The organism is Streptomyces sp. NPDC058653, assembly GCF_042716895.1.
Classification (GTDB): Bacteria; Actinomycetota; Actinomycetes; order Streptomycetales; family Streptomycetaceae; genus Streptomyces.
The window spans coordinates 1-56,446 of record NZ_JBHXRM010000028.1 but is presented as its reverse complement, the minus strand read 5'-3'; the positions used below and the strand labels follow the sequence as shown (position 1 = coordinate 56,446).

The 56,446-nt window shown below is 72.2% G+C and carries 46 protein-coding genes and 1 pseudogene (1 of these 47 cut by a window edge); 26 read left to right on the top strand and 21 right to left on the bottom strand.

Going from position 1 to position 56,446, the window contains the following annotated elements:
- The 3 genes from ACFWU9_RS23200 to ACFWU9_RS23190 all read left to right on the top strand — a co-directional run.
- Window positions 1-573 carry the 3' portion of a helix-turn-helix domain-containing protein gene (locus tag ACFWU9_RS23200; RefSeq protein WP_384321342.1) on the top strand. The gene continues 282 nt to the left of window position 1, outside the view, so the window shows 573 of its 855 coding nt (coding positions 283-855); its start codon lies beyond the left edge, outside the window; the stop codon is at window positions 571-573.
- Between the two features lie 240 nt (window positions 574-813).
- Window positions 814-1,926, top strand: a complete 1,113-nt coding sequence (gene rsgA / locus ACFWU9_RS23195; protein WP_384321340.1) for a ribosome small subunit-dependent GTPase A — start codon at window positions 814-816, stop codon at window positions 1,924-1,926.
- A 223-nt stretch (window positions 1,927-2,149) separates the two neighbouring features.
- Complete coding sequence (locus ACFWU9_RS23190; protein ID WP_384321338.1) at window positions 2,150-3,568, top strand: DNA-3-methyladenine glycosylase 2 family protein; 1,419 nt, start codon at window positions 2,150-2,152, stop codon at window positions 3,566-3,568.
- On the opposite strand, the gene ACFWU9_RS23185 is transcribed toward ACFWU9_RS23190, so the two are convergent.
- Complete coding sequence (locus tag ACFWU9_RS23185; protein WP_384321336.1) at window positions 3,538-3,912, bottom strand: PPOX class F420-dependent oxidoreductase; 375 nt, start codon at window positions 3,910-3,912, stop codon at window positions 3,538-3,540. The two genes, ACFWU9_RS23190 and ACFWU9_RS23185, sit on opposite strands and share 31 nt — an antisense overlap.
- A gap of 79 nt (window positions 3,913-3,991) precedes the next feature.
- On the opposite strand from ACFWU9_RS23185, the gene ACFWU9_RS23180 reads away from it, so the two are divergent.
- Window positions 3,992-4,993: an ArsR/SmtB family transcription factor gene (locus ACFWU9_RS23180; RefSeq protein ID WP_384321334.1), complete on the top strand. Its 1,002-nt coding sequence runs from the start codon at window positions 3,992-3,994 to the stop codon at window positions 4,991-4,993.
- Window positions 4,994-5,093: 100 nt separating this feature from the next.
- Here the strand turns inward: ACFWU9_RS23180 and ACFWU9_RS23175 are convergent, their stop codons facing one another.
- Entirely contained in the window at window positions 5,094-6,491 is a 1,398-nt protein-coding gene (locus ACFWU9_RS23175; protein WP_384321332.1) for an N-acetylmuramoyl-L-alanine amidase, read from the bottom strand.
- A gap of 248 nt (window positions 6,492-6,739) precedes the next feature.
- Between ACFWU9_RS23175 and ACFWU9_RS23170 the strand changes: the two genes are divergently transcribed.
- Window positions 6,740-7,570 (top strand): M23 family metallopeptidase, encoded by an 831-nt coding sequence (locus ACFWU9_RS23170; protein ID WP_384321330.1) that lies wholly within the window; start codon window positions 6,740-6,742, stop codon window positions 7,568-7,570.
- A 733-nt stretch (window positions 7,571-8,303) separates the two neighbouring features.
- Here ACFWU9_RS23170 and ACFWU9_RS23165 read toward each other — a convergent pair.
- From ACFWU9_RS23165 to ACFWU9_RS23155, 3 genes and pseudogenes are all read right to left on the bottom strand, one after another.
- Window positions 8,304-8,786, bottom strand: a complete 483-nt coding sequence (locus tag ACFWU9_RS23165; RefSeq protein ID WP_384321328.1) for a DUF456 domain-containing protein — start codon at window positions 8,784-8,786, stop codon at window positions 8,304-8,306.
- Window positions 8,723-9,385, bottom strand: a pseudogene (locus tag ACFWU9_RS23160) (hypothetical protein); the annotation flags it as partial. The gene ACFWU9_RS23165 and the pseudogene ACFWU9_RS23160, both read right to left, overlap by 64 nt.
- A gap of 295 nt (window positions 9,386-9,680) precedes the next feature.
- On the bottom strand, window positions 9,681-10,694 hold the full coding sequence (locus tag ACFWU9_RS23155; protein ID WP_384321326.1) for a helix-turn-helix domain-containing protein: 1,014 nt from the start codon (window positions 10,692-10,694) through the stop codon (window positions 9,681-9,683).
- Between the two features lie 463 nt (window positions 10,695-11,157).
- On the opposite strand from ACFWU9_RS23155, the gene ACFWU9_RS23150 reads away from it, so the two are divergent.
- Complete coding sequence (locus tag ACFWU9_RS23150; protein ID WP_384321325.1) at window positions 11,158-12,852, top strand: protein phosphatase 2C domain-containing protein; 1,695 nt, start codon at window positions 11,158-11,160, stop codon at window positions 12,850-12,852.
- An 86-nt stretch (window positions 12,853-12,938) separates the two neighbouring features.
- Window positions 12,939-14,687 (top strand): pyruvate dehydrogenase, encoded by a 1,749-nt coding sequence (locus tag ACFWU9_RS23145; protein ID WP_384321323.1) that lies wholly within the window; start codon window positions 12,939-12,941, stop codon window positions 14,685-14,687.
- A 23-nt stretch (window positions 14,688-14,710) separates the two neighbouring features.
- Here the strand turns inward: ACFWU9_RS23145 and ACFWU9_RS23140 are convergent, their stop codons facing one another.
- Window positions 14,711-17,818, bottom strand: a complete 3,108-nt coding sequence (locus ACFWU9_RS23140; protein WP_384321321.1) for an alpha-mannosidase — start codon at window positions 17,816-17,818, stop codon at window positions 14,711-14,713.
- A 220-nt stretch (window positions 17,819-18,038) separates the two neighbouring features.
- On the opposite strand from ACFWU9_RS23140, the gene ACFWU9_RS23135 reads away from it, so the two are divergent.
- Window positions 18,039-18,458 carry an ATP-binding protein gene (locus tag ACFWU9_RS23135; protein WP_384321319.1) on the top strand — a complete coding sequence of 140 codons (420 nt, stop codon included), beginning with the start codon at window positions 18,039-18,041 and terminating at the stop codon, window positions 18,456-18,458.
- A gap of 129 nt (window positions 18,459-18,587) precedes the next feature.
- On the opposite strand, the gene ACFWU9_RS23130 is transcribed toward ACFWU9_RS23135, so the two are convergent.
- Together ACFWU9_RS23130 and ACFWU9_RS23125 are read right to left on the bottom strand one after the other, a co-directional pair.
- Window positions 18,588-19,667 carry a DUF2637 domain-containing protein gene (locus tag ACFWU9_RS23130; protein ID WP_384321317.1) on the bottom strand — a complete coding sequence of 360 codons (1,080 nt, stop codon included), beginning with the start codon at window positions 19,665-19,667 and terminating at the stop codon, window positions 18,588-18,590.
- Window positions 19,668-19,892: 225 nt separating this feature from the next.
- On the bottom strand, window positions 19,893-20,741 hold the full coding sequence (locus tag ACFWU9_RS23125; protein WP_384321315.1) for a (2Fe-2S)-binding protein: 849 nt from the start codon (window positions 20,739-20,741) through the stop codon (window positions 19,893-19,895).
- A gap of 234 nt (window positions 20,742-20,975) precedes the next feature.
- Between ACFWU9_RS23125 and ACFWU9_RS23120 the strand changes: the two genes are divergently transcribed.
- Together ACFWU9_RS23120 and ACFWU9_RS23115 are read left to right on the top strand one after the other, a co-directional pair.
- The gene (locus ACFWU9_RS23120) at window positions 20,976-21,869 is read left to right on the top strand and encodes a GntR family transcriptional regulator (protein WP_384321313.1); all 894 of its coding nucleotides are present in this window, start codon (window positions 20,976-20,978) and stop codon (window positions 21,867-21,869) included.
- Window positions 21,870-22,029: 160 nt separating this feature from the next.
- Window positions 22,030-23,244 carry an acyltransferase family protein gene (locus ACFWU9_RS23115; protein ID WP_384321311.1) on the top strand — a complete coding sequence of 405 codons (1,215 nt, stop codon included), beginning with the start codon at window positions 22,030-22,032 and terminating at the stop codon, window positions 23,242-23,244.
- Between the two features lie 80 nt (window positions 23,245-23,324).
- Here the strand turns inward: ACFWU9_RS23115 and ACFWU9_RS23110 are convergent, their stop codons facing one another.
- Window positions 23,325-24,083, bottom strand: a complete 759-nt coding sequence (locus ACFWU9_RS23110) for a hypothetical protein (RefSeq protein WP_384321309.1) — start codon at window positions 24,081-24,083, stop codon at window positions 23,325-23,327.
- A gap of 415 nt (window positions 24,084-24,498) precedes the next feature.
- Complete coding sequence (locus ACFWU9_RS23105) at window positions 24,499-26,265, bottom strand: PucR family transcriptional regulator (RefSeq protein ID WP_384321307.1); 1,767 nt, start codon at window positions 26,263-26,265, stop codon at window positions 24,499-24,501.
- Window positions 26,266-26,598: 333 nt separating this feature from the next.
- Between ACFWU9_RS23105 and ACFWU9_RS23100 the strand changes: the two genes are divergently transcribed.
- The 5 genes from ACFWU9_RS23100 (at window position 26,599) to ACFWU9_RS23080 (ending at window position 33,403) form a co-directional block, all read left to right on the top strand.
- Window positions 26,599-27,489, top strand: a complete 891-nt coding sequence (locus tag ACFWU9_RS23100; RefSeq protein ID WP_384321305.1) for an FAD binding domain-containing protein — start codon at window positions 26,599-26,601, stop codon at window positions 27,487-27,489.
- Between the two features lie 3 nt (window positions 27,490-27,492).
- The gene (locus ACFWU9_RS23095) at window positions 27,493-28,116 is read left to right on the top strand and encodes a (2Fe-2S)-binding protein (protein ID WP_384321303.1); all 624 of its coding nucleotides are present in this window, start codon (window positions 27,493-27,495) and stop codon (window positions 28,114-28,116) included.
- Window positions 28,117-28,118: 2 nt separating this feature from the next.
- Window positions 28,119-30,527, top strand: coding sequence for a xanthine dehydrogenase family protein molybdopterin-binding subunit (locus ACFWU9_RS23090; protein ID WP_384321301.1), 2,409 nt, complete (start codon window positions 28,119-28,121; stop codon window positions 30,525-30,527).
- Window positions 30,528-30,740: 213 nt separating this feature from the next.
- Window positions 30,741-32,201 (top strand): NCS2 family permease, encoded by a 1,461-nt coding sequence (locus ACFWU9_RS23085; RefSeq protein ID WP_384321299.1) that lies wholly within the window; start codon window positions 30,741-30,743, stop codon window positions 32,199-32,201.
- Between the two features lie 50 nt (window positions 32,202-32,251).
- Window positions 32,252-33,403, top strand: a complete 1,152-nt coding sequence (locus tag ACFWU9_RS23080) for an XdhC family protein (protein WP_384321297.1) — start codon at window positions 32,252-32,254, stop codon at window positions 33,401-33,403.
- Window positions 33,404-33,491: 88 nt separating this feature from the next.
- Here the strand turns inward: ACFWU9_RS23080 and ACFWU9_RS23075 are convergent, their stop codons facing one another.
- The gene (locus ACFWU9_RS23075) at window positions 33,492-34,643 is read right to left on the bottom strand and encodes a lactonase family protein (protein WP_384321295.1); all 1,152 of its coding nucleotides are present in this window, start codon (window positions 34,641-34,643) and stop codon (window positions 33,492-33,494) included.
- 443 nt (window positions 34,644-35,086) lie between these two features.
- On the opposite strand from ACFWU9_RS23075, the gene ACFWU9_RS23070 reads away from it, so the two are divergent.
- The gene (locus ACFWU9_RS23070; protein WP_384321293.1) at window positions 35,087-36,910 is read left to right on the top strand and encodes a glycoside hydrolase family 9 protein; all 1,824 of its coding nucleotides are present in this window, start codon (window positions 35,087-35,089) and stop codon (window positions 36,908-36,910) included.
- A 31-nt stretch (window positions 36,911-36,941) separates the two neighbouring features.
- Here ACFWU9_RS23070 and ACFWU9_RS23065 read toward each other — a convergent pair whose 3' ends face one another.
- Entirely contained in the window at window positions 36,942-37,976 is a 1,035-nt protein-coding gene (locus tag ACFWU9_RS23065; RefSeq protein WP_384321291.1) for a LacI family DNA-binding transcriptional regulator, read from the bottom strand.
- Between the two features lie 214 nt (window positions 37,977-38,190).
- On the opposite strand from ACFWU9_RS23065, the gene ACFWU9_RS23060 reads away from it, so the two are divergent.
- The gene (locus ACFWU9_RS23060) at window positions 38,191-38,964 is read left to right on the top strand and encodes a VOC family protein (protein ID WP_384321289.1); all 774 of its coding nucleotides are present in this window, start codon (window positions 38,191-38,193) and stop codon (window positions 38,962-38,964) included.
- A 100-nt stretch (window positions 38,965-39,064) separates the two neighbouring features.
- On the opposite strand, the gene lysA is transcribed toward ACFWU9_RS23060, so the two are convergent.
- From lysA to ACFWU9_RS23045, 3 genes are all read right to left on the bottom strand, one after another.
- The gene (lysA, locus tag ACFWU9_RS23055; protein ID WP_384321287.1) at window positions 39,065-40,396 is read right to left on the bottom strand and encodes a diaminopimelate decarboxylase; all 1,332 of its coding nucleotides are present in this window, start codon (window positions 40,394-40,396) and stop codon (window positions 39,065-39,067) included.
- Window positions 40,393-40,776, bottom strand: coding sequence for an SAV_915 family protein (locus tag ACFWU9_RS23050; RefSeq protein ID WP_384321285.1), 384 nt, complete (start codon window positions 40,774-40,776; stop codon window positions 40,393-40,395). Before ACFWU9_RS23050 ends, lysA begins: the two co-directional genes overlap by 4 nt.
- A 178-nt stretch (window positions 40,777-40,954) precedes the next feature.
- On the bottom strand, window positions 40,955-41,800 hold the full coding sequence (locus tag ACFWU9_RS23045) for a LuxR C-terminal-related transcriptional regulator (protein ID WP_384321283.1): 846 nt from the start codon (window positions 41,798-41,800) through the stop codon (window positions 40,955-40,957).
- A gap of 134 nt (window positions 41,801-41,934) precedes the next feature.
- Here ACFWU9_RS23045 and ACFWU9_RS23040 point away from each other — a divergent pair, with 134 nt between their 5' ends.
- Window positions 41,935-43,638 carry an AMP-binding protein gene (locus ACFWU9_RS23040; protein WP_384321281.1) on the top strand — a complete coding sequence of 568 codons (1,704 nt, stop codon included), beginning with the start codon at window positions 41,935-41,937 and terminating at the stop codon, window positions 43,636-43,638.
- Between the two features lie 52 nt (window positions 43,639-43,690).
- Here the strand turns inward: ACFWU9_RS23040 and ACFWU9_RS23035 are convergent, their stop codons facing one another.
- Together ACFWU9_RS23035 and ACFWU9_RS23030 are read right to left on the bottom strand one after the other, a co-directional pair.
- Entirely contained in the window at window positions 43,691-44,206 is a 516-nt protein-coding gene (locus tag ACFWU9_RS23035; RefSeq protein ID WP_384321279.1) for a GNAT family N-acetyltransferase, read from the bottom strand.
- 63 nt (window positions 44,207-44,269) lie between these two features.
- Entirely contained in the window at window positions 44,270-44,890 is a 621-nt protein-coding gene (locus ACFWU9_RS23030) for a hypothetical protein (RefSeq protein ID WP_384321277.1), read from the bottom strand.
- Window positions 44,891-45,105: 215 nt separating this feature from the next.
- On the opposite strand from ACFWU9_RS23030, the gene gcl reads away from it, so the two are divergent.
- Window positions 45,106-46,881, top strand: coding sequence for a glyoxylate carboligase (gcl, locus tag ACFWU9_RS23025; protein WP_384321275.1), 1,776 nt, complete (start codon window positions 45,106-45,108; stop codon window positions 46,879-46,881).
- Between the two features lie 150 nt (window positions 46,882-47,031).
- Here gcl and ACFWU9_RS23020 read toward each other — a convergent pair whose 3' ends face one another.
- The 4 genes from ACFWU9_RS23020 to ACFWU9_RS23005 form a co-directional block, all read right to left on the bottom strand.
- The gene (locus tag ACFWU9_RS23020) at window positions 47,032-47,388 is read right to left on the bottom strand and encodes a hypothetical protein (RefSeq protein ID WP_384321273.1); all 357 of its coding nucleotides are present in this window, start codon (window positions 47,386-47,388) and stop codon (window positions 47,032-47,034) included.
- A 481-nt stretch (window positions 47,389-47,869) separates the two neighbouring features.
- Window positions 47,870-48,760, bottom strand: a complete 891-nt coding sequence (locus ACFWU9_RS23015; RefSeq protein ID WP_384321271.1) for a 2-hydroxy-3-oxopropionate reductase — start codon at window positions 48,758-48,760, stop codon at window positions 47,870-47,872.
- Between the two features lie 61 nt (window positions 48,761-48,821).
- Window positions 48,822-49,688, bottom strand: a complete 867-nt coding sequence (locus tag ACFWU9_RS23010) for a TIM barrel protein (RefSeq protein ID WP_384321269.1) — start codon at window positions 49,686-49,688, stop codon at window positions 48,822-48,824.
- A gap of 210 nt (window positions 49,689-49,898) precedes the next feature.
- Window positions 49,899-50,960, bottom strand: coding sequence for an aldo/keto reductase (locus tag ACFWU9_RS23005; protein ID WP_384321267.1), 1,062 nt, complete (start codon window positions 50,958-50,960; stop codon window positions 49,899-49,901).
- A 117-nt stretch (window positions 50,961-51,077) separates the two neighbouring features.
- Here ACFWU9_RS23005 and ACFWU9_RS23000 point away from each other — a divergent pair, with 117 nt between their 5' ends.
- The 7 genes from ACFWU9_RS23000 (at window position 51,078) to ACFWU9_RS22970 (ending at window position 56,233) form a co-directional block, all read left to right on the top strand.
- Window positions 51,078-51,911, top strand: a complete 834-nt coding sequence (locus ACFWU9_RS23000) for a helix-turn-helix transcriptional regulator (protein ID WP_384321266.1) — start codon at window positions 51,078-51,080, stop codon at window positions 51,909-51,911.
- A 68-nt stretch (window positions 51,912-51,979) separates the two neighbouring features.
- Complete coding sequence (locus ACFWU9_RS22995; protein ID WP_384321264.1) at window positions 51,980-52,231, top strand: hypothetical protein; 252 nt, start codon at window positions 51,980-51,982, stop codon at window positions 52,229-52,231.
- A 62-nt stretch (window positions 52,232-52,293) separates the two neighbouring features.
- The gene (locus ACFWU9_RS22990) at window positions 52,294-52,605 is read left to right on the top strand and encodes a helix-turn-helix domain-containing protein (protein ID WP_384321456.1); all 312 of its coding nucleotides are present in this window, start codon (window positions 52,294-52,296) and stop codon (window positions 52,603-52,605) included.
- 160 nt (window positions 52,606-52,765) lie between these two features.
- The gene (uraD, locus tag ACFWU9_RS22985; RefSeq protein ID WP_384321262.1) at window positions 52,766-53,284 is read left to right on the top strand and encodes a 2-oxo-4-hydroxy-4-carboxy-5-ureidoimidazoline decarboxylase; all 519 of its coding nucleotides are present in this window, start codon (window positions 52,766-52,768) and stop codon (window positions 53,282-53,284) included.
- Window positions 53,281-53,703, top strand: coding sequence for a hydroxyisourate hydrolase (uraH, locus tag ACFWU9_RS22980; RefSeq protein WP_384321260.1), 423 nt, complete (start codon window positions 53,281-53,283; stop codon window positions 53,701-53,703). Before uraD ends, uraH begins: the two co-directional genes overlap by 4 nt.
- A 3-nt stretch (window positions 53,704-53,706) precedes the next feature.
- The gene (gene pucL / locus ACFWU9_RS22975; RefSeq protein WP_384321259.1) at window positions 53,707-54,678 is read left to right on the top strand and encodes a factor-independent urate hydroxylase; all 972 of its coding nucleotides are present in this window, start codon (window positions 53,707-53,709) and stop codon (window positions 54,676-54,678) included.
- Window positions 54,679-54,856: 178 nt separating this feature from the next.
- Entirely contained in the window at window positions 54,857-56,233 is a 1,377-nt protein-coding gene (locus ACFWU9_RS22970) for an 8-oxoguanine deaminase (RefSeq protein WP_384321257.1), read from the top strand.
- Window positions 56,234-56,446 lie beyond the last annotated feature (213 nt).

The window sequence follows — 56,446 nt, the reverse complement described above, 5'->3', positions numbered from 1 at the left end:
GACGTCCCCGACGATCTGCTCGAACTGCTGCACCGCGTCGGCCACGGCGCCTACTGGAGCGACGACACCTACACCGTCCTCGCCTACAACCGCCGCGCCGCCTGGCACTGGCCCTGGATGCAGCGCCCGGGCGCCAACGTCATGGAGGAGTTGCTCGCCCCGCACTCCCAGGGGCGGGCGCAGTGCCGGCAGTGGGAGATCCACTGGGCGCCCTACATGGTCGCCGAGCTGCGCCGCAGCGCCGTCGTGGACGTCGAGCACGACCGTATCCAGCGCGTCGTGCGCCGGGTCCGGCGCTCCGCCGAGGTGCGCCGGATCTGGGACGGCGACGAACGGGCGGAGATGAGCCTGCACCCCTACGGCACGGTGCGCCCGATGGTCCTGCCCCTCGCCGGCCGGGTCCATCTGTCGGTCGAGGCGCTGGCGCCGCTGGCCCACCCGGGTCTGCGGATGATCGTGGGCATCCCGGTCGACTTCACCGAACCTGACCTTCCGGTCGGCCCGCCGCCCCCACCATGGCCCGCGCCCCCACCATGGCCGGCGGACCCGGAGGCCGGAGGAGCGGAGCCGTGAAAAGGGGTGGCGGACCCGGTGGACGAGCCGCTAAATTCCCGTGTGTTCCGAGGGACCGGTCCGGTCCCCGTCGGCCGTGTGTCCGAACCCGGGAGGTGTGTACCGATGGCTGTCTCTGTGATGGGCCCTGCCCGCAATCAGCTGATCGTTCATGTCACCTCCGTGGTCTCCGGCTGACCTACCTCATCCTCCGCGCCCGACCGACGCGGCTGCCGGGGCCACCCTTGTGAAGGGTTCCCCTTGTCTTTCTCTCCTGCCTCCTCCGAGGCTTCCTCCGCCGCGCATCCGCTCGCTCCCTACGGCTGGGACGAGGGCTGGGAGGCGGAGTTCACCCCGTACGCGGCGCAAGGTCTGCTGCCCGGCCGTGTCCTGCGGGTCGACCGGGGCCAGTGCGATGTCGTCACTCCCGGCGGCACCGTCCGGGCCGACACCGAGTTCGTCGTACCGCGCGATCCGCTGAAGGTCGTCTGCACCGGGGACTGGGCCGCGGTCGACCCCGGCGGTGATCCCCGGTACGTGCGGACGCTGCTGCCGCGCCGGACCGCCTTCGTACGCTCCACCTCGTCGCAGCGTTCCGAGGGCCAGATCCTCGCGGCCAACGTCGAACACGCGATCATCGCCGTACCCCTCTCCGTCGATCTGGACCTCGGGCGCATCGAGCGCTTCCTCGCCCTGGCCTGGGAGAGCGGTGCGCAGCCGCTCGTGGTGCTCACCAAGGCCGACCTCGTACCGGACCCGACAGGGCTGTCGTATCTCGTCGAGGACGTCGAGACCACCGCGCCCGGCGTACAGGTCCTGGCCGTCAGCGCGGCCACGGGCGAGGGCCTCGACGTGCTCTCCGCCCTCGTCTCCGGGGGGACGAGCGTGCTGCTCGGTGTCTCGGGCGCCGGGAAGTCGACCCTCGCCAACGCCCTGCTCGGGGAGGAGGTCATGGAGGTGCAGGCCATCCGTGACGTCGACGGAAAGGGCCGGCACACCACGACCACCCGCAACCTCCTCGTGCTGCCCGGCGGCGGCGTCCTCATCGACACCCCCGGTCTGCGGGGTGTCGGGCTCTGGGACGCCGGGCAGGGCGTGGGGCAGGTGTTCGCCGAGATCGAGGAACTGGCCGAAGGGTGCAGGTTCCACGACTGCGCCCACGGCAGCGAGCCCGGGTGCGCCGTGCTCGCGGCGCTGGCCGACGGTTCGCTCCCCGAGCGGCGGCTGGAGAGCTACCACAAGCTGCTGCGGGAGAACCAGCGCATCGTCGCCAAGACCGACGCCCGCCTGCGGGCCGAGATCCGGCGCGAGTGGCGGCTCAAGGGCGCGGAGGGCCGCGCGGCCATGGAGGCCAAGCGCGGGCGCATCAGGTAGACGTCCCCGCTGACCGGAGCGAGGCCGGACCCCCCTCCGACCGGGGGTCCGGCCCCACTCCGGCCCCACCCTGGCCCCACCACTCCGCGCGGTCCGGCTCGGCCCCGGCGGCTCCTTCCGGCGGCTCGGCCCCGGCCGCCCTCCGGCCCGCTCCCTCGCCGCGACCTTCGTGTCCGAATCCCGCGAGTCCCGCCGCCCGGCGCGACGCACACTGGACGGTGTGATGGACGAGGAGACCAGGTACGAGGCGGTGGCCAGCCGCGACGCGCGTTTCGACGGCGCGTTCTTCTTCGCCGTCGAGACCACCGGCATCTACTGCCGGCCCAGTTGCCCGGCGGTCACCCCGAAGCGCGAGAACGTCCGCTTCTACCCCACGGCCGCCGCTGCCCAGGGCAGCGGCTTCCGCGCCTGCCGCCGGTGCAGGCCCGACGCCGTGCCCGGATCGGCGGAGTGGAACGTACGCGCCGATGTCGTCGGCCGCGCCATGCGCATGATCGGCGACGGCGTCGTGGACCGCGAGGGCGTGCCCGGACTGGCCGGGCGGCTCGGCTACAGCGCCCGGCAGGTCCAGCGCCAGCTCACCGCCGAACTCGGCGCCGGGCCCGTCGCCCTCGCCCGCGCGCAGCGCGCCCACACCGCCCGGACACTGCTCCAAACCACCGGCCTGCCGGTCACGGAGATCGCCTTCGCCGCAGGGTTCGCCAGCGTGCGCCAGTTCAACGACACGATCCGGCAGATCTACGCCCGTACACCGAGCGGTCTGCGCGCCGAGTCCGGCCACGGCATGAGCGCCGCCGGGGGACGAGTCACCGCCGCCCCCTCGCTCGCCGGCATCCCGCTACGGCTCGCCTACCGTGGCGCCTACGCGGCGCGCGAGATGTTCGACCTGCTCGCCGACGAGGCCGTCCCCACCGTCGAGGAGGTCATCGGCGAGCCCGGAGCCCGCACCTACCGGCGTACGCTGCGCCTGCCGCACGGCCCCGGAGTCGTCTCGGTCGACGAGTCACTCCCGTCACCGGGCCGAGGCGCCCGCTCCGGCTGGCTGGAGGCCCGGATCCACCTCACCGATCTGCGCGACCTCACCACCGCCGTCCAACGGCTGCGCCGGCTCCTCGACCTCGACGCCGATCCGTACGCCGTGGACGAGCGCCTCGGCGCCGATCCCCTCCTCGCGCCCCTCGTCGCGGCCCGCCCCGGACTGCGGGCGCCGGGCACCGCCGACCCCGAGGAGTACGCGCTGCGCGTCCACGCGGGTCCCACCGAGGCGCGGCGGCTCGTCGCGGCGTACGGGGACCCGGTCGAGCGGCCCTGCGGCACGCTCACCCGGCTCTTCCCCGCGCCCGGGGCCCTGGTGGACGACCCGGTGGCCGGTCCGCTCGCCAGGGCGCTGGCCGGCGGCACCGTACGGCTCGACACCGGCGCGAGCCGCGACGAGGCCGAGCGGGCGCTGCTCACCGTGCCCGGAATGACCGCCCGGACGGCGGCGCTCATCCGGATGCGAGGCCTGGGCGACCCGGACGTGTCACCGGACGACGAGCCAGGACAGACGGCGTGGCGGCCCTGGCGTTCGTACGCGGCACAGCATCTGCGGGTGCTGCGGGCGCGCCCTCGTCAGACGGTGTCGTCCAGCCCCCAGCTGTGAATCTTCCGCGGATGGATGCGGATCAGCTCCTCGCTGAAGTGCGGGCCCAACTCGTGCGGCCCGGTGAGCAGTTCGGCCTCACCCCGGATGTCGACGCCGCGCACCTTCCAGGGCCTCAGGCTCACGATGTCGTCGACCACCAGGGCCACCAGGGGATTGGCCCGGAGGTTCCGCCACTTCTTCGTGGTGCCGAGCGCGTACCCGCCGACCAGGATCGTGCCGTCCGCCTGCGGATAGAACCCCACCGGGTTGGCCTGCGGCTGCCCCTTCGGATCGACGGTGGCCAGCCGGCCAAGTCGCTGGGAGGAGAGATACAGGCGCTCGGCCTCGCTGAATTCGGTCATGACTCCAGCCTCACACGCCGGCGACCCCGCCCCGCTAGAATCCGGGCCTGACCGCACAGGCTTTCCGGGGGAGTCCAAGGTGCTGCGAGTCGATCTCCGTGGAGGCGAGCTCAACCGGCTGCGGGTGGCGGACGGGGCCGACGCCCTGTGGGAGGCCGCGCTCAGCCTGCATCTGCTCCAGAACCAGCACGTCCCGCCGGCCTTCGCGCCCTGGCGCCGCGAGGTCCGCTCGGCCCTGGAACGCGCCGGACTCTCCTCGGCCGTACGGGAGTTGACGCTGCTCTGCCCCTCGGCGGAGTACTTCCCCGACTTCCTCACACCCGGCCGAGGCGAACTGGACCTCGACATCGGTGTGGACCGTCTGCTGTCGACTCCCCGCCGCCGTCTGGTCGTGGATCTCGCACGACTCTACGCGCGCAGACGAGGTCCGGTCCCGACCACCGTACGGCGGCTCGCCGAGGGCGACACGGAGGCGCTGCGCTGGCTCGGGTCGACGCTGCGGCGCTACTACTCCGTCGCGGTCGTGCCGTATCTGCCCGCCATCCGGGCCCAGGCCGGGGCCGACCGCTCCCGTCGCGCCGAGGCCGCGCTCGGCGGGGGAGCGGAGGGGCTGCTGGCCAGTTACGAGGAGATGCCCGGCTGGCGCTGCGAGGAGGGGATTCTGCGCACGCCCTACCCGGTCAGCCGCGAACTCCAGCTCTCCGGGCAGATGCTGACGCTGGTGCCGGGCTTCTTCTGCGTCGGTACGCCGCTGGCCCTGGTCGACGACGAGCTTCCACCGGTGCTCGTCCACCCGCTCTCCCCGGCGCCCGGCTGGCTGGTGCGCTCCCGGCTGGGCGAGTCGACACCGCCGGTGGCCCAGCTGATCGGCACCTCACGCGCCCGGCTGCTCGAACTGCTCGACCGGCCGATGACGACGACGGGACTGGCGGGGGCGCTGCGGATGGCTCCCTCGACGGCGAGCCGCCACGCCTCCGTACTCCGTGAGGCCGGTCTGCTGACCTCGCACCGGCACGGGAACCGGATGATGCACCACCGCACCCAGCTGGGCAAGGCCTTGCTGGACGGCCCTGCCCCCTGAGGGGCGGTGGTGCATCAACGGTGTCGCTTCAGCGGTGTCGCGTCAGCGGTGGTGCGTCAACGATGGTGGGTCGGCGGCGTCACTTCAGCGGTGTGCCGCGTCAGCAGGTGGGCACGCCCGGCAGCCAGGAGTCCGAGACATCGATGAAGATGTTCGAGATGTAGCCGCCGTAGTCCGGCAGATAGGACCAGGCGTCGTTGCTGTAGCCCTGGTAGTTGACCAGCTGTCCGCGCTTCTGGCACTGGACCTTGACCGTCGTCGGCCCCGCCAGGCTCGCGACCTGCGCCGAGGTGGTCGTCGCCTGCTGACGGATGCTCACGCCGGTGCCCCACGTCGGGAACGAGGTGCCGGGGCCGGGGCCCGGGTCACCGGTGCCGCCGTTGACCAGCGACATGTAGTAGGTCCAGTTCCAGTTCGCGCCGGGGTCGGTGTGGTCGTTGCCCGGTACCTCGCTGTGCCCGACGATGCCCGTGCGGGTGCGCGGGATGCCGTACTTCGCGGTGAGGTGGCGGGTCAGCGCGGCCGACGAGCGGTACATCGAGTCGGTGAACCAGGACGGGTCGGCGACGAAGCCCTCGTGCTCGATTCCGATGGAGCTCGGGTTGGCCGAGCGCGCGTGCCAGGCGGTGTTGGCGTCCCGGACCATCTGGGTGACCTGGCCGTCGGAGGAGCGGATCACATAGTGCGCGCTGACCTTCGACGACGGGTTCTGGAACCAGCTGATGGAGCCCGCGTACGAGCCCTGCGTGACATGGACGACCACCTTGTTGATCGCCGACGTACGGCCTGTCTGGTAGTTCGACGTGCTCGCCGGGACCCAGAGGGCCGCCGGGTAGTCGTCGCTCAGCACCCCGAGGTCCGAGGCGATGCTCGCGTACCTGCCGCGGTCCGGTGTCACCTTGCGGGCCTTGACGAGGATCTGCTCGTTTCCGGCGGCCTGCGCGCGCAGACCCTTGTTCAGCAGGTCGTACGCGGTGTCCGCGTACAGCCGCGCCGTCCGGTCGTTCGTCGCGGCGCCGTACTCGGCCGCGACCGGGTACCACTCGGCGAGCGACCCGCGGTCGGTGGCGTCCAGGCCCTGGTCGTCGGCGACCGCGCGCAGGACGGCGGCGGCGCCGCGGATGTTGGTGGCCGTGTCCTTCTTCAGCTCGGCCACGGACTCGCCGGTGAGCTGCGCGGCGCGCTCCAGTGTCCTGTGCTCCGGCTGGCTGACCAGGTGCATCACGCCGTAGCCGTTCGCCTGACTGGGTCTGCCGCCATGGCCGTCGAGGTGCGTCTCGCCGTATCCGACGGCGACGAGGAGGTCACGGGGTACGTCGAACTCGGCGGCGGCCTTCGCGAACGCCGTGTTCATGGCGCCGGTCGCGGTGCCGGAGTCCCCGGCGCCGCCGGGATACGGCGCGGCGCCCGCCGGCTGGCCGGTGAGGGCCAGCGACGCGGCGACCACGGTGCCGAGGAGTGCGGCCCGGCCGCGCTTCCAGCCTGTCATCAAAGTCATCGGTCTTCTCTCCGCTCTGGTGCGCGGGTCATGGACCTGCGCGCACTGGTGGGGGCAAGGCGGGGTGAGGAACTGTCAACTCCGCAATGGTGGAGCGCCGACTTGTCAGGAGCAAGACATTTCATCTCCGACGAAAGGCGCCGTCCAGTCGTTGTGACCGGGAGCGCCCCGTCGTTACTTTTGCCGGGTCTCGCAGCGGTCGCGGCTCGTTGGCCGACCGGCTGCAACCCCCACACCCGGGAGCATTCGTGACCCGTCTCAGACGCCTATCGACCACATTCGCCGGTGCGCTCCTCGTACTCGTCGGGATGCTGACGGTACCCGCTGGAGCGGCCGAAGCGGCCGAAGCGGGCGCCTCCGACACGGCCGCCGCGGCCGCGGCGCCCAACTTCAAAGCCCCCTACCCGTGCGGCCAGCGGTGGACCTACAGCCACCACTCCGCCGAGGTGCGCCGCGCGCTCGACTTCGTACGCGCCGACGGCGGCACCACCAACGGCACCCCCGCCCTCGCCTCCGCCGCCGGTACCGCGACGCGGCACAGCCAGCCGAGCGGCGCCGGGAACTACATCTCCATCGACCACGGCGGCGGCTGGACGACGTACTACTTCCACCTCGGCTCGTACTCGGTGGCCAGCGGACAGTTCGTCAACCAGGGCCAGCAGATCGGTACCACCGGCTCCAGCGGCAACTCCTCCGGCCCCCATCTGCACTACGAGCAGCTGCTCAACGGCGTCGGCCAGAACATCGTCATCAACGGCGGCGGCCTCCCCTATCCCGGCAGCTACAACCAGTCCTTCCTCACCAGCGACAACGGCTGCGGCGGAGGTGGCGGCACCCCCTTCACCACCTGGGGCACCGGCGTCAGTGTCCGCGCCGACGCCCGGCTGAACGCCGCCGTCATCACCCGGCTGGCGGGCCCCACCAGCGTCCACGTCCTCTGCCAGAAGCAGGGCGACACCGTGAACGCCGAGGGGTACAGCAACAACTGGTGGAGCAAGCTGCGTGACCAGGGCGGCTTCATCTCCAACATCTACATCGACCATCCCGCGGCCCAACTCCCGGGTGTGCCGATCTGCTGACGATCCGTCAGCGAACCGGCGCACACGCACGAGCGGGACCCGGCGGCTCAGGTGGGCAGACCCCACCGGGCCGCCGGAGCGTTCGGTTCGACGGGGCGGATACGGAGGGACGGCCGGTCGCCGGCCGAGGTGATCAGCGCCGAGTCCCCCTTGCGCAGACGGATCCGCAGGGCCCCATAGGCCGCCGCCTCGTACGAGCGTGCCGGTCGGCTCGGCGTCGCGCGGCCGCAGGCGCCAGTCGACACCGGTGATCGCGCCGACGGGCTCCAGGGTGAAGTGCCCGATGGGCGGCCCGGGCGAGGCCGAAGAGGGAACCGAACTCCGGCCGGTGGTCCTGCACTTCGGAGTGCTGCACATTGAAACGGACGGCGTTGTGGTCCGGCTCGGCGTAGATGCCGGAGCCGAGGAAGCCGTTGGCGATGAACGGTCCGTCGAACCAGGTCGTGGGCATCGTCCGCCGGGTGCGGCGCCACGGCGCCCGCCGGTGCCGTCGCGAGCGCCGGGACGGCGGCCACGCCACCGGCGACGAGCGCGCCGCCGATCACGCTGCCGCCGGCGAGTACGTCTCTTCGGGACGGGGCCGTCGCCATGGCGCGCCTCCCGGCAGTGGTGACGGCTCGGACCTCACTGCTGCGTGGATTCATCCGAGCTATTCACTGACCGGCGGTAGGGGTGGGGCTGAGGTGCGTCAATACGGGGGAGAGATCCGATGTTAATGGGCACGGCCCCGGATTCAGCCCCAGATCATCGCGCCGAACCAGGCGCCCATCACGAGGAGACAGCAGAACAGCTCGACCAGCAGCGAGTAGCCGGCCGTCCGCATCACGGTCCGCGTCGACGCCCAGCCGTCGCGGTGACTGCCCAGCCGTGCGCGCTCCACCGCGTAGATCCCGCCGACGAAACCGAGCACCGCGCCCACGACCGGCACGACGAAGAAGCCCACGATCCCCGCGAGCCCGCCGGCCAGCAGCGTGCGTCTTCGTGTCCCCGTACGGCGCACGCGCCGGGACGGCAGTAGCGGTCTGACGGCCTGGCTGAGCAGCAGCACGGCGGTGGAGCCGATCAGCACCACCCAGGCGGCGGTGGAGGTGTCGCTCAACGCCCACCAGACGACGGCGGCCCACACGATGGCGGGCCCCGGCACCCCGGGAATCAACACACCGATGACGCCCAGCAGCATGACGAGACCCACCAGCACGAGCTGCCACACGTCCATCTGCCCAGAGTGCAGGATCCCGCCTGGAGCGGCACGCGGACGGGGGCCGTGACGCGGGGCGCGCGGGGGTGGGTAGACGCCGGCCCACCGGGCCGCGCCCGTTCACCGCGCCGCCGGGTCGCTGGGTGACCCGGCCGCAGGACCGCCGGGCGGGCGGGCCGTCGGCCCGCCCCCGGTTGTCTCGGCGCCCGGCCGTCGGGTAGCCCGGTTGCCGGCTGTCGGGCCGCCGAGGCGCGGAGGCGCCGAGCCGTCGGGTCACCTGGCCGTCCGGCCAGGTGGCGCCAGGTGAAGGAGAGCAGCAGTGTCTGTCCGTGTGCTGTGGCGCCCGCGTGGGCGCGGCGGTAGGCGGCGAGGGCTGATTGCGGGGAGCCCGAGAGGTGTTCGGCGATCAGTCCTCGGCGGAAGTCGAGGAGTGGGCGGGCGAGGGCGGTGGGTGCCAGTAGTGCGGCGGCTCTGCCGAGCGCGGCCCGTGCTTCGTCGGCGCGGTCCCGTACGCCGAGGATGGTGGCGGCGTAGGCGAGATGGCCGCGCTCGCTGGCGGCGCCGCCCCGTTCGTCGTCCTCACGCGCCGTGGCCTCCGCGAGCCGGAGCGCGCCCTCTCACTGCGTTGCCCGGCCGTTGAGCCATCGGGTCACTGGGTGACCCGGCCGTCTGGTCACCGGGTCACCCGGCCTCCGAAGCGCCGAGCTATCGGGCCGCAGGGCCGCCGGGCTGCGCCCGGTCGCCGTGCCGGCCGACCGCCGGGCGGGTCGTTGTGCCGCGACCGGTTGCCTCGGCGCTCGGCGCTTGGGTAGCCGGGTTACCCGGCCGTTGGGGCGCCCGGGCCCCCCGGCCGTAGAGTCGGCTGGTCACCCGGGCACCCGGCCTCCGAAGCGCCGGGCCGTCGTGCCGGCGTCAGGCGTGGGCGTTGCGGGCCACCCAGCCCTTTTCGTAGGCGTGCCAGCCCAGCTGGAGTCGTGTCGTCACTCCCGCCAGTTCCATCAGGCCCTTCACCCGGCGCTGGACCGTACGCAGGCCCAGGTCCAGTTGCTTGGCGACGCTCGCGTCCGTCATTCCCGCCAGTAGCAGCGACAGCACCTCGAGATCGGTCTCGGCCGGGCCGTCGAGCGCGTCCTCCGACACCGTCGCACCGTCCCCGTCCCTGTCCGCGCCCGGCACCAGACGCAGGGGCAGGGCGTCGCGCCAGACCGCCTCGAAGAGGCCCGACAGCGACTCCAGCAGCCCACTCGCGTGGACGACCAGGGCGCCCGGCTCCGCGTCGCCCGCCGTCAGCGGCACCATCGCCAGCGTCCGGTCGGCGATCATCAGCTTGGTCGGCACCCGGTCGACGACCCGTACCTGCTCGTCACGGCCGAGAGCCGCCGACAGCTCGGTGATCCCGTCGGGCAGCGAGAGCACCTCGCGCTCGATCACCACGCGGTAGCGGACACCGCGCGTCACCACCCGCTCCTCGGACTCGTTGTCCACCCCCGACACCACCACCGGCCTGCCCGTGACCAGCGCGCGGATCTCCTCCGTCGCGCCGAGCTGGAGCTGGTGGAACCGGTGCGCCACCGCGCTCGCGCCCGTCACCACCTCGACCAGATCGTGCACGGCCGGCTCCCCGGACTCCGCGCGGTACTCCTCGGCGAGCAGGACGGCGGCCAGCTCCGCCCGCTCCAGCTCGTGGCGCTGCTGGGTGAGCAGCGCGCCCAGCGCCACCGCGGGCGGCGCGGCCACCCAGCGTCCCGTCCGGGCCGACGACTGCGCGGCCAGCCCCTGCTGCTCCAGCCTGCGCAGCGCGCGTTCGGTGTCCTGTTCGGGTATCGCGAGCCGATGTGCCAGATCGGCGGCCTCGGCGGCGCCCAGCGCCACCAGCGCGCGATACGCGGACTCCTGTCTCTCGTCGAGACCTATTGCTCCCAGCACCTCTCGCACCCCTCCCCGGACACACGTTCAAACCCCGCCGGACATGGCGGATACCGGCCACGGCGTAAACCCGCCGCGCACATCATCCCCGCATCACGCGCCACTCTGCCAATGTGGCGACATTGCCGGATCAACAGACCTCTGGAATATGCCCGGGTACCTGGCGGTCAGGTCGGTCTTTGTAAGCCGGATAAGCTGACTACCCGGACGTTCCCGTCGAAGCCCGACGAGTCGTACGATTCGAATCGGCGTACGGACAGTCGTACGGTCGATTTCCGGCCCCGAATCCTGGTCGGCGCACCCGGTGCGCTCCGACCTGCCGAACGTCCGCCGGGCGTCCTTCCCGTGGGGGGTGGGGTCGCCCGGCGGACTTGGGCCGCGGGGCCCCGCGCTCATCCCGCCCCGCCTCTTATTTTTCGCGGTGCCCCGTTTTCTGACGCCCCGTGCGGTCGACAATAGGAGCATGAGCCAGCAGGGGGACCGGCCCGCCACCGCCGACGACTGGTGGGGCCGGCTGTACGACGAGTCCGCACCCGACACCGGTCCCGCCGAGACGCGGGACGACACGATCGACGACCGTTTCGACTCCGCGACGGACACGCTCGGCGGGGACGGCGCACCGTCCCCGGGGCGGTACGGACGGGCCGTCGACGCGATCGACGTGGACGACGAAGAGGACGCGGCCGACGAGGACGAGGACCTGGACCTGGGGGCCGCGGGCGACGGTCCCGTGTCGCGCCCGCTGGCCTGGTGGGAGGCGCGCGGCGCCTATCCGGTGATCCAGACGCCCGAGCCTCCGCCCGCAACGCCCCAGCCCCAGCCCCAGACCCAACCACCGCCCCCGCCCCCCACCGTGGCGGACGTCCCGCTCGCACCACCGCCTCCGGCACCGGCCCCGGTGACGACCCCGCCCCGCACACCCCGGCCCCGCGCGCCGTGGGAGCCGCCGTCGCCCGCGTTCAACCCCAGCGACGCCAGGCCGCTCCCGGGCGCCGCCGATCCGGCACCCCCACCGGCCGCCGCGCCCCCCGCGCCGGCTCCCGTGTCCGAACCCCCCGCGCCCGCCGACCCCACCCCGCCCCGCGACCCGCGCGCCGCCCGCGACGCGCCGCGTCATGCCGCCCCCACACCCCGGCGCACACCGACACCGGAGCCCGCACCCCCCGCCCGCGTCGGCCATGTCGGCGACAGCCCCCCCACCTACGACGCCGAGCCCACCGCGCTCCCCGCGAGCCAGGCCGACGGGCTCGACCGGCTCGTCGCCGACACCGTGCTCGACGGCGCCCGGTACGGCACGTACACGCTCCGCGCCGTCTCCACGCGCGGCGACTCGGCCCGCTACCGGGGCGAGCCCCGACGGGACGCCCTGCTCACCGCGCGCTTCGGCGTCGGCCCCGGCGCCCTGGTGCTGGTCGCCGTCGCCACCGGCGCCCGCGCCACCGAGGGCGCGCACCTGGCCGCGGCCGACGCCTGCCACTGGATCGGCGGCGCCGTCGGCCGGAGCCACAGCCGACTCGCCGAGGACATAAGGGCCGGCCGCCGGGGCGACCTCAAGTCGGGTCTGCACCGGCTCACCGACCGCAGCTACGGCAAACTGCGCGCCCGCGCGGGCGAGTTGGGCCGCGAGCCCGACGAATACACCGCGAGCCTGCGGTGTCTGCTGCTCTCCGCCGACCCCGAGTGCCGCACCCGCGTCTTCTTCGGTGTCGGCGGCGGCGGGCTCTTCCGCCTCAGGGACGGCGTCTGGCAGGACCTGGAGCCGCTCGTTCCGGAGCCCGCCGACATCACGGGCGCACCGGTCGTCGGCTTCGGCTCCGTGCCCGTCGGCGCCCTCGCCGAACAGACCCCCGACGGCGACCGCCTCACGATGGACCTGGAGATCACCAAGCCTCCCGGCCCGATCGTGGAGGCACCCGTGCCGCCCCCGCCGGAGCCGTTCCGCTTCCGCGCCTCGGTCGCCCGTCCGGGCGACACGCTCCTGCTGACCAGCGTCGGACTCGCGGAGCCGCTGCGCGGCGAACCGGCCCTCGGCGACGAACTGGCCGCGCGCTGGGCGTCCGCCGAGCCGCCGGGACTCGCCTCGTACCTGGCGGACGTCGGAGTACGGGTGAAGGGTTACGCCGACGACCGTACGGCCGTGGCGGTCTGGGAGGCGTAACGGCGCGGGGCGTGGGTTGATGGACAGCGGGTACCGGAGGGGCCCCGGGGCGTGACCCGGCCCCGACAGCGGAAGGGCACGCTTCCATGGCCAAGCAGAACGTGGCGGAGCAGTTCGTCGCCATTCTCGCCCGCGCGGGTGTGCGCCGGCTCTACGGAGTCGTCGGCGACAGCCTCAACCCCGTCGTCGACGCCATTCGGCGCAACGCGGCCATCGACTGGGTGCAGGTCAGGCACGAGGAGGCGGCGGCCTTCGCGGCGGGCGCCGAGGCGCAGATCACCGGCAAGCTCGCCGCCTGCGCCGGCTCCTGCGGTCCGGGCAATCTGCATCTGATCAACGGCCTGTACGACGCGCACCGCTCCATGGCCCCGGTCCTCGCCCTCGCCTCGCACATCCCCACCGGCGAGATCGGCCTCGGATACTTCCAGGAGACCCATCCCGAGCGGCTGTTCGACGAGTGCAGCCACTACAACGAGATGATCACCAATCCGCAGCAGATGCCCCGTCTGGTCCAGACGGCCATCCAGCACGCGGTCGGCCGGGGCGGCGTCAGCGTCGTGACCCTGCCCGGCGACATCGCCTCCCTGCCGGCCCCGACCAGGGCGATCGAGCACGCCATGCTCACCTCCCGGCCGACGGCGCGCCCCGGCGACCTGGAGATCGACAAGTTGGTCGACATGATCGACGACGCGGACCGCGTCACGCTCTTCTGCGGCAGCGGCACGGCCGGGGCCCACGCCGAGGTCATGGAGTTCGCCGAGCGGATCAAGTCCCCGATCGGCCACGCCCTGCGCGGCAAGGAGTGGATCCAGTACGACAACAAGTTCGATGTCGGGATGAGCGGGCTGCTCGGTTACGGCGCCGCGTACGAGGCCACCCACGAGTGCGATCTGCTGCTCCTGCTCGGTACGGACTTCCCGTACAACGCCTTCCTGCCCGACGGCACCGACGTCAAGATCGTCCAGGTCGACGTCCGGCCCGAACGGCTCGGCCGGCGCTCGCAGTTGGACCTCGCGGTCTGGGGCGACGTGCGCGAGACCCTGCGCTGTCTGACCCCTCGGGTACGGGTCAAGAACGACCGCCGCTTCCTGGACAAGATGCTCAGGAAGCACGCCGACGCGCTCGAAGGCGTCGTCAAGGCGTACACCCGCAAGGTCGACAAGCACGTCCCGATCCATCCCGAGTACGTCGCGTCCGTGCTCGACGACGTGGCCGACGACGACGCCGTGTTCACCGTCGACACCGGTATGTGCAACGTCTGGGCCGCCCGCTATCTGTCGCCCAACGGGCGCCGCAGGGTGATCGGTTCGTTCAGCCACGGCTCGATGGCCAACGCCATGGTGCAGGCTATCGGCGCGCAGTTCGTGGACCGGGAGCGCCAGGTCGTCTCGATGTCCGGCGACGGCGGCTTCTCCATGCTGATGGGCGACTTCCTCACCCTCGTCCAGTACGAACTCCCGGTGAAGATCGTCCTGTTCAACAACTCCTCGCTGGGCATGGTCGAGCTGGAGATGCTGGTGGCCGGTCTGCCGTCGTACGGCACCACCAACCGCAACCCCGACTTCGCCGCCGTGGCCCGCGCCGCCGGGGCGTTCGGCGTCCGGGTGGAGAAGCCCAAGCAGCTGGAGGGCGCGCTCAGGGACGCCTTCAAGCACAAGGGCCCGGCCCTGGTGGACGTCGTCACCGACCCGAACGCCCTCTCCATCCCGCCGAAGATCAGCGCGGACATGGTGCAGGGCTTCGCGCTCTCCGCCGGAAAGATCGTGCTGGAGGGAGGGGTGGGCCGCATGGTGCAGATGGCGCGCTCCAATCTGCGCAACCTGCCGCGGCCCTGACCCCTCCGCCCCTCACCGGCCCCCTACGCGGGTGTGAACCGCAGCGTCAGGATCTGGAACGGCCGCAGCGCGACCCGCAGACCGCCCGCCCCCGTCCCCGCCTCGTGCAGCGGACGCTCCAACAGGTCCGTGACATGGGCCTGTACGACGGGGAAGCCGGTCCGCAGCATCGCCGACGCGCGGTTGCCGGCCGACTCGTAGAGCCGTACCACCACATCGCCGCTGCGGTCCTCCGCCAGCTTCACCGACTCCACCGTGATCGCCGGGTGGTCGACGGAGACCAGCGGCGCGGTCGGCGGCGCGACCGCGACCCGCAGGGGCAGATTGAGCGCCAGCCCCTCCTGGACCGCGTCCGTCACCTCGGCGCCCGGCACCAGCGCGTAGCTGAAGGTGTGCGTGCCCAGGTCCGTCTCCGGGTCGGGGCTGTGCGGCGCCCGCAGCAGCGTCAGCCGTACGGTCGTCCCCACGCCCTCCTCGTGCGCGGTGCGCGTCACGTCGTGGCCGTACGTCGAGTCGTTGACCACCGCCACGCCGTACCCGGGCTCCGCGACCCGCAGCCAGCGGTGCGCGCAGATCTCGAACCGGGCCGCGTCCCAGCTGGTGTTGGCGTGCGTGGCGCGGTGCACATGCCCGAACTGGATCTCGGCGGTGGACCGTTCGGCCTGCACGTCCAGCGGGAAGGCCGCCTTGAGGACCTTCTCCGACTCCTGCCAGTCGACCTCGGTGACGATGTCCAGGCGCCGGCTGCCGGCCGCGAGCCTGATCTCCTGCACGATCCACGACGAGCCGAACGTCCGGACCACCCGGACCGTCGCCCGCAGCGGACCCTGCTCGACCAGTTGCACGGACTCCGCCCTCGTGAGGTCGGTGTGCCGTCGCCGGTAGTGCCGGTCGATGTCCCAGGCGTCCCACTGGTTGGGGTGGTCCGGGTGCAGCTGGAGCAGATTGCCCCGGCTGCCCGGCGCCAGCACCTCGCGGTCGGCCGTCAGGTCCGTCACGGAGGTGAGCAGGCCGTCACGGTCGACCGTGACCCGCAGGAGTCCGTTGTCCAGGGTGATCGTGTCCGAGCCCGCGGAGCGTGTCGTGACGTCCCTGGTCCCGCCCGCCGGCTCGGCGGCGGCCAGCCCCGTCGCGCCCAGCGCGGGCACCCGCACCGCGACCGCCGACCTCCCGTGGCCGTTCAGCGCCTGTACCGCGCTGCCCTCCGGGACGTCCGCCGTGTCGGCCTCGACGATCTCGGTCCGCTCGTACGGCGAGGAGTTGAGCACCGCCGCACCCCCGCCGCCGAGGGCCGCGACCGCCGCCGCCGTGATCTCCGTCAGCTCCTCCCGCACCGCCGCGTAGGTGTCCCTGGCCTCCCGGTGCACCCAGGCGATGGACGAGCCCGGCAGGATGTCGTGGAACTGGTGCAGCAGCACCGTCTTCCACAGCCGGTCCAGCTCCTCGTACGGATACGCGTACGAAGGGGTCCGCAGCGCGGCCGTCGTCGCCCACAACTCCGCCTCCCGCAGCAGGTGTTCACTGCGGCGGTTGCCCTGCTTGGTCTTCGCCTGCGTGGTGTACGTCGCCCGGTGCAGCTCCAGATAGAGCTCGCCCGACCAGACCGGCGCCTTCTCGCCGTACTCCGCCTCGGCCGCCGCGAAGAACGCGGCGGGCTTCTCGATCTCGACCCGGGGCGATCCCTCCAGGGACCTCAGCCGGCGCGCCTTCTCCAGCATCTCGCGGGTGGGACCGCCGCCGCCGTCGCCCCAGCCGAACGGGACCAGCGAGCGCGAGGCCCGGCCCTTGTCGGCGAAGTTCCGCTCGGCATGGGCCAGTTCGGACGCGTGGAACTGCGCGTTGTAGGTGTCGACCGGCGGGAAGTGCGTGAAGACACGGCTGCCGTCGATGCCCTCCCACCAGAACGTGTGGTGCGGCATCTTGTTGGTCTGGTTCCACGACAGCTTCTGGGTGAGGAACCACTTCACCCCCGCCAGCTTGGCCAGTTGGGGGAACGCGGCGGTGTAGCCGAAGGAGTCCGGCAGCCAGATCTCCTCCGTCTCGACCCCCAACTCCTCCCGGAAGAAGCGCATGCCGTGCACCAGCTGCCGGGCCAGCGCCTCACCGCCCGGCATGTTGGCGTCCGACTCCACCCACATCGAACCGACCGGCGACCAGTTGCCGTCCGCCACGGCCTTCTTGATCCGCTCCCAGATGTGCGGCTGGTGCTCCTTGACCCACGCGTACTGCTGGGCCTGCGAACAGGCGAAGACCAGCTCCGGGTACTCCCCGGCGAGCGCGGTGACGTTGGCGAACGTCCGCGACGCCTTCCGTACGGTCTCGCGCAGCGGCCACAGCCACGCCGAGTCGATGTGCGCGTGACCCGCCGCCGAGACGCGGTGGGCGCTGGGCGAGGCGGGGCGGGACAGGACCCCGGACAGCTCGGCGCGGGCCGCCGCCGCCGTGCCCGCCACGTCGTGCAGGTCGAGCACGTCCAGCATGTTCTCCAGGGCGCGCAGGATCTCGTGCCGCCGCGACCGGTCCGCGGGCAGCTCCGCCATCAGCTCGGACAGCACCTCGATGTCCAGCACCAGATGCCACACGTTCTCGTCCAGCACGGCGATGTCGGCGGCGGCGAACGTGTACAGCGGGCTGTCACCGGCGGTCCGCACGTCGCCGAGGGACGAGGGCGTGAAGTCGCCGGGCATCGACGGGTTCGCCGCCGCTTCGAGCAGCAGGTGGATCTCCTCGCCGCCGGCCGCCGGGTCACCCACGGGGACGTGCCGGTTCCGCGGGTGCACCCCCTTGATCGGCACCCCGGCCGCGTCGTACACCATTCCCTCGGCCTGGAAACCCGGCCCCTCACCGGTGAAGCCGGGGTCGATCACGACCTCCACCCGCAGCCCGGCGTACGCGTCGGGCACGATCCCCTCCAGCCGGAACCAGCTGGTCGACCAGGGAGGGCCCCACGGCGTCCCCGTCTCGAACGGGGTGTACGTCCCCTGGAGAGCCTGTCCCACGGGCACCGGCTCGCCCGGCACCTCCCAGACGGAGAGGACCAGCGGCGTCCTGGCGGCGTACTGCGCGGGGCGGATGAACTGGCGCAGGGCGCGCTCCAGACGGCCCTCCACCAGGGTGCGGTCGTCGTGCATCAAGGCTCCTCAGATCTACGGCTCAGCCTTCCGGAACGGCAGACTCCAGGTCTCCGGCCGATCTCGCAACCCCTCACTTCCCAGCAGGAGCACCGGACACTCGCCGTGGCGCCGTCCCGGATCGTCATGCGTGGCCGGTGGTGAGTGGGGCATGCATCTCGGGAGAGTGTTCAAGAGAGGAAGCTCGTACAGGCGGTAGCCGCATGGGGGGATGGGGGACATGAAAGGCACGGGGGAGCACGCGCGCCTGCTGCGCAAGCAATTGCTCCGCAGAGTGGAGGGCGCCGATCTGACGGCGGTGCCCGAGGTGAGGCACGCGCTGCGCGAGCTGCTGAGCCACTGGCGGGAGCGCGAGTCGGCCGAGGTGGCCGAGCTGCTCATCAGCGAACTGATCACCAACGCACTGGTGCACACGGACCACGGGGCCGTCGTCAAGGCCACCGTCGCGGACTCCCGGCTACGGGTGGAGGTGCGGGACTTCGTCGACGCGCCGCCGACGCCCAACGAACCCGACGTGGACGACGGGACGCACGGGCGGGGGCTGGTCCTGGTGGAAGGGCTCGCCGACTCCTGGGGCGTGCGGTCGCAGGGGATGGGCAAGATGGTCTGGTTCGAGCTGGACGGCGCGACGGCCGCCTGAGAAGGCCCGTCCGGCGACCGAAGGAGCGCCCCCGGGTGATCTTCGGCCACCGGACGACGGACCGGCGCGACGGTTCTCCGTCACGCCGGTCGCGGGTCGGGCCACGCTGTCGTTCCCGCTGGACCACCCTCAGCCGAACTGCTGCTCAAGGTCCTTGAGTTTGCGCTCCAGGGAGTCCAGCCGCGGCAGCGCCTGGGTGTCGTCCTCGGCGGTCAGATCCACGGTGCGGCCCTCGGATCCCTTCACTGCTTGAAGGGAGGGCCATGAGGGTGCGGACGACCGGTCCGGTTCGTGGAGCTCGGGTATGACGGGCTCCGGGGCGGCGGGACCCACCGCCGGGGTCGAGTTCGCCGGGCCACCCACGGCCGGTACCGCCGTCGCCCCCGGCAGCTCGATCTGACGGCCACGGCCGCGCCCCCAGGCCCGGTGCTGCCGGTTGAGCGCCTTGATCCTGGCCCGGCCCAGCTTCTCCTGCTCGCGCCGCCGGAGCCTGTTCTGCGCCTTCTGCCTGCGGTCCTCGCGCACCTCGTCGACCGCCTCGTCCAGCGTGCGTACGCCTTCGAGGAGCATCAGCGACCAGGCGCCGAAGGTCTCGCGGGGTGCCCGCAGCCACCGTACGATCCGGATCTGCGGCAACGGACGGGGCACCAGGCCCTGTTCACGCAGCGCCGCGCGGCGGGTCTGCTTCAGGGCCCGGTCGAAGAGCACGGCCGCCGAGAGCGACATGCCGGCGAAGAACTGCGGCGCGCCCGCGTGTTCCAGACCGCGCGGCGCGTGCACCCAGTTGAACCAGGCCGCCGCACCGGCGAACGTCCACACCAGCAGCCGCGAGCCGAGGGCCGCGTCGCCGTGGCTGGCCTCGCGCACCGCCAGTACGGAGCAGAACATCGCGGCCCCGTCGAGGCCGAACGGGACGAGATACTCCCAGCCGCCCGTGAGGCTGAGGTTTTGCCGGCCGAAGCCGACGAGCCCGTGGAAGGAGAGCGCGGCGGCCACGGCGGCGCAGCAGAACAGCAGGACGTAGGAGGCCGTGCCGTAGACCGCCTCCTTGCGCCTGCGGCGCTCCTCGCTGCGTTCCCAGGAGTCCTCGGCCGCGGTCTTGACATCGGCGCGCCTGCCGCGCGTGATCATTGCCACCGCCGCCAGGACTCCGACGAGCATCACGCCGCCCGGAAGCAGCCAGTTGAGCGGTATGTCGGTCAGTCGCATGCGGTGTCCCTTGCATCGCAGTGGGGCGTTTCGGGCGCCATAGTGGCCGAACCGCGACCCCGCTCAGAGGGTTTCGGGGCAAGAGAACGCCAACGAGGCGCAGGGGCACGCGAATAGGGGCGATCTGGTCGAACGGGCGCCTGTGCAGGCCGAGTTGTGTTCGATTTCGAACCACCCGCACGCCACCTGGACGAGTGGCATGGTTCAAGGAACCACGCGGGAGAGTCAGTTGCTGTTTGCGCTCAGTCGGCGGACGCGCTCGGAGTCGCACGTACGCGGACAGGTCACGCAGGTGTCCTCGGGCCGCAGCGTGTAGAAGAGGCAGCAGCTCGCCCGGTTCCTGGTCGGCAGCGATTCGCCGCCGGGGCCCGGCAGTTCACGGAAGCCCGCCGTACCGACGTACGGCTTCGTGGTGCCCGGCAGCAGCAGTTCCAGCTCCGCCATCGCGCGCCGCTCCTCGCCCAGCAGCTGCGCGACGTACCAGAGGCCCTCGACGATCTCGTCCGTCGCCATGCCCCACAGGGCGCGGTCGCGCCGCCGCATCCGCGGCCCGAACGCGGCCAGCACCGGGCCGAGATGCTCGGCCACCGCGGAGCGCACCTCGCCGCGCAGCGCCTCCTCGTCCGGTACGACCCTGGCGCCCGGCAGGGCGGCGGCGGGGTCCCCGGGCAGACACGCGAACTCGTCGATCCGCACGGCCATCCGGCCCCGGGTCCGCTGGAAGGCGACGTTCTCCACCGGCACGCGCGGCACCCGGCGGCTCAAGAACCACGGCACGGTGATCAACAGGCAGGCGGGCCAGGCGTAGCGGTGCAGTCCGAAGGTCGCGACGACGTCGGGGCGGGCCCGCTGCCCGTAGTCGCGGACCACCTGCGCGTCGTCCCAGGCGAGGAAGGCGTCGACGGCGGGGCCGCCCGCCGCGAGATCGATGGCACCGACCCAGCGGTCGTCCGCCGTCGGCCGTTCGCCGGCGGTGAGCTCGTCGATGCCCAGGGACGGGAGCACCTCGGTCAGACGCCGATAGGCGTCGGCGACCGGGGAGAGCCGACCGGGCAGCAGAGCGGGCACAGACATCCTGGGAACCACCGAATCGCGCTCGTCTGAAGGTGAGGCTTACCTTACCCGACACGATGGATGTGTGAACTGTTTCCCTGTCCGCCTATGGTGCTCCGGGGACCCCTGATGTGCGAGCCGGGCCGGACGAGGACCGGGTCGCGCGGTACGGGGGAAGTCCGCCGGGCCACCGGAACGCGTCCGACGACCCGGCGGAATAGCCGGCAGAGCCTGACGAAGGGAGGAGGAGGCGCCATGGAGCAGAGCAGAGCGCGCGACGACGAGAACACGCCCTCCGCCTCCCGGGAGCCGGCCTCGTCGCCGGGCGGGACGCAGGTCGGCGGCCTCCCGAGGGTTCCCGGGCAGGCGCGCGGCGAGCGCACGCGGGACGCGTCCCGGACCGGACCCGCCGACCGCCGACGGTCCGCGCCCGCCGGCGCGGGCGCCCCCGTCGTCCCCGAGCCCCCGGCCGCCGCCCCCGCGCCCTCCGTCCCAGCTCCCTCGGCCGAGCCCGGCGTGCGCCGGGCGGTGCGGCGTCACTCCGTACGCGGCCAGATCCTCGACGCGCTCCGTGCCGCACTCGTCAGCGGCGAGCTGGTCCCCGGCCAGGTCTACTCGGGGCCCGCCCTCGGCGAGCGCTTCGGGGTCTCCGCGACGCCCGTGCGCGAGGCCATGCAGCGGCTCGTGCTCGAAGGCGCCGTCGAGGTGGTGCCCAACCGCGGCTTCCGCGTCGCCGAACGCACCGCCCGTGATCTCGCCGAGCTCGCCGAGGTACGCGCGATGATCGAGGTCCCCGTCGTGCTGGGGCTGGCCCGTACCGTCGCCGCCGAGCGCTGGGAGGAACTGCGCCCGCTGGCCGACGCGACCGTCGCGGCGGCGGCCTCCGGCGACCTCGCCGCCTACGCGGAGCACGACCGCGCCTTCCACGGCGCCCTGCTCGGTCTCTCCGGCAACCGGCAGCTGGTCACGGTCGCCGACGAACTGCACCGCCGCGCCCAGTGGCCGCTCGCCGGCGCGCCGAGGACGATCAGGGACGCGCTCGTCGCGGACGCCGCCGAGCACTCCGCGCTGCTGGACGCGCTGACGGCGCGGGACCTGCCGCTCGTGCGCACGCTCGTACGGGAGCACTTCACGGGCGGCGCGGGCTGACCGGGGGCCCCTCTTCGCCCATAGGGAGCCCGTTTTCGCCCACCACCACCGGTCGGCCGGGCCGGTGCGCGACGCGCGGCCCGGCTTTGGTGTCGCGCGCGTGTACGGGTAGCGTCACCCAGTCTTCATCTTCCGGCCATCACCCACACCACGGGACGTCATGCGCGCCAGCAGTGCTCGTCAGCCAGCCACCCCCGCCGACCGGTCGGGTCTGTCCGGCCGGGACCGGCTGCCGTCCCTGACCGGACTGCGGTTCTGGGCCGCGTTGATCGTGGTGCTCTACCACCTGTCCCGGCAGGTCGGCGAGATCCCCGGCGTCAGCCAGGCCGCCTGGTACGGGCGCAGCGGCGTCACCTTCTTCTTCGTCCTGTCCGGCTTCGTCCTCGCCTGGACCTACGACGGTCAGCGGGTGCCCGCGAAGGTCTTCCTGTGGCGGCGGTTCGCCCGTATCTGGCCCCTGCTCGCGGTGACGTCGGCGGCGTCCGTCGCCGTCTGGATCGCGATCGGCAAAGAGGTCTCCACCAAGGCCGTGCTCGCGACGCTGCTGATGGTGCACGCCTGGTCGCCCGACACCGTCGTCCAGAAGGGCGCGAACCCGGCGGCCTGGTCGCTCAGCGACGAGGCCTGGTTCTATCTGATCTTCCCGCTGCTGATGACGCTGCCGCTGCTGAGGTCCCGCCGGGGGCGGTTCTGGGTCATGGTGACGATGAGCGTCGCGCTGGTGGGGCTCTGGCTGGTCGGCGCGCTGATCGGGACCGGCGCCACGCGTGTGTGGCTGCTCGACTACTTCCCGCCCACGCGCATGCTCCAGTTCGTGATCGGTGTGGCCGCCGGACTGGCCGTCAAGCGGGGCCGCGGCTCACCCGTCGGACTGCCGACCGCGATCGGTCTGGTCGTGCTCTGGCATCTGGCGCTGGTCCCGTGGCACGACGCCGTCCCCGACAGCCTCTGGTACAGCCCCTACAGCGCCTCCCAGTTGCTCTCCGCGCCGATCTTCGCCCTGCTGGTGTGCGCGGCGGCCCAGGCGGACCTGAGGGGCCGCCGTACGGGGCTGGGCGGTGCGTGGGCGGTACGGCTGGGGCACTGGTCCTTCGCCTGGTACCTGGTCCACGAGATCGTCATCCGCTCCCTGCTCGCCCGCTACGGGCGTACGGAGACCCTGGCCACCACCGCCGGCTTCTGGCTGCTGGCGATCGTGATCAGCCTGGCCCTCGCGGGGATGGCGTACCAGTGGGTGGAGCACCCGCTGGAGCGGCTGCTGCGCAGGGCGGGCCCGCAGGCGCCCAGGAGCCCGGAGCCGGGCGAGAAGGACCGGACGGGCGTGGGGGCCGGCGGCCCCCACGCGTCGACGTCGGGTTCGATCACCCCGCGATGAGCCGGGGGCTCCGGCCCCCGGTGCTCAGGGTTTCCGTGCTCGGGCGGTGCCGAGGGTTTCCGTGCTCAGGGTTTCCCCGCTCAGGCCGCCGGGGTTGGCGCGAGCTGCGCCGCCAGCCAGGTCGGGACACCGTCCAGCAGCCGGAACAGCCGCCCCGCCTCGGCCCGAAGGCGCGTCGCCTCGGGCTCCGGCTCGGCGTCGGCCAGCGCGGCGAGCGCCGGAGCCGTACCGACCAGATAGCCCAGCTCCTCACGGATCCGCAGCGACTCGCCGAAGCCGTGCCGCGCCTCCGCCAACTCGCCCTCGCGCAGGGCGAGTCCGGCCAGGTGGCGCCAGGTGAAGGAGAGCAGCAGTGTCTGTCCGTGTGCTGTGGCGCCCGCGTGGGCGCGGCGGTAGGCGGCGAGGGCTGATTGCGGGGAGTCCGAGAGGTGTTCGGCGATCAGGCCCCGGCGGAAGTCGAGCAGCGGCCGGGCGAGGGCCGTCGGCGCCAGCAGCGCGGCGGCTCTGCCGAGCGCGGCCCGTGCTTCGTCGGCGCGGTCCCGTACGCCGAGGATGGTGGCGGCGTAGGCGAGGTGGCCGCGCTCGCTGGCGGCGCCGCCCCGTTCGTCGTCCTCACGCGCGGTGGCCTCCGCGAGCCGGAGCGCGTCCTCGGCCTCCGGCCAGCCCTCACCCGTGAACAGACACCGCTCCACCAGCAGCGACGCCCGCTGGAGGGACGGCGCGGCTCCGGGATGGGGCGCGAGCAGGGCGGCCGCGTCGGTCCAGCAGCCGCGCGAGCGCAACCGCCATACCGCGGTCTGGAGTGGGTCGTCACCGGTGATGGATCCGGAACCAGACATGGCGGTATCCGCCACATTGCCCTCCCCGAGCGCGCCATTGTGCTGTTGAGTTCTCCCGCATCTCAGCACGGATCGGCACGCCGGGCCAATAGGCCAGGTGAAAAAATTCACAATGCCTTGGTCAACAAGGGGTCGACAAGGGCCCGTTCGATGCCCCGTCAGAGGGCGGACGCGCGCCCTCCGAAAGGGTCACCGCCGGGGCGCGCACCCCGGCTGACCAGGGAGGGGCTTCCGCCGTCCGGTTGCCCGGAGTTCATCGTGACGACGCCCAGGGGCCGGTCCGCGTCAACGAGTTGGATCTCGGCGTGACCGGCCCGGGTGACGGCGGTCAACGTGGCACGCGGTGACGGGGACCGCGGCACGACTCGCCGTTCGCGCGCCGGCCGTCGCGCGGCCCGTCGGCCCATCCGGCCCGTCAGCTCATCCGGAGCGCCAGGAAGAAGTCGAGCTTGTCCTCCAGCCGGGACAGATCACGGCCCGTGAGCTGCTCGATGCGCCCCACCCGGTACCGCAGCGTGTTCACGTGCAGATGCAGCCGGGCGGCGCACCGGGTCCAGGAACCGTCGCAGCCGAGGAACGCCTCAAGGGTCGGGACCAGTTCGGCGCGGTGGCGGCGGTCGTAGTCCCGCAGCGGGTCGAGCAGCCGCGCGGTGAACGCGCGCCGTACGTCGTCAGGGACGAACGGCAGCAGCAGTACGTGCGAGGCCAGTTCGTGGTGCCCGGCGGCGCACACCCGCCCGGGCCGGGCCGCCGCCACCCGCCGCGCGTGCCGAGCCTCCTCCAGCGCGCCCCGCAGCCCGTCCGCCGAGTGCACGGCCGCGCTGACGCCCAGCGTCAGCCGTCCGTCGTCGCCGAGACCGGCGGTCAGCGGCTCCCGTACGGCCCCCAGCAGTACGTCCGCCTGGAGGCCGCCGTCCGTCGGCGTCGCCTCCGCGCCCTCACCCTCGTCGGAGGAGGCTACGGGCACCGGCATCGGCAGCAGCGCGATCGCCTCGCCGCCCGTGTGCGCCACCGCGATCCGGTCGCCCGACTCCAAGCCCGCCGACGCCGGATCGACCAGGATCTCCTCCAGCACCGACCGGGCGACCGTCCCCTCCCCGCCCGCCCCCTCAGAGCCGTCCGTACCGCCTGCGCCGTCCGTACCGTCCCCGCCGACCGTGCCTGCCGTGCCGTTCCCGTCCTGCCAGTCGACGCGCGCCACCACGATCTGCCAGTGCGGGGCCGCGCCCTGGCCGGGCATCAGCACCGGCGCCGCGACTCTCAGCCGGGCGGCGATCTCGGCGGGCGGGGCGGCCGACTGGACGAGTTCCAGGATCTCCTGGGCCAGCCTGCGCCGTACCGTACGCGCCGCGTCCCGCCGGTCCCGCTCGACCGCGATTAGCTGGGTGACCCCCTGGAGCAGATCCAGCCGGGGCGCGGCCCACTCCCCGGCGTCCGCCTCCACGGCCAGCAGCCAGTCCGACAGGACACTCTCGCGCACGTCCGCGTCCGCACCGCCCGCCGCCGCGCCACGGCCCGGACCGCGTACCGGGAACAGCGAATACGTCGTCCCGCCCACGGCCACCCGGTGCGGCGCCCGCCGCCCCGCGCGGGTCGCCGCCAGATGCTCCGCCGCCAGCGCCGCGCCCGCCGCCGCGGACAGCGGCCCGCTCGCGCCCGCGATCCGGCGCCCGGTGGGGGAGAGCACCCAGGCCCGCAGATCCAGGTCGGTCCCGAGGAGATCCAGCACGACCTCCGGCCCCCCGCCGGTCGGGCCCGATGTCATCAGCCTGCGGTGCCGGTCGACGACCGCGGCCAGGTCCCCGGCGCGCTCACCGGAGACCTGCCGCACCACATGCTCGGTGATCGTCGCGAACGCGACGGACTCGTTCACCGCGAAGAGCGGCAGCCGGTGCCGCCGGCACGCCCCCACCAGATCGTCCGGGATCGCGCCCAGCTCGGCCTCACCCGCCGCCAGCCCCGCGACCCCGGCGCCGGCCAGGAGCCGTACGAAAGGCTCGGAGTCCTCGGGCGTACGCCGCCAGGCCAGGCCGGTCAGGACCAGCTCACCGCCCGACAGATAGCGGCTCGGGTCGCGCAGATCGGTGGTCATCACCCCGCGTACCGTCCGGTCGAGCTCGTCCCGGCCGCCGAGCAGCCGCAGGCCCAGCGCGTCGGTCTCCAGCAGTGCGCGCAGCCGCATCTCGTCGCCGCCGATCTGTCTCGTCGTCCCCGGTGGGCAGGGTGGGCAGGGGTGTGCGGCGTTCCACGGGCGTTCGCCGCGGTGCCTTTTGTTCGAATCTACAAGACCCGGAAGCCGCCCAGGCAACACCTTCATGGTTTCGGTGACTGCACCGGACGGGGCACGGCCGGTGTACTTGGGCCACACAGCGTTAACAGCTAGTGAATATCCGCGTGAGACAACCGGACGAGCCGGGCACGCGACCGTCGCGCAGACCAGCGGTCGGGACTCCCGCCGTCCCCGGGCACCGGTGAACGACCGATCAACGACCGATCACGAATGAAGAGAGCCGCTATGGACTTCCTTCGCCCCGCCGGCTGGGAGGAGGCGCTCGCCGCCAAGGCCGAGCACCCCGCCGCGGTCCCGATCGCGGGTGGCACCGACGTCATGGTCGAGATCAACTTCGACCACCGGCGGCCCGAGTATCTGATGGACCTCGGCCGCATCGGCGAACTGCGCGAATGGGCGGTCGGGGAGGAGCACGTCCGGCTGGGCGCCGCCGTCCCGTACACCCGGATCATGGAACACCTGCGGACCGAGCTGCCCGGACTCGCGCTCGCCTCGCACACCGTCGGCTCCCCCCAGATCCGTAACCGGGGCTCCGTCGGCGGCAACCTCGGCGCGGCCTCGCCCGCCGGGGACGCGCACCCCGCGCTCCTCTCGGCGGGCGCCGAGGTGGAGGTGGAGTCGGTACGGGGCGTACGCCGCATCCCCGTCGACGAGTTCTTCACGGGCGTCAAGCGCAACGCCCTGGCCCCGGACGAGCTGATCAGGGCCGTCCTCATCAAGAAGGCGTCGGGACCGCAGCAGTTCTCCAAGGTCGGCACACGCAACGCGATGGTCATCGCGGTCTGCGCGTTCGGCATCGCCCTGCACCCCGACACCCGCACCGTGAGAACCGGCATCGGTTCCGCCGCCCCGACCCCGGTGCGGGCCCGCGCCGCCGAGGAGTTCCTCGACGCGGCGCTGGAGGAGGGCGGTTTCTGGGACAACGGCAAGGTCATCACCCCCTCGGTCGTCAAGCAGTTCGCCGACCTCGCGTCCGGGGCCTGTAACCCGATCGACGATGTGCGCGGCACCGCGAAGTACCGCCGTCACGCGGTGGGGATCATGGCCCGCCGCACGCTCGGCTGGACCTGGGAGCAGTACCGGGCCACCGGCACCACGCTGAGAGGAGCTGCGTAAACGATGCGTGTGAACTTCACCGTCAACGGCCGTCCGCACGAGGCCGACGACGTCTGGGAGGGCGAGTCGCTGCTCTACGTCCTGCGGGAGCGCATGGGCCTGCCCGGCTCGAAGAACGCCTGCGAACAGGGCGAATGCGGCTCCTGCACGGTCCGCCTCGACGGTGTGCCGGTCTGCGCGTGCCTCGTCGCCGCCGGCCAGGTCGAAGGCCGCGACGTCGTCACCGTCGAGGGCCTGGCCGACTACTCCGAACACCGCGCCGACGCGCACCCGGGCGGCGGCTGCGCCTCCGGAGGCGGCTGCGGTACGAGCCTCCAGCAGGCCCGGCAGTGGCAGGCCAAGGGCGCCGCGGGAACGGACTCCCTTACCGGCGAGGGCCAGGAACTCTCCCCCGTCCAGGAGGCGTTCATCGACGCGGGCGCCGTCCAGTGCGGCTTCTGCACCCCCGGACTGCTGATCGCCGCCGACGAGATGCTGGAGCGCAACCCCTCGCCGTCCGACGCCGACATCCGCGAGGCGCTCTCCGGCAACCTCTGCCGTTGTACCGGCTACGAGAAGATCCTGGACGCGGTCCGCCTCGCGGCGGCCCGCCAGGGACCCACCGGATCCCAGGAAAGCGCGGTCTGACCATGGCGAACGAACCCCGCGCCGCGACCGTCCCGGCCGGCACCCCCACGAACGTCACGCAGGGCTCCCGGACCAGGGGCGGCATCGGCGAGTCCACGCTCCGCCCCGACGGCACCCTCAAGGTCACCGGCGAGTTCGCGTACTCCTCGGACATGTGGCACGAGGACATGCTCTGGGGCCACACCCTGCGCAGCACCGTCGCGCACGCCGAGATCCGCTCGATCGACACCGCCGAGGCGCTGGCCACCCCCGGCGTCCACGCGGTCCTCACCTACGACGACCTGCCCACCGAGGTGAAGCGCTACGGCCTGGAGTTCCAGGACACCCCCGTCCTCGCCCACGGCAAGGTCCGCCACCACGGCGAGCCCGTCGCGATCGTCGCCGCCGACCACCCCGAGACCGCGCGCCGCGCCGCCGCCAAGATCCGTATCGACTACGCCGATCTGCCGGTCGTCACCGACGAGGCGTCCGCCACGGCCGAGGGCGCGCCCCTGATCCACGAGAACCGCGACGACCACCACGCGGGCCATGTGCCGCACCCGAACATCGTGCACCGCCAGCCCATCGTGCGCGGCGACGCCGACGCGGCGGCCCGGCGCGCCGACGTGATCGTCTCCGGCGAGTACGTCTTCGGCATGCAGGACCAGGCGTTCCTCGGCCCCGAGTCCGGGCTCGCCGTGCCGGGCGAGGACGGCGGCGTCGATCTGTACGTCGCCACCCAGTGGCTGCACTCGGACCTGCGCCAGATCGCGCCCGTCCTCGGTCTGCCCGAGGAGAAGGTCCGTATGACGCTCTCCGGCGTCGGCGGCGCCTTCGGCGGGCGTGAGGACCTCTCGATGCAGATCCACGCCTGTCTGCTGGCCCTGCGCACCGGCAGACCCGTCAAGATCGTCTACAACCGCTTCGAGTCCTTCTTCGGCCATGTGCACCGCCACCCTGCGAAGCTCTGGTACGAGCACGGGGCCACCAAGGACGGCAGGCTCACGCACATGAGGTGCCGCATCGTGCTGGACGGCGGCGCCTACGCCTCCGCCTCCCCGGCCGTCGTCGGCAACGCCTCGTCCCTCTCCGTCGGCCCCTACGTCGTCGACGACGTGGACATCGAGGCGCTGGCGCTCTACACCAACAACCCGCCCTGCGGCGCGATGCGCGGCTTCGGAGCCGTACAGGCGTGCTTCGCCTACGAGGCGCAGATGGACAAGCTCGCCGCCAGGCTCTCCATGGACCCGGTGGAGTTCCGCCGGCTCAACGCCATGGAGCAGGGCTCGCTCCTGCCCACCGGCCAGCGCGTCGACTCGCCCGCGCCGGTCGCGGAGTTGCTGCGCCGCGTCAAGGCGCGTCCGATGCCGCCCGAGCGGCAGTGGCTGACGGCGGGCGAGGCGGCCGACGTACGGGCGCTGCCCGGCGGTCTCTCCAACACCACGCACGGCGAGGGCGTCGTACGGGGTGTGGGCTACGCGGTCGGCATCAAGAACGTCGGTTTCTCCGAGGGCTTCGACGACTACTCCACCGCCCGTGTGCGGATGGAGGTCATCAACGGCGAGCCCGTCGTCACCGTCCACACCGCCATGGCGGAGGTCGGCCAGGGCGGCGTCACGGTCCACGCGCAGATCGCCCGCACCGAACTGGGCGTCGCGCAGGTGACGATCCAGCCCGCCGACACCCGCGTGGGGTCGGCCGGTTCGACCAGCGCGTCCCGTCAGACGTACGTCACCGGCGGCGCGGTCAAGAACACCTGCGAGCACGTGCGCGAGCAGGTCCTGGAGATCGGCCGCGCCAGGTTCGGCACGTACCACCCCGCCTGGGCCACGGCCGAGCTGCTCCTCGAAAGCGGCAAGGTCGTCACCGACGGCGGCGAGGTCCTGGCCGATCTGGTGGACGTCCTGGAGGGCGAGTCGGTCGACATCGAACTCGAATGGCGCCACCGGCCCACCCAGGCCTTCGACCTGCGTACGGGGCAGGGCGACGGCCATGTCCAGTACTCGTTCGCCGCGCACCGCGCGGTGGTCGAGGTGGACACGGAGCTGGGCCTGGTCAAGGTGGTCGAGCTGGCCGTCGCACAGGACGTCGGCAAGGCGCTCAACCCGCTGTCGGTCCTCGGCCAGATCCAGGGTGGTACCACCCAGGGCCTGGGCGTGGCCGTCATGGAGGAGATCATCGTCGACCCGAAGACCGCGAAGGTGCGCAACCCGTCCTTCACGGACTATCTGATCCCCACCATCCTCGACACGCCGACCATCCCCGTCGACGTGCTCGAACTGGCCGACGAGCACGCGCCGTACGGGCTGCGTGGGGTCGGCGAGGCACCGACCCTGTCGTCGACCCCCGCCGTGCTCGCGGCGATCCGCGACGCGACGGGGCTGGAGCTGAACAGGACTCCGGTACGGCCGGAACACCTGACCGGCACCTGACCGGCGTCCGGCCGGCGTCCGATCGTCGTCCGATCGCCGTCCGGCGGGCGCCCGACCGGCGCCCGACCGGCGCCCCGCCTCAGAGCGACACCCAGTTGAGAGAACCCAGTTCGTCTCGGGCCGTCCCCCGGGTCGTGCAGCCGACGCACCATCCCAAATCCCGCATCTGAAGTCTCCACGCGGGTGCCCCTGTGAACCTTGGGAGTAGGCACCATGACCCAGCAGTCCGTACACCCCGGGACCACCGCCGAGGACGCCGGCCCAGACTCGCGTCCCCCGGCCGGAAGGTCCCGGCTCGACCGGTATTTCCATATATCCCAGCGGGGATCGACCGTCGCGCGCGAAGTGCGCGGCGGAGTCACGACCTTCATGGCCATGGCGTACATCCTGCTGCTCAACCCGCTCGTCCTGGGCGGCAAGGACGTCGCGGGCCACGTGCTCGGCCAGCCCGCGCTGATCACCGCCACCGCCCTCGCCGCGGCCGTCACCACGCTGCTGATGGGCTTCGTCGGCAAGGTGCCGCTGGCCCTCGCCGCCGGGCTCTCCGTCTCCGGCGTGATCTCCACCCAGGTCGCGCCCACCATGACCTGGCCGCAGGCCATGGGCATGTGCGTGATGTACGGGGCCGTGATCATGCTGCTGGTCGTCACCGGCCTGCGCGAGATGATCATGAACGCCATCCCGCTCGCCCTCAAACACGCGATCACGATGGGCATCGGCACCTTCGTCGCGCTGATCGGCCTGGTCAAGGCGGGCTTCGTGCACGCCTCGCGGGGCGGCGGACCCGTCACCCTGGGCCCGGCCGGCGAGCTGGCCGGCTGGCCCGTCCTGATCTTCGCGGTCACCCTCCTGCTGATCTTCATGCTCCAGGCCCGCGAGGTGCCCGGCGCGATCCTGATCGGCATCGTCGTCGGCACGGTCGTGGCCGCCGTACTGAACGCCGCCGGTGTCATCGCCGCCAGGGCCTGGACGAGCGGACCGCCCGAGCTGACCGGGAGCGCCGTCTCCATGCCGGACTTCTCGCTCTTCGGCGACATCGAGTTCGGCGGCTGGGGCGAGGTCGGCGCCATGACCGTCGGCATGATCGTCTTCACGCTCGTCCTCGCCGGCTTCTTCGACGCGATGGCCACCATCATCGGCGTGGGGACCGAGGCCGGACTCGCCGACGGGAAGGGCCGGATGCCGGGCCTGTCGAAGGCGCTGTTCATCGACGGCGCGGGCGGTGTGATCGGCGGCGCCGCCGGCGGCTCGGGCCAGACCGTGTTCGTGGAGTCCGCGACCGGTGTCGGCGAGGGCGCCCGTACGGGCTTCGCCTCCGTCGTCACCGGCCTCTTCTTCGCCGCGTGCCTCTTCTTCAGCCCGATCACCCAGGTCGTCCCCGGCGAGGTCGCGGCGGCGGCGCTGGTGGTCATCGGCGCGATGATGATGCAGAACGCCAGGCATGTGGACTGGAACGACCGCGCCGTCGCCGTGCCGGTCTTCCTGACCGTGGTGATCATGCCGTTCACCTACCAGATCACCGCCGGTGTCGCCGCCGGAGTCATCTCCTACGTCGCCATCAAGACCGCCCAGGGCAAGGTCCGGGAGATCCGCGCCTTCATGTGGGGGCTGGCCGTGATCTTCCTCGTCTTCTTCGCCCTCCACCCGATCGAGGGGTGGCTCGGCGTGGGCTGACGCGCCGGGAACCTCCGCACATCCGATACTTGAGAACAGAGGAGGCCCACATGCTGGACATCGCCGAAGAACTGAACCGGTGGGTCGAGCAGGGACGTGACTTCGCCGTGGCCACCGTGGTGGCCGTCGGCGGCAGCGCGCCCCGGCAGCCCGGCGCCGCCCTCGCCGTGGACGGCGCGGGCACGGCGATCGGCTCGGTCTCCGGCGGATGTGTGGAGGGCGCGGTCTACGAGCTGTGCCGGGAGTCCCTGGAGAGCGGCGAGAGCGTCCTGGAGACCTTCGGCTACAGCGACGAGGACGCCTTCTCCGTGGGCCTGACCTGCGGCGGCGTCATCGACATCCTCATCACACCGGTCCGCGCCGACTCTCCGGACCGACAGGTGCTCCGGGCCGCGCTCTCCGCCGCGGCGCGGGGCGAGGCGGCGGCGGTCGCACGGGTCACCGACGGGCCCCGGGGAATGGGCGGCCGGGCACTGCTCGTACGGCCCTCGGGAGCGTACGAGGGGACGCTGGGCGGCCACCCGGAGCTGGACCGCACCGCCGCGGGCCAGGCCCGCGCCCTGCTGGACGCCGGGCGCACGGGCACCGTCACGATCGGCGAGGACGGCTCGCGCTGCGGGCGCCCCCTGACGCTGCTCGTCGAGTCGAGCGTGCCCGCCCCGCGCATGATCGTCTTCGGGGCGATCGACTTCGCGTCCGCCCTGGTCAGAGTGGGGAAGTTCCTCGGATACCACGTCACGGTCTGCGACGCCCGCCCCGTCTTCGCCACCCGCGCGCGCTTCCCGGACGCGGACGAGATCGTCGTGGACTGGCCGCACCGCTATCTGGGGTCGACGGAGACCGACGGCCGTACGGTGCTCTGCGTCCTGACCCACGACGCCAAGTTCGACGTCCCCCTGCTGGAACTCGCCCTCCGGCTGCCCGTCGCCTACGTCGGCGCCATGGGCTCCCGGCGCACCCATCTCGACCGCAACGAGCGGCTGCGCGGCGTCGGTGTCACCGAGCTCGAACTGGCGCGGCTGCGCAGCCCCATCGGGCTGGACCTCGGCGCGCACACGCCCGAGGAGACCGCGCTGTCGATCGCGGCGGAGATCGTCGCGAACCGGCGCGGCGGCACCGGGGTCTCCCTGACCGGCGCCCACACCCCGATCCACCACGACCGGAACCGGGCACCGGCGGGCCGTATCGGCTCCGTCGCCTGAGGGCCGGCGCCGGGAGTCCGGAGCTCCGCGCGGGCGGCGGGGGCCACCGCTGTGGCCCCCGGCCGCCCATGCCTGTCCCGGTGCCTGCTCAGAGGACGACGATGCCTTCGCCGCCGACCGCGTCCGGTACGGGGGTGATGCTGATCTTGGTGAGGGAGCCGTCGTCGTTGACGCGGAAGCCGTCGACCGCGCCCACGCCGCCGGTCTGGACATACAGGTACCGCTTGTCGGGCGAGACGGCCGCGTCCACGGTGCCCACGCCGGTCGGGGTGTTGCCCAGCGGTTCGAGGCGCGCCCCGCCGTGCTGCCGGAAACCGGACAGCGTGTTGCTGCCCGCGTTCGAGACGTAGAAGCGGTCACCCACCCGGACGATCCAGCAGCTGGCCTGCTGGCCGGTCGGGGTGTCGTCGAGGAGCGTGGCGTCGCCGCGCTTCTCGATACGGAAGGTCAGGACCACGTTGGGGCCGGTGTCGGCGACGACGAGCCGGCCGTGCCGGTCGAAGGTCAGCCCGAAGGGGACGGAGCCGGGCTTGCTGCTGACGACGGGCTCGGCCGCCGGGGCTCCCGTACGGTCGAGGTCGAAGACCTCGATGCTGTTGCCGCCCATCTTGGTGGTGACGACGAGCCGCGATCCGTCGGGCGTGAAGGCGACCTGTCCGGGGGTGTGCGTGAACTCCGGCGCCGTGCCGGTGTCGAGGCGCAGGGCGCGGTTCCAGGCCTTGACCCGCTCCAGCACCTTCGCGGTGAGCCGGTACCCCTGGATGGAGCCGCCCTTGCGGGCGTTGAGGACATAGACGCGGTCGCCGTGCGCGGTGACGCTGACGGGGAAGGTGCCGCCGGAGGAGATGACCTGCTTGCGGTGGAGCCGTTCCCCGTCGACCGCGAAGACCGTGAGGGTGTCGCTGCCCGCGTTCACCGCGTAGAGGAGGCGGTGCCGCGCGTCGTAGGTCAGCGAGCCCTGCGAGGCGAGGTGGTCGACGACGGAGCCGCCGAGCACCCCGCCCTTTCCGGCGGTCGCGTAGACGGCCCGCTTGTGGAGCTTGCCGTCGGGGGCGCGGTGGTAGGCGACGATTTTGTTGCCCCGCACGTCGTCGGTCTGGACGAAGACCGGGCCTCCGCCGTGGCCCTTGGCGTGCCGGTCCTGTTCCGCGGCGGCGGGTGCGGCGGCGAGCGTCGCCATGGAGGCGGCGACCGCGACGGCGATCTGGAGCGTACGGGCAAGCGTGGGCAGGCTCTTCATGGTTCCCCTGGTGAGGTGAGGTGGGCGCGAGCGCGCGGGAGGCCTGCCTGCCGGCCACGGGGGCGGCGGGGCAGGAGAGATCCCAGGGATGGTCGGTCAGCGGGCACCGGGAGGGACGGAGCGCCCCGGCACGGCGCCTCTTACGAGTGAGCCGCCCCACTCCGAACAGCCCACGAGCGAGAGGCCACCTGCCGGAGCGGGCCGTCCCCGGGCCCGAGTCCACCGTCGTCCGCGTCCTCGGCGCCGCCGCCCCGAACCGGCAACGACCGAACCCGCGACGACCGAACCGGCCACGACCGAACCCGCCACGATCGAACCGGCGTCGGCGTGGCGCACTCGTATGAAGGCCGCGCACCGTCGGAGTGTCGGTCTGATCTGATGAAGAATCATCCCTTACGTTCTCCGCGACCCGACCCCAGGCGTGCCGCGGAGGAGCCGACCCCATGCGTCCATCCCTGTTCTCCTCGCTCTCGCTCGCGCTGGCCGCCGCCGCGATGCCCGCCGTGCTCGGGCAGACCGCCGTCGGCGCCCCGGCGGGCGCGGCGGACCCGGGCCCCGTGCGGGTCAACCAGATCGGCTACGCGACCGGCGCCGACAAGATCGCGACCGTGGTCGCGGCGGCCCGCACCCCCCTGAAGTGGCGGCTCAAGGACGACAGGGGACGCACCGTCGCCTCGGGGACCACCCGCGTCGTCGGCGCCGACAAGGCGTCCGGCGACCATGTCCACCAGGCCGACTTCTCCCGCGCGACCGGCCAGGGGGTCCGCCGGCTCACCGTCGCGGGTGCCGGTACGAGCGTGCCGTTCACCGTCACACGCAGGCCGCTCTACCCGGACCTCGGCCGCGAGGCCATGCAGTACTTCTACTTCCACCGCATGGGCACCCCGGTCAGGGCCGAGTACCTCCAGCACGCCGCCCACGCGCACGCCGCCCTGCACACCGGCGACAACTCCGTTCCCTGCTACAAGAACTGGTGCGGCAAGGACCCGAGGACCGGCAGGGACCAGCGGCTCGACGTCTCCGGTTCCTGGGCCGACGCCGGCGACTTCGGCGTCTACCCCGTCAACCACGCCATCGCCGCCTGGACCCTGCTGAACCTCTACGAGCGCGACAACCGGGCGTACGGCGACGGAAGCCTGGCCCTCCCCGAGCGGGCCAACGGCGTACCCGACATCCTCGACGAGGTCGCCCACGGCTCACGCTTCATGGCCGGGATGCTCCCCGCCACCGGTCTGGCCTCCCACAAGGTGCACAACCACACCTGGAGCCCGTTCCCGGTCAAGGACATCGCCGCCGAAAACGCGATGCCCCGCTCCGCGATGCCGCCGTCCACCAACGCCACCTACGCCGTCGCCCGTACCAACGCCCAACTCGCCCGGGTACTGCGGAAGTTCGACGCCAGGAAGGCCGACCGGCTCTGGGCGTCCGCACGGGACGCGTGGCGGCGCGCCGAGGCCCGGCCCGACGTCGACTACCCCGAGGCCAACGACGGCACCGACGCCGAGGGCGGCGGCGACTACCCCGACACCCAGAACAGCGACGACCGTTACGCCGCGGCGGCCGAGCTCTACCTCACCGCCGAGCGGCGCGCCGACCGCACCGCCCGGACCTACCGCGACGCGCTCACCCGCTCCCCGCACTACGGGGAGATCGGCCCCGTCGACTGGGGCCGGGTCGCCGCCGCCGGCACGCTCTCGCTCCTCGCCGTGGAGAACGGCCTCCCCGCCGCCGACCTGGCCCGTATGCGCGCCGGCCTGCGCGCCGTCGCCGACACGCTCGTCACGACCCAGCGGGGCGAGGGGTATCCGGCGCTGCTCCCCGGCGCCGAGCCCTACCCGTGGGGCTCCAACTCCGCGATCGTCAACCGGATGATGCTGCTCGGCACCGCGTACGACATCGGCCACGACCGGCGCCATCTGAAGGCCATGCACCGCGCCATGGACTATCTGCTCGGCACGAACGCCCTGCGGATCTCCTACGTGACGGGCTACGGCGCCCACCGGGAGACCGATCTGCACGACCGGCTGGCATGGGGCCAGTACCCGGCGACCCCCTACCCCAAGGGCTGGCTCTCCGGCGGCCCGAACAGCGTCCTCATCAACGATCCGGTCACCCCCAAGGGCCGCCCCGCCGCCAAGTCGTACGCGGGGCCCGGCACGGCGCCGAGCGCCTGGGGCTCGAAGGAGAACACCGTCAACTGGAACGCCCCGCTGGTCTGGGTGGCGACCTATCTCAAGTCGACCGCCCCGGACCTGGCGTCACGCTGACCCGGGCCGGGGAGCGCGCGGCCCGGCGTCCTCAGGAGGACGTGCGCCGCACGAGCTCCGTCGGCAGCACGACATGCCGCCAGGGCGCCCCCGGGTCCTCGATCCCCTCCAGCAGCACCCGCGCCATCGCCCGCCCCATCTCCTCCATCGGCTGCCGTACGGAGCTGAGCGGGGGATCGGTGTGGGCGGCGATGGGGGAGTCGTCGAAACCGACGACGGCCACGTCCTCGGGCACCCGCCGCCCCGCCGCCCGCAGCGAGTGCAGGGCGCCCGCCGCCATCAGGTCGGACGCGGCGAACACCGCGTCCAGGTCCGGGTGGCGGGTCAGCAGCTCCGCCATCGCCCGCCGCCCGCTCTCCTCGGTGAAGTCCCCGTGCGCGGTCCACGACGGGTCGCCGTCGCCCCCGGCCGACGCGACGGCCTCCTGATACCCGCCGAGCCGGCACCGCGCCACGTACATGTCGAGCGGTCCGGTGATCGTGGCGATCCGCCGCCGCCCGGTCTCCGCGAGATGCCGGACGGCGCCGCGCGCGCCGCCCAGATTGTCGGCGTCGACGTACGACAGGGACTCGTGGGCCGAGCGGCGCCCGCTCAGCACGGTCGGCAGGCCCATCTCGGCCAGCAGGTCCGGGAGCGGGTCGCTGCCGTGCACCGACACGAGCAGCACGCCGTCGACGCGGCCGGCGCGCGCGTACTGGAGGAAGCGCCGGCGCTCGTGCTCGGTCCGTACGAGGGTGAGCAGCAACTGCATGTCGGTGTCGGCGAGGCCCGTGCCGACGCCGTGGAGCACGTCGGAGAAGTACGGCTCGGCGAAGAACCGCTTCTCGGTCTCCGGGATCACCAGGGCCACCGCGTCCGTACGGTTCCCGGCGAGGGCGCGGGCCGCCCGGTTGGGTATGTAGCCCAGCTCGGCGATGGCCCGCTCGACGAGCTCCCTGGTGGACTCCCGCACCCGCGGCGAGTTGTTGATGACGCGCGAGACGGTGCCCCGCCCCACGCCCGCGTGCGCCGCCACCTCCTCCAGGGTGGGTCGGCTCCGCCGGTCCGCACGTCCCCTTGTCACCATCCTGCGACCTCCATCGGGGGCTCCCTCGGGGGACCGTCATCCAACCATTGGGAGCGCTCCCATAATAAGTGGTTGATCATATCGCGGACGAGGGAGGGGCGCCGCCGAGCATTACCTTCAAATACATTCAAAGGTGTCTGTTGTGCGGTTAAGGGCATTAGCCTTCCGACGCGGTCGTACGGGAGGGGCAGTGATGCGAATGGGACGGAGCGGGATGCCGAAAGCACAGGGAGTCGCCGGAGCGCCGATCTGGGTGAGTCTGCTGGCACGCGAGCTGCGGGGCGCCCAGGACTTCTACGGCAAGGTCCTCGGCTGGACCTACCGGCGCGCGGGGCTCGGTGACGACTTCTCGGTCGCCCTCATCGACGGGCTGCCGGTCGGCGGCATCGGAGCACTCGCCTCCTCGCTCCAGGTCGCCGTCTCCTGGACCCCGTACTTCAACGTCACGAACGTGGACGAGGCGGCGGCCCGGATCAGGGAGCGCGGCGGCACGGTCGGCGTCGGCCCGCTGGCCTTCCACACCGGGCGCGCGGCCCTCGCGGTCGACCCCGACGGCGCCGTCTTCGGGATCTGGGAAGGCTCCGTACGTACGGACTGGTCGATGGGGCGCGGCAGCGGCTCGGCCTCGCTGGAGCTGTGCACCAGGGACGCCGCCGCGGCCGGGCGCTTCTACTCGCTCACGCTCGGCTGGGAGCCGGAGGGCGAGGGCAAGCTGCGGCTGGTGCGCGAGGAGGACCGGGCGGTGCTCCTCGACGGCGAGGAGCCGCTCGCGCGGATCAGGGGCGGAGCCGTACAGGCGTCGCCCGACCCGCAGCTCCGGCCCCGCTGGCACGTGCACTTCAACGTGCGGGACGTGGACGCGGCCGTCGAGGCGGCCCTTGCCTCCGGCGGCTCTCTCGTCGTGCGGACCGACGCGTCGGCGGAGGTGGCGGAGGCGACGCTCCGCGACCCGGACGGCGCGCTGTTCACGGTCACCGCCGCGGTCTGAACGCGCCGTGACGGACGGCGTGCCCATCGGCACGCCGTCCGTCGGCAGGCTCCGGATCATGTCCCGTCGGACAGGACCGGGTACGGCGTCGGCCCCGGGCTCAGAGGCCGACGTCTCGGCGCCGTTGGTCGTCGAACGTCTCGCGTCGCACCAGCAGGCGCGACCGCCCGTCGGCGACCGCCACCACCGGCGGCCGGCCGGTCATGTTGTAGCCCGACGCCATCGACACCTGGTACGCGCCCGACGCGGGGACCGCGAGCACGTCGCCCGGCCGTACGTCGTCCGGCAGCTCCACCCCGTCGGCGAGCACGTCCCCCGCCTCGCAGTGCCGGCCCACGACCGTGGCCGCCCGCATCGGGGCGGTGGAGGCGCGCCCCACCCGCCGCACCGTGTAGCGGGCGCCGTACAGCGCGGGGCGCGGGTTGTCGCTCATACCGCCGTCCACGGCCACGAAGACCCGGCCGCCCGTCCGCTTCACGGCGAGCACCCGGTACAGCGCGACACCGGCCGGCGCCATGATCGAGCGGCCCGGCTCCAGGGTGAGCCGGGGGATCGGCAGGCCCGCCTCGGCGCAGGCGTCGATCAGCGCCCGCCTGATACGCCGTCCGTAGACGGCCGGGGCCGGAGCCTCGTCGCCCGGCAGATACGCCGCCGCGAAGCCGCCGCCCAGGTCGAGCTCGGGCAGGACGACGCCGAACCGGTCCCGGACGCGTACGAGGAAGGAGACCAGTGCGCGCGCGGCCCGCTCGTACGGCTCGGGCGAGACGATCTGCGAGCCCAAGTGGCAGTGCAGACCGACCAGTTCGAGCTGGTGCTGGCCCATGATCCGGGCCACGGCGTCCTCCGCGTCGCCGTTCGCGTCCGACAGCCCGAACTTCTGGCCCTCGGTCCCCGTACGGATCTTCGGATGGGCGCCCGCCTCGATCCCCGGCAGTACGCGGATCATCACCCGCTGCGAACCGTGCGCGGGCACCTGCGCGGCGAGCCTCGCGATCTCGCAGTCCGCGTCGATGACGATCCTGCCGACGCCGAGCCGCAGCGCGGTCCGCAGATCCTCCGGCGACTTGGCGTTGCCGTGCAGCACGATCCGTTCCGCGGGGAAGCCGCGCGTCGCCGCCAGCTCCAGCTCACCGGCCGAGCAGACGTCCAGGCCGAGGCCCTCCTCCTCGACCCAGTCGACGACGGCACGGCACAGGAACGCCTTCGCCGCGTAGACGATCTCCGCCTCGGGCAGCGCGCGCAGCCAGGCGCGGGCGCGGGACCGAACCTCTCCCTCGTCGAGTACGTAGGTAGGTGTGCCGTGGCGCTCGGCCAGCTCCAGGAGGGAGACCCCCGCGACGCACAGGTCGCCGCCGGGCGCGGACACGGCCGACGCGGGCCAGACGGACGGGGCGCTCAGCTCGTTGACGACGAGCAGCGGCTCGATGGTCACGCTCCCACCCCCAGCGGCACCTCGCCGGTGTGGCGCAGACACGGCCTCACCGTCGTACGGGTGGGCGCGTGGCCCGGCGGGGACGTCCGAGGGGCGACCGGCGCGGCGGCGAGCTGCGGGTCGACGGTCACGAGGACGACGCCGAGCGGCTCCGAGAGCGCCCGCAGGCACGTCTCCGCAAGTCTGATGTACGGCTGTCGCGGACCGAGCGCGGCGGTCAGCCGCCGGGCGCTGGTGAAGCCGACGGCCGTCCGCTCGCCGAGCGGTGTGCGCATGAAGCGCAGCTGCCGGCCTCCGGCGGAGCCGAGCCGTACGGGTACGTACAACGGCCCCGCCCCGGGTTCCTCGGGGTCCGCGTCTTCTTGGGTGGTGCTCTCCATGGTGTCCTCCCCAGGGGAGTCGTCGCTGTCTGACACCTGGAAGCTATGCCCGGGCGGAGCCGGACCGGACATCTCATGACGCGGCGTTGACCGGTCGGGCCGGTTATTTGACGGCTCCCTGACGGCGGCGGCCCCCGGCCCCTGCGGCACACCCGTACTCCGGCCTCTCGCGCCCCTCCTAAGGCAGCAGCCCCGCCCGGCGCGCCGCCACCACCGCCTCCAGACGCGTGTGGGCGCCCAGCTTCCGCATGGCGGCCCGCAGATACCCCTTCACCGTCTCCGGCCGCAGCCCCAGCCGCTCGGCCGCCGCCGCGTTCGTCGACCCCGCCGCCACGCACGCCAGCACGTCCACCTCCCGGGGAGCCAGCGTCACCGCGCGCGGCTCATGGCTCTCACGCTGCTGCGGCGCGCCGCCCGCGCCCGCCAACCGGCCGCAGACGGCGTGCAGTTCGCTGCGCAGCCCGGCGTCGACGATGCGTGGCGCGAGGGCCCGCAGTTCGCTGTGCGCCTCCCGGACCTCCTCCCACGCGCCGGCCCGCGCGGGCACCGGCTCCCGGGTCACGGCGAGCAGCCGCTGCACCTCGTCCCGTACCACCAGGGACTGCTCCACGTCCCGGGCCGCCGCGACGGCGGCGTCGAAGACGCGCTCGCCCATCGGCAGCGGATCGCGCAGCGCCCCGTACAGCACCCCGCGGACCTTGCGCCGCACGATCACGGGAACGGCGACCACGGAGCGCAGCCCCTCGGCGGCCACCGCCGCGTCGTACTCGTGGCTGATGTGGCGCGCCTGCCGGTAGTCGGTCACGGCGCACGGGCGCAGCAGGGCGATCGACTTGCCGCCGAGCCCGTTGCCGACGCAGATGCCGAGTCCGCGCAGCGCGCTCGTCGCCGTGCCGTGCAGCTCCGCGATCCGTACCTGGCGCGGACTGTGCAGCAGCCCGCCGAACGCGACCGGCAGTCCCGTCGCACGGCGCAGGGTCAGCAGCGCCGTACGCATCTCCACCGCCTCGACCGCCTCAGTCACAGCGCCTTCCCTCTCCAGGTCCCTCGGGTCTCTCCGTCGGCGCGACGCGGTCCGTTCACCCCCGTCGGGGGGTGGTGAGACGTACGTCACCCGATACACGATGCTAGTGAACGGGCGAGCGATGAGGAGGGCACATGAGAGCAGTCGATGCGACCGAGGAGTTCCGCGCCGCCAGGGATTTCCTGCTGCGGCACCGGGAGGACTACACCGCGGCGTACGAAGGCTTCGTCTGGCCCCGGCCCGAGCTGTTCAACTGGGCGCTGGACTGGTTCGACGTCATCGCCGAAGGCAACGACCGGCCCGCGCTGCACATCGTCGAGGAGGACGGCACCGAGAGCGTCACCTCCTTCGCCTCCCTGTCCACCAGGTCCGACCAGGTGGCCAACTGGCTGCGTGACCAGGGCGTCGCGGCCGGGGACCGTCTCCTCGTCATGCTCGGCAATCAGACGGAGCTGTGGGAGACGGCGCTCGCCGCGATGAAACTGCGCGCCGTCGTGATCCCGGCGACCCCGCTGCTCGGCGCCCCGGACCTGCGGGACCGGATCGAGCGCGGGCGGGTGGGGCATGTGATCGTCCGGGCGGGCGACACCGGGAAGTTCGCCGAGGCGCCCGGGGAGTACACCCGGATCGTGGTCGGCGCCGAAGGCTCCGAAGTTGACGCCGGGGGCCCGGACGGCGGCTGGCGGTCGTACGAGGGCTCCTACAAGGCCTCCCCGGACTTCGAGCCCGACGGGGTCACCCGCGCCGACGACACCCTGATGCTCTACTTCACCTCCGGCACCACCGCCCACCCCAAGCTCGTCGAGCAGACCCATGTCTCGTACCCGATCGGCCATCTCGCCACGATGTACTGGATCGGGCTCAGGCCGGGCGACGTGCATCTGAACATCTCCTCACCCGGCTGGGCCAAGCACGCCTGGTCGAACCTCTTCGCGCCCTGGAACGCCGAGGCGACCGTCTTCATCCACAACTACACGCGCTTCGACGCCGTCCGGCTGATGGCCGAGATGGACCGGGCCGGCGTGACGAGCTTCTGCGCGCCCCCCACGGTGTGGCGGATGCTCATCCAGGCCGACCTCACCCAGCTGCGCAACAGCCCCCGCGAGGTCGTCGCCGCCGGTGAACCGCTCAACCCCGAGGTCATCGAGACCGTCCGCAGGGAGTGGGGCGCCACGATCAGGGACGGCTTCGGCCAGACCGAGACGGCCGTCCAGGTCGCCAACTCACCGGGACAGCTGCTCAAGGCCGGGTCGATGGGCCGGCCGACCCCCGGCTATGTCGTGGAGCTGCTCGACCCGGTCACCGGAGCGCCCGGCGCGTCCGAGGGCGAGATCTCGCTTGACCTCGCGAACTCCCCGGTCGGCCTGATGACCGGCTACCACGGCGACCCGGAGCGTACGGCCGAGGCCATGGCGGACGGTTACTACCGCACCGGGGACATCGGCTCGCGCGACGCCGACGGGTACATCACCTACATCGGCCGCAGCGACGACGTGTTCAAGGCGTCGGACTACAAGATCTCGCCGTTCGAGCTGGAGAGCGCGCTCCTGGAGCACGAGGCGGTCGCCGAGGCCGCGGTCGTACCGGCGCCCGACTCGCTGCGGCTCAATGTGCCGAAGGCGTACGTCGTCCTGGCGGACGGCTGGGAGCCGGGTCCGGACACCGCGAAGCTGCTCTTCGCGCACTCGCGCGCGGTGCTCTCCCCGTACAAACGGGTGCGCCGTATCGAGTTCGCCGAGCTGCCCAAGACGGTCTCGGGCAAGATCCGCCGTATCGAGCTGCGCGCGCGCACGGCCGAGGGCTCGGCGACGGAGTACGAGGAGAGCGACCTGCGTTGACGCGGGCGCGGCCCGGCCGCGCGGCCCGGCCCGGGATTCGTCCGGCCGGGGCTCAGCCGGCCGCGGTCGTACGGCGCATACAGACACGCGGCCAGTGGTCGAGACCGTGCGCGGCCTCGGCGCGCCTGATCTCCCGCAGACCGTCGGTGAGTTCACTCTCGGCGAGGGTGCGGAAGCCGAGCCGGGTGTAGTACGGCGCGTTCCACGGCACGTCCGCGAAGGTGGTGAGGGTGAGTCCGGCCAGCCCGGCCGACTCCGCCCGTACGGCGAGATGGTCGATGAGCGCGCGGCCCACCCCGTGCCCGGACGCCGTGGGATGGACGGAGACCTGCTCGATGTGCGCGGCGCCGTCGACCTCGTCGTAGATCAGATACGCGACGGGACGGCCCGCGCCGTCCTCGGCGACCCAGGCGTGTCCCGCGCGCAGATACCGGTCGAGGAGTTCGATGCCCGGGGGGTCGTCGTCGGCGATCGCCGCCATACCGACGGCGCGGAACGGTTCACCGGCGGCCCTTTCGATGTCCTGGAGGAGGGGGAGGTCGGCGGGGACCGCGGGGCGGATTCGCATGGAGAAAGTATGCCCGGGCGACCACGAACACGGCTGTGCACGGACACGGTTGTGGTGTTCCGCTCACGCGTGTGAGCGATCCAGGTCCGCCGCCGGGCCGTTGACCGGTCGCGGGATGCCCGCCGGGTCCAGGACGAAGAGCGGCACCCCGAGGGCGTCGGCGCGGTCGCGCGCCTCGTCCGCGTATCCGGCCAGGGAGAAGAAGGCGCTCACCGCCGACTCGTTGAGCGCGTTGAGCCACAGGCACTCGACGGCGCGCGGGTCGGCGGGACGCGGACCCGAGTCGACCTGGGCCACGAGTCCGGGACCCCGCAGATCGATACCGACCTCCGGCGGCGCCTGGGCCCTGACGACGTCCTGGAAGCCGATCGCGCGCAGATAGAGGGCGGCGGCGCGCAGGGCGTCGTACGTCGTGTCCAGCGTCACCGGTCTGACCGGCACCCGCAGTATCGCCCCGCAGTGGCAGCCCAGCTCCGGCTGCGGCCACTGGTCCAGGCGCCCGCACCCGGTGCAGCTGACGGTCACCCATTCGTCGTCCCACGCCCGGCGCACGACGCGTATGACGGGCGCCCCGACCACCAGGGGCGCCGTGACGGCCGATCCGCAGGGGCAGGGGTAGGCCGTCGCCGTGAACTGGTGGCCGTGTCCGCAGTCGGGACAGCGGACAGGAACGGTCTTTCCCACTTTCGGTACCCCCTTTGCGGCCCATCGTCCATCACCGGACGGGCGTTGGGGAGGGGCTTCGTGCATCCCTTGACGCCGTTGTGTAGGCACTTTAGATTTGATTCCACATAGCAGAACACAGTTTCCGTATCGTGGAAAAGAAGGAATCAACGGAATCGACGCTCTCAGGTGGCGCGACAGAGCCCGAGTCCACCAGGCCGAAGCAGGAGCACTCCATGCCTCGTATGACCGCTGCCAGAGCGGCAGTTGAGATCCTCAAGCGCGAAGGCGTCACCGCCGCGTTCGGTGTGCCGGGCGCGGCGATCAACCCCTTCTACAAGGCCCTCGAAGAGGCGGGCGGCATCGACCACACGCTCGCCCGCCACGTGGAGGGCGCCTCCCACATGGCCGAGGGCTACACCCGTACGAAACCGGGCAACATCGGTGTCTGCGTGGGCACATCGGGTCCGGCCGGCACCGACATGATCACCGGCCTGTACTCCGCGATCGGTGACTCGATCCCGATCCTCTGCATCACCGGCCAGGCCCCGACCGCGGTGATCCACAAGGAGGACTTCCAGGCCGTCGACATCGCGTCGATCGCCCGGCCGGTCACCAAGGCGGCCACCACCGTCCTGGAGGCCGCACAGGTCCCCGGCGTCTTCCAGCAGGCGTTCCATCTGATGCGCTCGGGCCGCCCCGGCCCGGTCCTCGTCGATCTGCCGATCGACGTGCAGCTCACCGAGATCGAGTTCGACATCGCCACCTACGCGCCGCTGCCGGTCTACAAACCGTCCGCGACCCGTGCGCAGATCGTGAAGGCCCTGACGCTGCTCAACCTGTCCGAGCGCCCCCTGATCGTCGCCGGCGGCGGAGTCATCAACGCCGACGCGTCCGATCTGCTGGTGGAGTTCGCCGAGCTGACCGGCACGCCGGTCGTCCCGACACTGATGGGCTGGGGCGCCATCGCCGACGACCACGACCTCAACGCGGGCATGGTCGGCATCCAGACCTCGCACCGCTACGGCAACGAGACGTTCCTCGCCTCGGACTTCGTCCTCGGCATCGGCAACCGCTGGGCCAACCGCCACACCGGCGCCCTCGACGTCTACACCGAGGGCCGCACGTTCGTCCACGTCGACATCGAGCCGACCCAGATCGGCAAGATCTTCGCCCCGGACTACGGGATCGCCTCGGACGCCAAGGACGCGCTGAGGCTCTTCGTGGAGGTGGCGAAGGAGCTTCGGGCGGCCGGCGAACTGCCGGACCGCACCGAGTGGAACGCCTCCGTGCTGGAGCGCAAGTCCACCCTGCACCGCAGGACGCACTTCGACAACGTGCCGCTGAAACCGCAGCGCGTGTACGAGGAGATGAACCGCGCCTTCGGTACGGACACCCGGTACGTCACCACCATCGGGCTCTCGCAGATCGCCGGCGCGCAGATGCTGCACGTCTACAAGCCGCGCCACTGGATCAACTGCGGCCAGGCGGGACCGCTCGGCTGGACGATCCCGGCCGCGCTCGGAGTCGCGAAGGCCGACCCGGACGCGACCGTCGTCGCGCTCTCCGGCGACTACGACTTCCAGTTCATGCTCGAAGAGCTGGCCGTCGGCGCGCAGCACAAGATCCCGTACATCCATGTGCTGGTGAACAACGCCTACCTGGGACTGATCCGGCAGGCGCAGCGCAATCTCGACATCAACTTCCAGGTGAACCTGGAGTTCGAGAACATCAACTCACCCGAGCTGGGCGTCTACGGGGTCGACCATGTCAAGGTCGTCGAGGGCCTCGGCTGCAAGGCGATCCGGGTCACCGAGCCCGACCAGCTGCTGCCGGCCTTCGAGGAGGCCAAGAAGCTCGCGGCGGAGTTCCGGGTGCCGGTGGTGGTCGAGGCGGTCCTGGAGCGGATCACGAACATCTCGATGGGCGTGCGGATCGACAATGTGAACGAGTGGGAGGAGCTGGCCACCGAGCCCGGCCACGCGCCGACGGAGATCAGGCCGCTCGTCTGACCCGGAGTCCGCCGGGTGTCATGGCCTGATGCCCGACGCCTGATGCCTGATGCCTGTTGCGCGACGCCTGATGTCCGATGCGCGATGCGCGTGCCCCGGCCCCTCGCCCCGGAACTCCGGTGCGGGGGGCCGTCGTCCGTCGGCCGCGGGTCAGCCGCCACACCCGCAGCCGCCGCAACCACCGCACCCGCCGCAACCGCCCGCGTTCCCACCGTCCTTACCGCTGTCCTTGCCGTGCTCCTTATCGCTCGTGCCCCAGTCGGCGGGGACGTTGTCGGCCCACCAACTGGTCGACGCGGCGGCACCGGCGGCGCCGAGCGCGGTCCCCGCCGCGGCGGCGTCCTTGCCCGGCACCCGGGGCGTTTTGCGGTACTTGGCGGGCCTGACGGCGTCCAGCCCCACGAGCAGCAGCAGTACGGCCGGCGGCACCAGCCACGCCGGGTCGCTCTGTCCGACGGCGAGGGCGAGGGCGGCGGCGGTCAGGACGAGGAAGGCGGCGAGGCGCATCCTTCCAGTGTGCGCACCCCTCGGTGTCGCACAAGACGCTCAGCAGAAGATGCCCGGCCGATTCCGCGGCCGGGCATCTTCTGCTCCGAGTCCTGTGCCGGACAAGGGAGTTGGAGACCGTCCGACGGTGCGAGGCCGGCGCGACAGGACATTCGCACCGCCGGACGGCGTTCTGCGGGGCCCCGGAGGGGGCTGGGGGACCGCGGCGACGGCGACGGGGCGCGCGGGGTCCGTCCTCCTCCTGGTCAGGAGGGCGGTCCACGTACCCCTCGCCACCGCACTGGCTCGCGCGCCGCCGCGGTCCCTGGGATGTCCCTCCCAGCGACCACCCCTCACGAGGGCCGTTGGGAGGGACGGCTGTTGATCCCCGCCGGGTCGGGTCGGGTGGTTCCCGGGCTGCGGCGGCGCCTGGGCGCGACAGGACAGGTGTCAGCGCCGCCACAACCCGGAGTCGATGGGACCGGGTGGCCTGGGGCCCCGGTCAGACCTGCCCGCCGGAGAGCCGCTCGACGGCGCGCAGCAGCGCCGAGTGGTCGAGTCCGCCGTCACCCTGGGCGCGCAGCGACGCGACCAGTTGCGCGACGACCGCGCCGACCGGAAGGGCGGCACCGACATTGCGGGCGGCGTCGGTGACGATGCCCATGTCCTTGTGGTGGAGATCGATCCGGAAGCCGGGCGCGAACTCGCGGTTGATGAAGTTGTCCTTCTTACGGGTCAGGACGGTCGAGCCCGCCAGACCGCCGTTCAGGACGTCGAGAGCGGCGTTCAGGTCAACGCCGGACTTCTCCAGGAAGACCACGGCCTCGGCGCACGCCTGGATGTTGACGGCGACGATCAGCTGGTTGGCGGCCTTCACCGTCTGTCCCGCGCCGTGCGGACCGCACAGGACGATGGTCCGGCCCAGCGCGTCGAAGACGGGCCTGGCCTGGTCGAAGTCGGCCTGCTCACCGCCGACCATGATGGAGAGAACCGCCTCGACGGCCCCCGCCTCGCCGCCGGACACCGGCGCGTCGAGGACGCGGATGCCCTTCTCCCGGCCCGCCTCGGCCAGATCGATCGACGTCTGCGGGGTGATCGACGACATGTCGATGAGGAGCGCGCCCCGCTTCGCGTTCTCCAGGATGCCGTCCTCGCCGTAGGCGACGGCCTCGACCTGGGGAGAGGCGGGCACCATCGTGATGACGACGTCCGCGCCGTCGACGGCCTCGGCGATCGAGGCCGCGACGGTACCGCCGTTGGCCGCCAGCCGGTCCAGCTTCTCCTGCTCCAGCGTGAAGCCGGTCACGGAGTATCCGGCCTTGATCAGATTCTCGGCCATGGGGGACCCCATGATGCCGAGGCCGATCCAGGCCACCTTGGGAAGAGTGCTCATCAGGGGTGCCTCTCTCGCATACGTGTCTGTCTACGTGGGTGCGTCGGGTCCGGGCCCGGGCTCAGCGCGCGGCCCGCGCGTCGGCCGGCAGCCACGCGAAGGACTCGGCGCTCGGGCGGTCGCCGGGCTTGTACTCAAGGCCGACCCAGCCCTCGTAACCGGCCTTGCGGAGCCGGTCGAGCAGGTCCTGGAGGGGGAGCGTCCCGGTGCCGGGCGCGCCGCGGCCGGGGTTGTCGGCGATCTGCACGTGACCGGTCTTCTCCGCGTACGTGTCGATGACCGCGGCCAGCGCCTCGGCGTCCAGGCCGTTCATCGACAGGTGGTAGACGTCCAGGAGGAACGCGGCGTTGCCGAGCCCCGTCGCGGCGTTGACCCGGTCCACGACATCGACCGAGGACTCGGCGCTCACCAGCGGATAGCGCGGGGACTCGGGCCTGTTGAGGGCCTCGATCAGCAGGACCGCGCCGATCCGGTCGGCCGCGCGGGCGGCGAGGACCAGATTCTCCAGGGCGAGTTCGTCCTGCGTATCCGGGTCGACACCGTCGACACGGTTCCCGTACAGCGCGTTGAGCGCCTTGCAGCCCACCGAGGCGGCGAAGTCGGCGGCCACGTCGATGTTCGCGCGGAAGCGGTCCGACTCCTCGCCGGGCAGCGAGAGCGCGCCCCGGTCGGGGCCCGGGAGCTGCCCGGCGTAGAAGTTCAGGCCCACGAGCTGGGTGCCCGCGTCGTCGAGAGCCTTCTTCAGGGCGTCCAGTTCGGCCCCGGGCGGAGTGGGGGTGTCGACCCAGGGCCACCACAGCTCCACGGCGGTGAAGCCCGCGGCGGCGGCCGCCGCCGGGCGCTCCAGCAGGGGGAGTTCGGTGAAGAGGATCGACAGGTTCACATTGAAGCGCTGCTCGGAGCCGGGCCTGTTCGTGAAGGGGGCCATGAGGAGTTCTGCGCTCCTTCCGTATTGCGGAAGTTAGTTTCTGCTTAACGGAAGATTGCCTGGGATCCGGGAGGGCTGTCAAGGGGGCGGGCCCGTTTTCGGGCGTCGTACGGGGCGAAGGGCTCCGCGTCCCCGTGCCCACGCGAGCGAGCCCCGAGGGCGGCGGGAGTGCCGCCCTCGGGGCTCGCTCGGCCATCGGCCGTCCACGCCCTACCGCCGGGCCTCGACCTTCATGTCGCCCCGCGTGAGCGTGCGGCTCCTCTCGCTGCCGAGGAGCTCGTGCGGGAAGCCCAGCTCGATCGCGCCGGCCCGGTCCAGGCGGGCCAGTTGGCCCGCGGTGAACTCGACCTCCAGCGCGCCCAGATTGTCCTCCAGCTGCGCGGGGGTGCGCGCGCCGATGATCGGCGCCGTCACGCCCGGGTTCTGGAGGGTCCAGGCCAGCCCCACCTGCCCGGGTGTCCGGCCGAGCTCCCCGGCGACCTCCGCCACGACGTCCGCGATGGCGAAACCGCGTTCGGTGAGCCCGCCGTTGGCCAGATTGAAGCCCTTACGGGTCCCGTCGACCGCGACCTCCGTCGCGGTCAGATCGTCCCGGCTGTACTTGCCCGTGAGCACCCCGCCGGCCAGCGGTGAGTACGGGACCACCCCCAGCCCCATCTCGCGTGCCATCGGGATCAGATCACGCTCCCCGGAACGCTCGATCAGGTTGTACTCGATCTGCAGGGCGACCAGCGGCGCCCAGCCGCGCAGATCGGCGATCGCCTGCATCCGCGACACCTCCCACGCCGGGACGTTGGAGACCGCGACGTAGAGGACCTTGCCCTGCCGGACCAGATCGTCCATGGCGCGCAGGATCTCCTCGACCGGTGTCATGAAATCCCAGACGTGCAGATAGAACAGATCGAGATAATCCGTGTTCAGCCGTCGCAGACTGCCCTCCACCGACGCGAACATGCTTTTGCGGTGAGAGCCCCCGGAATTCGGATCGCCGGGCCGGCGCAGCGTCGTGTACTTCGTCGCCAGCACCAGGCTTTCACGGCGGTCGCGGGCGAATTCGCCCAGCAGACGCTCAGAGCTGCCATTCGTATAGGTGTTGGCGGTGTCGATGAAATTGCCGCCGCGCTCGACATAGAGGTCGAACAGCCTGCGCGCGTCGTCCCGCCCGGCGCCCCAGCCCCACTCGGTGCCGAAGGTCGCCGCGCCCAGGGCCAGCGGTGAGACCCGCAGCCCGGAGCGGCCCAGCAGCCGGTAGGTGTCGAGGGTGAGTGACATCGAGTCCTCCTGTGCGTGTGATCCGTTGCCGGGACCAAGCCTGTGACCGGCGCGAGCAGGGGGTAAGGGACAGGACTTCCTGGGAATGCCGGTCCTACCCGGGCTGTTCGACCGACCATGACGACGAGCACGGTGGACACGACACGGGAACTGGCCGCGTTCCTGCGGACCCGGCGCGAGCGCCTGGACCCGCGCGACTTCGCCCTGCCGTCGCGTCGGCAGGTCCGGCGGACCCCCGGGCTGCGCCGTGAAGAGGTCGCCGAGCTGGCCGGGGTCAGCATCGACTACATCGTGCGGCTGGAGCAGGGCCGCGGGCTGCGCCCCTCCGCGGACGTCGTGGAGGCGCTGGCCGGGGCGCTGCGCCTGGGTCCCGACGAACGCGCCTACCTCTTCGACCTGGCCCGGCGGCGCCCGCGTAACGCCGGCGAACCCGCGACCGCCGCCGCGCCCCCGCTGGCCCGACTGGTCGCCGACCTGTCGCCGCTGCCCGCCATGCTGATGAACCACCGCTACGACATCCTCGCCTGGAACAGCGAAATGGCGGGGCTGCTGCTGGATTTCGAAACCCTGCCCCCGACGCGGCGTAATGCGATGTGGCTCTGTCTGATGCATCCGGAGATCCGCGAGTTCTACGTCGACCGCGAACGCGTCGTACGGGAGGCGATCGCCCATCTGCGTGCCGCGTGGGCCGCGCATCCGGAGGACCGGGTGCTGAGCGGTCTCATCACCGAATTCACGGCTCACGACAAGGAATTCGCGCGCCTGTGGGCCGAACGGGACGTCAAGGTCCATGGCCGGGGAGACAAGGTGATACGCCATCCCCTGGTCGGCCCGATCACGGTGCGGTACGAGGTGCTGGTGCCGCTGGAGGACCCGGACCAGCGCCTGGCGATCCACCGTGCCGCGGACGAGGAGAGCCGTTCCGCGCTGGAGCTCCTTCGCGCGCGGTGACGTCGCCTGTCCCGGGCCGGGGCTCCGTTAGGGTCGTGCCCGGACGACAGCGATTCCTTGGGGGCACGGTGCGACTGAGAGTGGAATTCACGACCGAGCCGTTCGATCTGGACGAGGCCCCGGACCATGCCGTGGTGGCCCGCGAGGTCATACGGACGGCGGACCTGGACGCCGTCGACGTCGGGCCGTTCGGCAACACCGCCGAGGGCGGGGCCGACGCCGTCATCTCGGCCGTCGACGCCCTGCTCCGCCGCTCCCTGGAGGCCGGCGCCACCCGTGTGTCGCTCCAGGTGAACGTGGTCGCGGAGGACGGGAGGTGACCGAGCCCTCCGGTCGCGTCGACCATCCCTTTCTCGCCGCGGTGAAGCCGCTCATCGACGCCATGGGCGCGGAGACGGTACGGCCCGATCTGGCCCTGCCCGACGACGTCGTACTGAGCTGGGAGGGCGAGGCCGTCGTCGCCGTACGCCTGCCGCAGCTCTCCGAGTCCCTCGACCACATCCTCGCCGCGCTGGAGCGCCGGCACGGCATGCCCCTGTCGGAACTCGACCGCAGGACGAAGCAGTCGGTGGTGCGCTCGCTGGAGGCGCGCGGAGCCTTCTCGGTACGCCACGGAGTGGAGACCGTCGCGGGTGCGCTCGGGGTCAGCCGGTTCACGGTCTACAACTATCTGAACCGGTCGGAGACCAGCTGATACCCCGTCGGGGACCGGCGGATCCGGTCGGGAGAGGGCCGATCCGGCCGGGTCCGGGTGGCGGGGCATCCACACCAAAAAATTCAACAAAGTGTTGACGTGGTGTTCGCGAAGGCGTTAGCTGTCCCGCAGCCCGTCAAGCACAGCCACGGAGGCTCCCGTGACGACCGACCCGCCACCGGGCCTCACCCGGTTCAACACCTCCTCCGACAGCGCGGCACGCGCCGCACTGCGTGAGGTGTGCGCCAGTACGGCATGGGGGAGCGACCTGCTCGCCCACCGCCCGTACACCACCGCCGACACCCTCCTCGCGGCCAGTGACACCGCCACGGCCGGCCTGACCGCCGGCGATCTGGCGGAGGCGCTGGCCGGGCACCCGCCCATCGGCCGCCCGAAGCCGGGCGACCCGACCTCGGCCCGCGAACAGCGGGGCATGGCCGGGGCGTCCGACGCGCTCAAGGCGGAACTGCTCGAACTGAATCTGGCCTACCAGGAGAAGTTCGGACACGTCTTCCTGATCTGCGCCACCGGCAGGACCGGTGAGCAGATGCGGGACGCGGTCCGCGCCCGGATCGGCAACACGCCCGAGCGGGAGCGGTCCGTCGTCCGCACCGAGCTGGGCAAGATCAACCGCATCCGGCTGACCCGTCTCGTCCACGCAGGAGAGTGCCCCCCGTGAGTACGCACACCACCGCATCGGTGTCCACACACATCCTGGACACCAGTGCCGGACGCCCCGCCGAGTCCGTCGCCGTCTCGCTCTCCGCCCGGGGCGGGAGCCGCGAGCCGTGGGTGGTACTGGGGCGGTCGGCGACCGACGCCGACGGGCGGTGCAGAGACCTGCCGGCACTGCCGGAGGGAACGACCCATGTACGTCTCGACTTCGAGACCGAGGCGTACTTCCACGGCCAGGTCCACACAGCGGGCCGAAGCCACAGCCAGAAGCGAGCCGAGGCACAGCAGGACGCCCCCGCGCCACGGGACAGCGGCGCGTTCTTCCCCGAGGTGGCGATCACCTTCGCCGTCACTCCGGGCGAGCACTTCCACGTACCGCTGCTGCTCAACCCGTTCGGCTACTCCGTATACCGAGGGAGCTAGCAGATGCCGACCATTCTCGGCCAGAACCAGTACGGCAAAGCGGAGAACCGCGTCGTCAAGATCGTCCGGGACGGCGACACCCACCACATCAAGGACCTGAACGTCTCCGTCGCCCTCTCCGGCGCCATGGAGGAGGTCCACTACTCCGGCTCCAACGCCAGCGTCCTGCCGACCGACACCACCAAGAACACGGTGTACGCGTTCGCCAAGGAGTACGGCATCGAGTCCGCCGAGCAGTTCGGCATCCATCTCGCCCGCCACTTCGTCACCAGCCAGGACCCGATCCACCGGGCGCGCATCCGGATCGAGGAGTACGCCTGGGAGCGCATCGCGGCCCCCGACGCCGATTCCTCCGACGCCGGCGGTGATTCCTCCGACGCCGGCGCCGGGTCCACCGGCGGGCGCGGGCGGACCAAGCACTCCTTCGTCCGCAAGGGCCAGGAGACCCGCGTCTCGCAGATCACCTTCGACGGCTCGACGTGGGAGATCGTCTCCGGCCTCAAGGACCTGACCGTCCTGAACTCGACCGACTCCGAGTTCTGGGGCTACGTCAAGGACAAGTACACGACGCTCCGCGAGGCGTACGACCGCATACTCGCCACCGACGTCTCCGCGAGATGGCGCTACAACTGGACCGAAGACGCCGAGCCGATGCCCGACTGGGAGCACTCCTACGACCGGGCGCGCACGCATCTGCTCCAGGCCTTCGCGGGGACCTACTCCCTCTCGCTCCAGCAGACCCTCTACCAGATGGGCTCGCGGATCATCGAGGCCCGGGACGAGATCGACGAGATCCGCTTCTCGCTCCCCAACAACCACCACTTCCTGGTCGACCTCGAACCGTTCGGCCTGGAGAACGAGACCCCCGACGGCGCCGTCTACTTCGCCGCCGACCGCCCGTACGGCCTCATCGAGGCGACCGTGCTGCGCGACGGCGTCGAACCGCGGATCCCGCTCGACATGACCAACCTCTAGCACCTCGCGGTATCCCCGACGCCCGCGCCGGCGTCATGCTCCCGCGCCACAGACCGGCGGCGGAGGGCGGTACGGGGGAGGAGCGGGGGCATCTGCGCACCGACAGAACCGCGGATCCGTGTCCCACCCCGCCCGACCCCCGGATCCGTCCACCCAACGGGAAGAACGAGGACCCGCCATGGCGGCTTCGCGCATCGTCATCGAGAACTGTGCCATCGCGACCGTGGACGCGAACGACACCGAGTACACGTCGGGCCACGTCGTCGTCGCGGACAACCTCATCGAGTCCGTCGGCGCCGGCCCCGCGCCCACGGGCCTGGAGAACGTCGTACGGCGTGTCGACGCCACCGGCCATCTCCTGACCCCCGGTCTGGTCAACACCCATCACCACTTCTACCAGTGGATCACCCGGGGGCTGGCCACCGACCACAACCTCTTCGACTGGCTCGTCGCGCTGTACCCGACATGGGCGCGCATCGACGAGCCGATGGTGCGCGCCGCCGCCCAGGGCTCGCTCGCGATGATGGCGCGCGGCGGCGTCACCACCGCGATGGACCACCACTACGTGTACCCGCGCGGCGCCGGCGATCTGACCGGCGCCATCATCGGGGCCGCGTCGGAGACCGGCGTACGGTTCACCCTCGCCCGCGGCTCCATGGACCGCGGCGCGTCGGACGGCGGACTGCCGCCGGACTTCGCCGTCGAGTCGCTGGAGGACGCCCTCGCCGCCACCGAGGCGACGATCGACACCTACCACGACACCGCGTCCGACGCGATGACACAGATCGCCGTCGCCCCCTGCTCGCCGTTCTCCGTCTCCACCGAACTGATGCGCCAGGGAGCCGAGTTGGCACGCCGCAAGGGGGTACGGCTGCATACGCACGGCAGCGAGACGGTCGAGGAGGAGCAGTTCTGCAAGGAGCTGTTCGGGATGGGCCCGACCGACTACTTCGAGTCGACGGGCTGGCTCGGCCCGGACGTATGGATGGCCCACTGCGTCCATATGAACGACTCCGACATCGCCGCCTTCGCCCGTACCGGCACGGGCGTCGCCCACTGTCCGTCCTCCAACGCGCGCCTCGCGGCGGGGATCGCGCGCGTACCCGACATGCTGAAGGCCGGCGTGCCCGTCGGGCTCGGCGTGGACGGCACCGCGTCCAACGAATCGGGCGAGCTGCACACCGAGTTGCGCAACGCGCTGCTCGTCAACCGCCTCGGCGCCCACCGCGAGTCCGCCCTGAACGCCCGTCAGGCGCTACGGCTCGGTACGTACGGCGGCGCCCAGGTCCTCGGCAGGGCCGAGCGGATCGGCTCGATCGAGACCGGGAAACTCGCCGACCTGGTGCTGTGGAAGCTGGACACCCTGGCCCACTCCTCCATCGCCGACCCCGTCGTCGCCCTGGTCTTCGGAGCCGCGGCGCCCGTCACGCTCTCCCTCGTGAACGGCGGGACCGTCGTCGAGGACAACCACCTGACCACGGTGGACGAGGACGCCGTCGCCCGCTCGACGCGGACCGAGGCCCGGCGCCTCGCCCGGATCGCGGCGGCGGGCTGACGGCTCGCGACCAGCCGCGGTCGACGATCCACGCTCGCCAGGGACCCGACCGGTCCGGCCGTGGATCCTCCGGGAAGTCCGGTCGAGGGGGACGGCCCTCGACCGGCGGCCGGGGAGCCCGAGCGGTCCCCGGCAGCCGGGCCCGGGGGGGGGGGGGGGGCCCGCCCCCGCCCCCCCCGGGGGGGGGGCACCGGTCCGGCCAGGCCGAGGCCC

What these genes read in the sequence shown, in the direction of transcription:
- ACFWU9_RS23190 (WP_384321338.1), top strand. Translation starts at nt 2,150, where the DNA reads ATGGACGAGGAGACCAGGTACGAGGCGGTGGCCAGCCGCGACGCGCGT.
- ACFWU9_RS23185 (WP_384321336.1), bottom strand. Translation starts at nt 3,912, where the DNA reads ATGACCGAATTCAGCGAGGCCGAGCGCCTGTATCTCTCCTCCCAGCGA.
- ACFWU9_RS23175 (WP_384321332.1), bottom strand. Translation starts at nt 6,491, where the DNA reads ATGACTTTGATGACAGGCTGGAAGCGCGGCCGGGCCGCACTCCTCGGC.
- ACFWU9_RS23165 (WP_384321328.1), bottom strand. Translation starts at nt 8,786, where the DNA reads ATGGACGTGTGGCAGCTCGTGCTGGTGGGTCTCGTCATGCTGCTGGGC.
- ACFWU9_RS23150 (WP_384321325.1), top strand. Translation starts at nt 11,158, where the DNA reads ATGAGCCAGCAGGGGGACCGGCCCGCCACCGCCGACGACTGGTGGGGC.
- ACFWU9_RS23145 (WP_384321323.1), top strand. Translation starts at nt 12,939, where the DNA reads ATGGCCAAGCAGAACGTGGCGGAGCAGTTCGTCGCCATTCTCGCCCGC.
- ACFWU9_RS23140 (WP_384321321.1), bottom strand. Translation starts at nt 17,818, where the DNA reads ATGCACGACGACCGCACCCTGGTGGAGGGCCGTCTGGAGCGCGCCCTG.
- ACFWU9_RS23135 (WP_384321319.1), top strand. Translation starts at nt 18,039, where the DNA reads ATGAAAGGCACGGGGGAGCACGCGCGCCTGCTGCGCAAGCAATTGCTC.
- ACFWU9_RS23130 (WP_384321317.1), bottom strand. Translation starts at nt 19,667, where the DNA reads ATGCGACTGACCGACATACCGCTCAACTGGCTGCTTCCGGGCGGCGTG.
- ACFWU9_RS23125 (WP_384321315.1), bottom strand. Translation starts at nt 20,741, where the DNA reads ATGTCTGTGCCCGCTCTGCTGCCCGGTCGGCTCTCCCCGGTCGCCGAC.
- ACFWU9_RS23120 (WP_384321313.1), top strand. Translation starts at nt 20,976, where the DNA reads ATGGAGCAGAGCAGAGCGCGCGACGACGAGAACACGCCCTCCGCCTCC.
- ACFWU9_RS23115 (WP_384321311.1), top strand. Translation starts at nt 22,030, where the DNA reads ATGCGCGCCAGCAGTGCTCGTCAGCCAGCCACCCCCGCCGACCGGTCG.
- ACFWU9_RS23110 (WP_384321309.1), bottom strand. Translation starts at nt 24,083, where the DNA reads ATGTCTGGTTCCGGATCCATCACCGGTGACGACCCACTCCAGACCGCG.
- ACFWU9_RS23105 (WP_384321307.1), bottom strand. Translation starts at nt 26,265, where the DNA reads ATGCGGCTGCGCGCACTGCTGGAGACCGACGCGCTGGGCCTGCGGCTG.
- ACFWU9_RS23100 (WP_384321305.1), top strand. Translation starts at nt 26,599, where the DNA reads ATGGACTTCCTTCGCCCCGCCGGCTGGGAGGAGGCGCTCGCCGCCAAG.
- ACFWU9_RS23095 (WP_384321303.1), top strand. Translation starts at nt 27,493, where the DNA reads ATGCGTGTGAACTTCACCGTCAACGGCCGTCCGCACGAGGCCGACGAC.
- ACFWU9_RS23090 (WP_384321301.1), top strand. Translation starts at nt 28,119, where the DNA reads ATGGCGAACGAACCCCGCGCCGCGACCGTCCCGGCCGGCACCCCCACG.
- ACFWU9_RS23085 (WP_384321299.1), top strand. Translation starts at nt 30,741, where the DNA reads ATGACCCAGCAGTCCGTACACCCCGGGACCACCGCCGAGGACGCCGGC.
- ACFWU9_RS23080 (WP_384321297.1), top strand. Translation starts at nt 32,252, where the DNA reads ATGCTGGACATCGCCGAAGAACTGAACCGGTGGGTCGAGCAGGGACGT.
- ACFWU9_RS23075 (WP_384321295.1), bottom strand. Translation starts at nt 34,643, where the DNA reads ATGAAGAGCCTGCCCACGCTTGCCCGTACGCTCCAGATCGCCGTCGCG.
- ACFWU9_RS23070 (WP_384321293.1), top strand. Translation starts at nt 35,087, where the DNA reads ATGCGTCCATCCCTGTTCTCCTCGCTCTCGCTCGCGCTGGCCGCCGCC.
- ACFWU9_RS23065 (WP_384321291.1), bottom strand. Translation starts at nt 37,976, where the DNA reads ATGGTGACAAGGGGACGTGCGGACCGGCGGAGCCGACCCACCCTGGAG.
- ACFWU9_RS23060 (WP_384321289.1), top strand. Translation starts at nt 38,191, where the DNA reads ATGCCGAAAGCACAGGGAGTCGCCGGAGCGCCGATCTGGGTGAGTCTG.
- ACFWU9_RS23050 (WP_384321285.1), bottom strand. Translation starts at nt 40,776, where the DNA reads ATGGAGAGCACCACCCAAGAAGACGCGGACCCCGAGGAACCCGGGGCG.
- ACFWU9_RS23040 (WP_384321281.1), top strand. Translation starts at nt 41,935, where the DNA reads ATGAGAGCAGTCGATGCGACCGAGGAGTTCCGCGCCGCCAGGGATTTC.
- ACFWU9_RS23035 (WP_384321279.1), bottom strand. Translation starts at nt 44,206, where the DNA reads ATGCGAATCCGCCCCGCGGTCCCCGCCGACCTCCCCCTCCTCCAGGAC.
- gcl (WP_384321275.1), top strand. Translation starts at nt 45,106, where the DNA reads ATGCCTCGTATGACCGCTGCCAGAGCGGCAGTTGAGATCCTCAAGCGC.
- ACFWU9_RS23020 (WP_384321273.1), bottom strand. Translation starts at nt 47,388, where the DNA reads ATGCGCCTCGCCGCCTTCCTCGTCCTGACCGCCGCCGCCCTCGCCCTC.
- ACFWU9_RS23015 (WP_384321271.1), bottom strand. Translation starts at nt 48,760, where the DNA reads ATGAGCACTCTTCCCAAGGTGGCCTGGATCGGCCTCGGCATCATGGGG.
- ACFWU9_RS23010 (WP_384321269.1), bottom strand. Translation starts at nt 49,688, where the DNA reads ATGGCCCCCTTCACGAACAGGCCCGGCTCCGAGCAGCGCTTCAATGTG.
- ACFWU9_RS23005 (WP_384321267.1), bottom strand. Translation starts at nt 50,960, where the DNA reads ATGTCACTCACCCTCGACACCTACCGGCTGCTGGGCCGCTCCGGGCTG.
- ACFWU9_RS23000 (WP_384321266.1), top strand. Translation starts at nt 51,078, where the DNA reads ATGACGACGAGCACGGTGGACACGACACGGGAACTGGCCGCGTTCCTG.
- ACFWU9_RS22990 (WP_384321456.1), top strand. Translation starts at nt 52,294, where the DNA reads ATGGGCGCGGAGACGGTACGGCCCGATCTGGCCCTGCCCGACGACGTC.
- pucL (WP_384321259.1), top strand. Translation starts at nt 53,707, where the DNA reads ATGCCGACCATTCTCGGCCAGAACCAGTACGGCAAAGCGGAGAACCGC.
- ACFWU9_RS22970 (WP_384321257.1), top strand. Translation starts at nt 54,857, where the DNA reads ATGGCGGCTTCGCGCATCGTCATCGAGAACTGTGCCATCGCGACCGTG.